Below are 57,671 nucleotides of genomic sequence, written 5' to 3' on the forward strand. Positions count from 1 at the left end.
TAAATCCTTGTCAGTCAAGGGTTTTGCTTTTATTTTACCTTTTTTACCGTTTAAGTCCCGTTAGGATATCTTGCTCTCAGCCAAGAACGAATTGTTGTTTTTGTCAAATGCTTTTCAAGAAACGTAATGTATTTAAAATGGGTATCGCCTTTTTCTCAGCTTTACTCATTTTGAATCTATCGGTAGACTCAGTGCGATCGCAATCGCAACTGACCCCGCGATCGCGCGTCGCTATCGATGGAATCGGCCCCGTTCGCGTGGGGATGACAGTAGCAGAAGCCTCGCGATCGGCAGGAACGACATTTGTTCGAGAAGGGGTCTACGATTCGCCTCAGTGTCACTACATTGTTCCCGAAAACGGAATGCGCGATGTTTCGTTTATGGTGACGAACGGGCGTATCGCGCGAGTAGACGTGCGAAATCCCGTGGTTCGGACGGTGAGCGGGGCGGGAATTGGCAATAGTGAGGAAGAAATCGAGCAGTTGTACCCCGATCGCATCGAAGTCTCGAGACATCCCTACACGGGGGGAGCGCCGCAAAACGGACACTATCTCACCTTTGTTCCACAAGACTGGCGCGATCGCAACTACCGCGTGATTTTCGAGACGAGTTACGACTACGTCACCCAGTATCGGGCGGGAAAACTGCCGGAAGTCGAATATATTGAAGGGTGTGCTTGACATCCTCCCGCCACTAAACGCTTCTCATTATAGTGGGGGATTCCCAACAAAATTGTCGGTTCTCAGTTCCACGAGCCGACTTAGATGCCCGATATCTCTATCGGACAACCAGAGGCCGTTCTCTCCCCGAGCGTTTAGGCTTTTGACCTCAGTTCCGAGATGCCCTCCCGTACTGTTTAAATATCCTGCTAAAACCTGCAATCCTTTCGCCAAAATGTTGCGCGCCGCGTTCCAATCCCGATCCAACACTAATCCACACTTCGGGCATTGATGTGTCCGAGTGCTTAAGGTTTTCTGAACCGGATGACCACACCCCGAACAGTTCACCGTTGTATGATAAGGTGGGACAGCAATACAAATCGTCCTGTAAATCTTGACGAAATATTGCAGCCATTGAACAAACTGATACCACGACGCATCGGAAATCGATTTAGCCAATCGGTGATTTTTTACCAGATTGTTAATTTTTAGGTCTTCAAAGACAATGAGATCGTTAGACCTCACTAACGCCAAAGCGTCTTTAATTGCTTTGTCTTTACGCTGTCTTGAGACTTTAAGATGCTGCCTAGCTAAGGCTTTTCTCGCTTTATGATATCGCTTCGATTGTTTCTTCCCCTTGACGTACCGTTTACTCACCCGACGCTGTAACCTACGAAGTCTCGCTTCAGAGAGCCTCAAGTAGCGGGGATTTTCTACCGTGTTGCCGTTACTGTCGGTGTAGAACTCCTTGAGTCCTAAATCAATCCCGACCACGTTTCCTTGAAACTCATGGGATTCTTTCCTCTCCCATTGAATCAGGAATTGGCAATAATACCCATCAGCTCGTTTGACCACTCGAACTCGTTGGATTTTTGGCTCGGAGTAGAAAACCCAATCTCGGCTCGTCCAAAGCTCAAATTTCCCCGCTTTAAATCCGTCAGTGAACTCGATTTCTTTCCGGTCGGGAGATAAACGCCATCCAGTTTTTTTATATTCAACCGAACGGCTGAATTTTTTATACTTGGGATAGCCTTTGTTCCCAGATACTTTCTGTTTGCAGTTGGTATAAAACCGAGAAATGGATTGCCAAGCACGGTCGGCAGAACTTTGCCGAGCTTGGGAGTTGAGCTTTTTCACCCAAGGGCTTTCGGGATTCTTGGCGAGTTTTGAGCAGAGCTTTTGAAGGTCATTGCGAGTGACCCCCTGACGATCTTCCCAATACCGCAAGCACGAGTTCCGAACGAATTGTGCCGTTCGGATGGCTTCGTCTAGTTTGGCGTATTGGGATGCCTTTCCCTTGAGTTTGGCTTCAATCACAATCATGTCGCCATGATAACAAACTTTACCCGCCACTTGTGGTTTTATAAGGGTTCGCTTCGCTCAGTTTCCTCGATTGGTCGAAATTCATCTCACCGCTAACCCTAGGGGTATAGCGGGAGCCTTCTTTCGACATTTTTGGTAACCTCAACTTTCTCAACGGCGATCGCAATGGCAACGATTCTCAGAAACCTCAGTTATCGCTATCAGTGGCTCTACGACAGTATTTCTCGCACCGCAGCCCTCGCCGTCGGCGGTGAAGATCGCTTTCGGACGCTGCCGATCGCAGATTTGCCGATCTCCCCAGAAACCCGAGTGTTAGACTTGTGCTGCGGCAGCGGTCAGGCGACGCAATATCTGGTGCGACGATCTCAACACGTCACCGGATTGGATGCGTCCCCCAAATCCATCGAACGAGCCAAAGCCAACGTTCCCGAAGCCGATTACGTCGAAGCTTTCGCGCAAGATCTGCCCTTTGAAGACGAACGCTTCGATCTCGTTCACACCAGCGCCGCCCTTCACGAGATGGAACCCGAAATTCTCAATCGCATCGTCTGGGAAGTGTTCCGCGTTCTCAAACCTGGCGGCGTTTTCGCGATCGCCGACTTTCACAAACCGACGAACCTCCTGTTCTGGCCGGGATTGGCGGCGTTTTTCTGGCTCTTTGAAACCGAAACCGCTTGGAAGCTCCTTCACACCGATTTATCGGGATTGCTCTCGGCGGTGGGCTTCGGACGGTGCGATCGCCAACTTTACGCCGGGGGAAGTTTGCAAGTCGTTCGAGGGTGGAAGTGAGGGTTTTTGCAGTCACCAGTCGCCAGTCACCAGTCGCCAGTGACTTTACAGTCGCCAGTCGCCAGTGACGAGGTGGGGAGATGGAGAGGCGATCGAACATTTACATTCTGCTGAAGTTACAATGCAAGGAATCGCCGAACTTTTAACAGGGTAAGGCTTTCAGCTTAAACTTATCGATCGTAAGGGGAAAATCGCGAAACCCCCTCTTTAGGCGAACACTATGTTCCCTATTCGCCGTTCCCCGTTCCCTATGAATTTACGCTCGACGATGTAACGTTTGGCAATTTTCGATGGTGAAACTGCTATGAAACTTCCAAAACTCGCAACAGCCACACTTCTCGCGACGGTGTGTTGGATGGCACCCGCCCAAGCTGAAAACATCGAACACCTGCAACAACTGCTGTCAACCCAAGACTGTTCCGGATGCGATTTGCGGGATGCGGGACTCGTTCATGCCAATTTAGTCGGGGCGAACCTCTCGGGGGCAAATCTCGTCCGCGCCAATCTCAGCCACAGCGATTTAACGGGGGCGGATTTGAGCGGGGCGAACCTTACAGGCGTTTCTCTCGTCGGGGCGAACTTGACGGGGGCGAACTTGACGGGGGCGAACTTGACGGGGGCGGATTTACGAGATGCCTATTTAACCGACGTACAGTACGAGGGCGCGGTTCTAACGGGAATTAATCTGCGGGGCGCTTACGGAATTCCTCGAGCCGCCGTCACGCCGCAAGATTTGTTGCTCTGGGGCGGTGAAGAAGCGGAAAAAGGGAATTTTCAAGGGGCGATCGCATTCTACACGCAAGCGATTAACTTAGAGCCAGAATTTCCGTTAGCTTATTTAGGACGAGCCGCCGCTCACAACCGTATGGGCGATATCGAACAGGCGATCGCCGACGCCGAACGCGCCTCGGAAATCTACTTCCTGGCAGGAAATCGAGAAGGATACGAAACCGCCGAGTTCTTTATCGCCGCCATCCAAGCAGAAGAAGAAGCCTTTCAGGAAGCCCGCGAACGCGCTCGCAACGGCGATCTCGGCGGCAACCTTCTCAACGTGATTACCGGAGTGGGAAGTCTGTTATTGCAGGGAGGCTTGCCGTTTTTCTAAACTCTCCTTTTACAGTCACCAGTCACCAGTCACCAGTCACCAGTGAAGACAGGGCACAGGGAACGGGGAACAGGGAACAGATAACTGTTTCTCCCCCTCTCCCCCTCTCCCCGACTATCCAGTTCTTCGCAGTACACCATCCATAGCTGAAAGCTTGGCTGGTGGTGTAGCGAAGCGCGACCGAGGGGAGTAACCTACAAAAGATTTGCTACAGTTTAGATATGCTAAACATGACGTGGGAATTTAAGCTAGAGCCAACGGCGGAGCAGGTTTCAGAGATCGAACACATTCTTGATGTGTGCCGCAATGTCTGGAATTTTGCTCTGCGGGAACGTAAAGACTGGCTAAATTCCCGCAAGTCACCCGTGAATGCGTGCTCGATGCGGCAGGAATTTATCTTGCCAGCAGATGCACCCTTCCCGAACTACCACGTTCAGGCTAAGCGTTTGACCGCTGCCAAGACTGAATACCCCCGATTAAAGACTGTCAACGCTCAGGTTCTTCAGCAAGTCCTTAGAAAACTTGAGGCTTCTTGGGAGTCGTGGCGGTTAAAGCGTTCGGGTCTTCCACGGTTCAAAAAGCCGAATCGAATGCGGTCGTTGGTCTTCCCCCAGATGCTCAAAAACTGTGTGTCTGATGAGGGTATAAAGCTGCCGCAACTGGGATGGGTTCGGGTTCGGTGGTCGCGGAAAATTCCTGATTTATTTCAGGTTAAGCAAGCTCGAATTGTGCGTAAGGCATCCGGGTACTTTGTTATGCTGAGCCTTCAGGCTGACGTCGATATTCCTGCTGTAGCCCCTCACGGACATCCGGTAGGGATTGATGTGGGTCTGGAGTACTTTCTTTCAACGTCTGATGGGGAACAGGTCAAGCGACCTCGCTTTTTCAACAATCTGCACCGCAAGCTGAAATTGACGAGCGACCCCGCGCCGTCGCACGGCGCTAGGGAACGCGCGAGTTGCTGCAACGTCGATTGAAGAAAAAGCAGAAGGGGTCAGCTAACTGGCTGAAACTCCAGAAGAAAATTGCGAGAGTCCATCAACGGATTGCCGATACGCGAAAAGACTGGCATTTCAAGCTGGCTCATCACCTCTGTGATGGTGCAGGGATGATTTTTGTAGAAGATCTCGACTTCCGCATTATGGCCAAAGGGATGTTGGGCAAACACACCCTAGATGCTGGATTGGGTCAATTTGTCAACCAGATTCTTCCCTGGGTGTGCTGGAAGCGTGATGTGTATTACGGCAAGGTGGATGCTCGTGGCACTTCTCAGGAATGCCCGGATTGTGGGGCAGAGGTTCGTAAAGACCTCTCAACTCGAATTCATCACTGCCACAACTGCGGGTCAACAAAGCCCCGTGATGTGGCGAGTGGACAAGTCATCTGTAGCCGTGGGCAACGGCAAATCGAAAATGCCTGTGGAGTCGAGGCGACGGGGGATCGGGTCACTGATTCTAGTTGGCTGGCTGTGAAGCAGGAAATCTTTGGGGCGACCCAAGGAATCTCCCTGCATACCCGGAACGGGTTGCTGGGAGAGGATGTCAATCCTCGAGCCACTCCAACGCGCGATCGCATAGGGTATTCGTCACGACACCGCGAACGCCGATTTGTTTGAGTCGTTCCCACTCGTCGAGATCGTCGACAACCCACGCTAAAACTTGGGTTTTTCGGGCTTTGGCGTCTCGCACGAGTCCCGGTTCGTCGAGTAATACCTTCGCCAAACACGAGACGATCGCCTTTTCCCGAGAGGCTCGAGACAAACACCCTCGAAACGCTTCCACAGTGGCGACGAGGTAACACAATCGCACTTCTGTCGATTGTTCGCGAAACCGCTCTAACAACGTCGTGTCGAAGGAACACACGTAACAGCGATCGATCCGCCCCCGCTCTCCAAGCAGTCGCAAGACTTTCCCGATGCGATCGTCTGTCCAGGTTGGATGCGGCTTGATATCCAAATAGAGAAATTTCGGTAAATCCCACGTGGCATCGAGGGCTTCGGCTAACGTGGGAATTCGTTCTTCGGCAAACTCTTCGTCAAACCAACTTCCTGCGTCGAGTCCCCGCAACTGACGCCACGGGGTTTGACTGACTTCTCCCCGCATCGGCGTCGTGCGTTGTAGGGTTTCGTCGTGAATGACGATCGGAATCCCGTCACCGCTCAAACGCACGTCTAACTCGAGCGAATCGGCTCCGGCTTCGATCGCTAAGTCGAACGCGGCTAACGTGTTTTCGGGGGCGATCGCAGAAAAGCCCCGATGAGCGATAATTTCACAAGCCTCGATAGTGTCGTTCACGGTTACTTCCTGACTTCTCCCGACAGCAATGGTACGATCGAACGAGCGATACAAATCTTTACAGTTTTCCAAGTCTTATTTGGAGATAAGCACAAAATCTAGTTTTTTGAAGTATCTCAGGCTACAAAATAGTCTCTCAACCCAACCTAATTTCTATGCGCTATTTCGGTTCCGCTTCCTTTCTTGTTAGTACAGCCTTTCTGTTCGGCGTGCTAACTGCTACCGCCCCCACTATAGCCGTTGACGTTCCCGCCACCGAAATCCAACTGTCGCGACGCGACGGCGAAGTTCGCATTACCCGAGACGCCGACAACACCTACACCGCCGAAATTCTCCTCGATGCGTCTGTCGAAGAAGTCTGGAACGTCATCGCCGATTACGATAACTTTAGTGACTTTCTCCCCAATATCGTGTCGAGCGACGTTCTCGAAGTTGAAGGAAACCGCCACGTCGTCGAACAAGTCAGCGAGCGTCGCATCTTTTTTCTCAACGTGCGATCGCGCATCCGTACCGAAAACCTGGAAACCAAAAACCAGCGCATCGACTTTCGCCTCGTCGAAGGCGATCTCGCCAGACTCGAAGGTTCTTGGATTCTCGAATCTGTCGCCGAATCGAACCATTTGCGCCTCAAGCAAACTGTGAACGTTTCTCCAGAAGACGGAACCCCCGAAACGCTGTTTTACGATATTTTCGAGCAATCTCTCGCCGATACTCTCGAAGCCATTCGCGAGGAAGTGTTGAGACGGCGTGGGTGATTTTGGAGGGGGAGCCGGGGAGAGTGGGAGAGAGGGAGAAACCGTTACCTGTTAACTGTCTTCACTGGTGACTGGCGACTGGTGACTGGCGACTGGTGACTGGTGACTGTCTCCACTGCTCACTGTTCACTGTAAAAGGCTGGTGACTGAAAATGAGCGATTGGAATCGAGTACGGGAGACGTTTCGACAGATTTGGGGATACGAAGATTTTCGCTATCCGCAAGGGGAAATCGTCAGGGCGATTCTCCAGCAACGAGACGCATTAATCGTACTTCCTACCGGCGGCGGAAAATCAATTTGTTTTCAACTTCCGGCGTTGTTGCAAAACGGCGTAACGTTGGTGGTGTCGCCACTGGTGGCGTTGATGGAAAATCAGGTGCAGGAATTGCGCGATCGCAATCTTCCCGCCGCGACACTTCACAGCGAGCGATCGCGTTCTGAGAAAAAAGCCGTTCTCAACGCCTTGGAACGCCAACAACTCCGTTTGCTGTACCTCTCTCCCGAAACCCTCCTCAGCTCGAAAGTTTGGCAAATTCTCACGCAACCGCACCTCGTTGTTAACGGAATCATGCTCGACGAAGCGCACTGTTTGGTGCAGTGGGGGGACACCTTTCGTCCGGCGTACCGACGGTTGGGAGCGGTGCGATCGCAACTTCTCAAAAACCGTCCGCCGAAAACTCGCATTCCCATCGCCGCCTTTACCGCCACCGCCAATCCCGCCGCACAGCAAACCATTCGAGACGTGCTACAACTGCGATCGCCCCAGCAGTTTTTACAAAATCCCTATCGTCCCAATTTATCTTTGCACGTGCGCCACACCTGTACGCCGCGCAACCGCCAACAGCAACTTCTTAAATTCCTGAAACAGCATCCCCAGGAAGCGGGAATCGTCTACGCGAGAACTCGCCGCGATTGCGAAACGTTGGCGTATGGGTTGCAGCAGCAGGGATTCGCTACCGCCGCCTATCATGCAGGGTTGGGGTCGAGCGATCGCCGTCAAATCGAGGCACAATGGTTAAATGGAACGTTGCAGTTCGTCGTTTCGACGAGTGCTTTTGGTATGGGAGTCAACAAACCCGACGTTCGCTGGGTGTTGCATTACCAAGTTCCCGCGTTACTCTCAGAATACGTGCAAGAAGTGGGGAGAGCGGGGCGCGACGGAAAACCCGCGATCGCTGTTTCCATCGTCAGCGAACCTACGGGATTGCTCGATCCGAGCGACAAGAAACGCCAGCAGTTCTTCCAAAATCGCGAAAACGCACAAATCCGACGTGCGAAACAGTTAGCCAAACAACTTCCGAGATCGGGACATCTCGACACCGTAAAACGGGAATACAAAGACACTGAAATTGCACTGTCATTGTTGCACAGTCGCGGACAACTGACGTGGCGCGATCCCTTCCACTACAAAATTCTCGACAGTTCCCCGAACTCCAATTTTAACACTGACGCCGTTCGACAGATGAAGCAGTATCTCCAAACCCGCCGCTGTCGTTGGATGTTTTTACTGGAGGCGTTTGGATTTGGAGAGGAGGCGAAACCTTGCCGAACGTGCGATCGCTGTCAGCGTTAACATAGTAAGGAATCGGAGACCGTTGCATTTCAAACTTGAATTGGCGATTGTAGAAATTGCCGTATCGAGTGCATCTTACGATTTACACGATAAATTCCAGGTTTACCGACGTAACGGCGTTTTGAAATATTTGGTGTGGCGAGTTGAAGATAATCCTTTCGATTAGTTTCGCCTTCAAGACGGAGAATATATCAGAGTCGAACCCAACGCTAAGGGGATTTTCTGTAGCAAAGTCTTTCCCGGCTTGTGGTTAGATTCTGAGGCACTGTTGGCGGGAGATTTATCGAAAGTGTTTGAAGTCTTGCAGCGGGGTTTAGCCTCTCCTGAACACTAAAACTCAATTTCTCAATTTTCGGATTTTCCGAGGGTGTAGTGCAGTTTCAAGAAACTATCAAAAGCGTACCAAGCTAAGGCGTACCAGGGAATGACATTTAACTGAACGCCTTCTACGATTAACTGTCGAACGGCTAAGGTTCCGAATCCCAGCGGCACCAAAAATCGTAAATCCACTGCGCCTTCCGTAACGCGATCGATCTGACGGTTCGCTGAGGCAATGACCTCCGTTAGTTCTGTAGCTGCGTCAGATTTATCAGATACAACAAAGCGGATATTTAAGTCTTGCAAAATACCGTACAGTCGATCGCCTGAAATGCGATCGCGATCGTAATAAACCGTCACGCTACCGTTGTCGAGATTGACGCGAACGCTCGCGTTTGGGAGATGCGATCGTAATGCTGTGGCAATGGGTTGCACTGTGGCAGGAAAGCGATAGTCAGAAGCCACTCGAAACCGAAATCTTCCCGGCGTATCGCTCATCAAACGAGCCGGAACGGTGACAGTCGGAGCGAGTTTTCCGTTGCGTTCCGACGCGACGCGAACGTCATTTTCAGTTAACATCGTTTCGCAAAACCTCCGCATTTTCGATCGCTAATATTTTTGAGAGAGGGAATAGGGAATGGGGAACGGGGAATAGGTATTAAAAAAATACCGTTTTCTTTGTATATCTGGAGTTAAGAATTTTGCAAATCTAGATTTTCTGAAATGAATTCCCGAGCGACAACGAATAGAAAGTGAGAGATGGATAGATAGGCAATGCCTCTCAAATCTCCATCCCCCACTCGAGTATTGTGTCGTCAAGGGACGGCAATTTATACCTCATCGGTTGAAGATGCCGTTTTAGCTGCTTTCCGGTGTATTTTCAGCAGCATTGAGGACTTTTTGGGATCGATCTTCTGCTAGTTCTGCTCTCGCTTCAGCGACCATGTCTTCAAACACTTCTCCCGTTTCGGCTAAGAATCCTTTGCTTTTTTCATAGGCTGTGATTCCGCCTTTGATGACTGCTTTAGCGAGTGGTTTTCCTGCTTTGACGGCAAAGGGGGCGAGAACAAGTAATCCTATGCCTGCAGCAATTCCCGGAACTCCAACATCTTCTAAGAGATCTTCAGGATGGAATGCCATATATTTTAATCCTCCTCGTTCGATACAAGCGAAACAAAAAATGTGAAGGGCTGTTAGGCAATTCGACGTTACGCTTTTCCTCCATTCTAAACAACAATTCTAAAAAAAACAAGGTGCAGTTACTTGAAAAATGAGGGAAACAGATCGGCAAATTTAGTATTGCTTCGATCTTAAGAATTATTTTTCTTTGGAATAGGCTGTGGGCTTCCCCTCACTTGACTTTGCTTTCTACTCAATCCTCGATCGGGGTAGAGGAGACTGAAACTGTTTTAAGGTATTCAATTTCCTGGTTTTTTGCCGATTGTTTCAGTTCTTCTCGACTTTCTTCAAGCATTTTCTCGAACGTTTCCCTCGCTTCAGACAATACCACTTTTCCTTTGTCGTACGCCATCAATCCGCCTTTGATGGTTGCTTTAGCGAGGGGTCTTCCCACTTTGGCGAGTGACGAGCCAAAAAACGGGGCTAGGACGAGAACGCCAACTCCTAAAACTATGCTGGGAAGGCCAAAATCTTCGATAAAATCGCTAAGGTCTAGATCTAAGTCCATGATATCATTTACCTCCTGAGTTAGATAGGATTCACCGAGTTTGTTGTTGCCAATCTTTTGAACTCCTGACAAGTTCGACTTTAAAAATCGTGTTTTTGGGTGGGCGACAATACATCGACGGGACTTGAGTTTACCGGGATTTTTCGATCGCCCGTTCCGGAAGCGGACAACCGCCGAGTACCGGACGCAAGCCGTTGACGCCCACCAACGCACTGGAACCGTTATTAATCAACGTGGCGGCGATGGGATGGAGTCCCACCGTAGTCGCCATGGCCAACCCTGCCAAATTCGAGACTGTCACGACGCCGGTATTTTGCTCGATAATGCCGCTGGCGTGGCGAGCGATCGCGATCGCCTCCACCAACCCGTGTAAATCGTTCTGCATCAACACCACATCGGCGGTTTCGCGGGCGATATCCGAACCGTCGCGGAACGATACCGAAACGTCCGCATAGGCTAACGCCGCCGAATCGTTCAAGCCGTCTCCCACAAACGCCACCGTTTTGCCTTCCGCGTGCAGTCGCTGCACCACTTCCGCCTTATGCTCGGGAAAGGCTTCGGCGTGGATGTTGGCATCGAGAATCCCCAATTCCGCCGCCACTGCCTTGGCACGCTGGCGGTTGTCTCCCGTGAGCATATGCAGTTGGGCGCCGATGTCGTTGCGAAGCAATTCCAACACGGCGGGACTTTCGGGGCGCACGGGATCGGTATATTGAATCGTGCCGATCGCCTCGCCGTTGCTGGCGACGTAAATCGTAGGATAGAGGGTCCCTTTGAGGTCTCCGTGGCGACGCCACAAGGGATCTAAATCCACCTCTTCGCCCACCATAAACCGCTCGCTTCCCACGAGAACCGAGGTTCCGTTAATTTGCGCTTTGATGCCCAATCCCACACAGTAATCCCATTTCTTGCGGGGGAGGACGTCCACACCTCTGGCTTTGGCGTAGGCGGTAATGGCGGCGGCGACGGGATGAGTGATGCGCTGTTCGGCGGCAGCGGCAGCCTGGAGAACGTCTCGTTCGTCGATCGCATCGCTTGCAGTTCGCACGCCGATAACAGTCACCTCGCCTTGAGTCAGCGTCCCGGTTTTGTCGAAAACGATCGCATCGACGTGGGCGATTTGTTGCAACGCCCGTCCGCTTTTAATCAAAATGCCCCGTCGCGCCGCCGCACTCAAGGCTGCCATAACGGTGGTGGGAACGGACACCCGAATTCCCGTGGCAAAGTCCAGGGTAAAAATAGAGGCAGCCCGCGCCGCGTTGCGGGTGGCTAAGAACAGGGTTCCTCCGAGAAGCAGGGTCGGTAATACAGCGCGATCGGCCAGCTTCGCGGCGTAGTTTTCAATGCGCGTGTCGTGCAACGGTGCGTGTTGCAACAGTTGCAACATCTGTCCGGCGCGAGTGTCCGCCCCCAGATATTCGGCGCGAAGGTAAATTTGTCCGTCCCGTACCAGCGTCGAAGCGTACACCGTTTCTCCCGAACGGCGCAAGACGGGCAGGGATTCCCCAGTGAGTTTCTGTTCGTCGAGGGTTGCCCGTCCCCGTAAAATCGTTCCGTCTACGGGAACCTGTTCGCCAGGATAAACGATGACCGTGTCGCCCCGTTTCACGTCTTCGATGGGAATTCGGTGTTTTTTTCCGTTCCGTTCGACCCACACCATCGGGTCTAAGAGACTCAGTAAATCGTCAGTTTTGTCTTGGTAAGTGCGGGCGGTGCGATCGCGGATGGCTTCGCCGAGTTGAATCAGTGCCACCATACTCGACGAGGCGACGAGTTGTTTTTGGGCGGTGATGATGACGAGAGCGCTCAAATCGAGGAAATCTACGTTAAGGCGACCTCGTCCGAACAAACTGGCAAAAGCACGTTTGGCTACGGGTAAGGCTGCCAGGGCGATCGCCCCTTGTTTCAACACCAGCGGGACAGACAGTCCTATCGGACCGCCGAGAACGGCCAGACTTGCGGCGAAAACGGGGAGTCGCAGGGACGACCAAAATCCTTTTTCCGGCGAAACGTCCTGTTGGGAAAGTTTTCGTTGGACTTGCAGCGGAATGACGCTGGCGCTGGCAAGCTGGATTAAGTTCGCCAGGCGATCGCGAATTTCGGCATCGTCACCGTTGACAGGATAAACCACGACGACGCAGGCGGCGGCGCGATCGACCCGCACGCGATCGAAGCGATCGTCGAGTTCGATTAAGGCTTTAAGATGTCGTGCGTAGTGGGCGTCTTTGAGTAGTTTGGGAACTCGAAAGCGGATTCGCCCCGCGATGGCGTGAACGATGCAATAGGAAACAGTTGGACGATCTTCGACCGAACGGTCGGGTTTGATAACGGACGGTTTCTTATAACACGCGGTGTCCTGACGGGACGCCCGTTCGGGTTGGATGAGTACTTGAGTCATCCTCCTCCCTCCTTGGGCTTAACGGTCGATGCAACGAGCTTGTGAGTCGGGTGTTCGATCTGGCTTCGATGTTTTTAAGCCCGACCGAGTGAAGTATTCGCCATCCAGTCGAGAACGACAGACATGGCAGAGGATTTAAACCGCGACCAGGTATTACTGGCTTCAGGTATCTCCGATTCAGATGTCTCAGCCTCAGATGTTTCAGCCTCAGATGTCGTGGAATCAGAGGGGTCAGCCTCAGATATCTCAGCCTCAGATGTCTCAGCCTCAGATGTCGTGGAATCAGAGGGGTCGGACTCAGAGATTTCGGGAGGTTCCGGCGGGATGTAGCCGGTGTCGTCCTCCTTCGCTGACGAAGCTTTGCCGTTTTTATCTTCCGTGTCGCGGGTTCGCGAGGGGGGTTCGACTGTGGGAACCTCTAGCATTTCGGTGGCCAGAAGCAAGCTGGCGATGCGGGCGCGAATTTCCCGAGACGAACGGTTTTTTGAATAGGTGACGGTGACGGAGGCGTTGGCGGGGTTGATGCGAACGGCGGTAATTCCCTCTTCGATCGCTGCCAGTTTTTGTAAGCGTTTGCCGAAGGTGGCGTTTTCGGCGACAGGTGGTAAGCGCAGGCGCAAGCGTCCGGGGGTGTCGTGAACGACGATATCAGCCAGGGCGATCGCCTGCACGGTCTCGACCGTACTGCTGTCCTCTGCCGGAATTTCGGACGACACCTCGTCCCCATCACGGAATCCGTCGAAATCGACTGTTTCGAGGATCTGGCGGGAAACTGCGGTCGCCAGCAGGTAGGCGGGAAGGGCAGTCCAGCCGTAAATCCGAAGGGCGCGAACGATGGCAATTCCCAGCAGAGGCGGAACGAAAGATTTGAGACGAACGAGAGCGGTTTGTAAGTCCTCGGAACCGATCGCGGCTTGGCTCTCGTCGTCAGACCCGTTAGACAAGGGGGCGATTTCTTGAAGGGCAAGCGGCTCGAAAATCTCTGAAACGGTCGCGCTTGCGGGATCGAAACGAACGGTCAGACTTCCGGTGTCTGGGTTGGTGCGAATCTCGTCGATGCCGGTTTGTCCTTTGAAGTGTCGAGTTAAGGCGTCGATCGTGTCTGTGTCTGTTGTATCTTTCACGCGCAACCGCACTCGACCGGATACCGCCGAAACGACTTCTACATCGCCGATTTTGCGGTGTGGGTGATGTTCCCCCATGGCATTCATGGTTCCCTTTCCCAAGTTGTCGGTCTACTGAATCTCGATCGACTTCCATCGATCGAAGATTTCTGGTTAAGACTAGATTAAGACAGATCGATAAGGGCGATCGCGAATTTGATGTAAAAATTTACGTTCTTCATACTATGTAAAAAAAAACAGTAAAAAAATAATAAAAAAATAAAACTTTTACACTCAATTTAATGAAGTTGGTTAACAGAAAACGGATAATGTTGCGACTCGATCGCCTCTTTTTTTAAGTTTTATGTGTTCTCAAAATTGCGAGGCGATCGCACCAAATCCGAATCGTGCGGTCTTCGCTGCCGCTAACGAGGGTCGTTCCGTCGTCGCTGAGGGCGATGGAGGTGACGCCGCCGTCGTGGCCGCACAGAGTTTGTATCACGTGGCGGCGGGCGAGATGCCAAACCTTCACCGTCGCGTCCCGACCGCCGCTGATGAGATACTGACCGTTAGGTCCAAAGGTCAACGACTGGACGAAATGGGATCGATCGCTCAACTCGTACAAGAACTGACCCGACTCCAAATCCCACAGGCGCACGGTGCGATCGTCGCTCGCACTGGCGAGGGTTTGACCGCTGGGGTCGATGGCCAGCGATCGCACGGGAGCGCGATGTCCGGTGAGGGTGTAGCGCAACTCGGCGGTCATCACGTCCCAAACGCGCAGGGTCGCATCTTCGCTACCGCTGACCACGGTACGACTGTCTGGGGCGATCGCCAACGCATACACCCATTGTTTGTGTCCGAACAGGGTTCGGAACGGTTCTCCTGTTTGGAGGTTCCACAGTTTGATTTTATGACTTCCGCTGGCTAAGGTCTGGTTGTCTCGGGCGATGGCGAGGGCGTAAATATTTTTGCGGTGTCCGAAAAGGGTTCGTTTGAGCTGACCGCTCGAGGAGTCCCAAAGGCGGATGTAACTGCGATTTTTCGAGCGATCGCTACTGGCGAGCAGGCGTCCGTCATCGCTGAGGGTAAAGGTTAACACGCCGCCGGAATGGCCGTTTAACTGGTGTCGCGGGCGATCGCAACTGGAGGAGAGCGATCGCGCCTCGATTGTATTCTCGTTGCGACAACTGCTGTAAATGATGTCTCGGTCGGGACTGAGAGCGACGGCGTCTACCGCTGCGGGAAACCCCGTCAAAACCCGACTGATGTTAAAGTTCGTGGTGTGTTGTTGGTATTTCAAAACGGCGATCGCCTGCAAGAGTTCTCGCGTATTGCGAGTTCCCCAGTCGTCACCGATCGCTTGAAAACACTCGTACAACAGTTGTAAATACGGTTCGTCGTCGGTCGCAAGAACCCCTCCGACGGTTTCCAGTACATCGCGATCGATCGATTCGGTGGGAACGCCGCGTTGTTGCAACCACACCCGCAGCGAGCGATCGACTTGTACTTTCGCCCGCGATTTATCCGGTAACGCCGTCAAACCGAACGCCAATTTCAGCATCAGTTCCGGTTGCCAATAAGGGCGATCGAGGGTCAACAGCATCAAAACCTCTTGATAGATCGCGATCGTCGTATCTAACACGGTCTCGATCGCCTGTCGATCGCCCATCTCCCCCAGCAATTCGGGTAACACGGTCGGCAACAACGGCGACACATCGTCACCGATTAAATGATGGATGTCTGCCATCCATCCCGCCACCAAACAATGGCACGTCATTAAAAAGCGATATAAAGCTTCAAAATCTTTCGTATTGAAGCGATATCGAAATTCGAGTTCTCTCGTATCGATTCCAGCTCGTTCTAAAGCTTTTGCATCTTCGATCGATCTTAAATTATAGCAATTATCGCCCCCAAGTCGCTCGACTTCCTCGGGAGTTTTACCTAAATTTAATAATTTTTCTTGAGTCACTTTCCATTGTAGCGCTCGAGTTTTAACCGACTCTTCTAAAAACTCCCGACAGGATACCGTAAAGAGCGTTCGATAGTAATAGCTCGGCTGACCCAAACCCCAATACGCCATACGAAACGTCAAGCGATCGCCGTCAGTTTCCGACTCGAGAATCAGCGTCGGTTGTGAGGCGAGAAAGCCGAATAATGCCTTGATACTCGATTCGCTATGCGATCGCTTACTGTCCCAAGCTCCCCCTAAAAACTCCGTCGGTCGCGTCGAACTGTGAAGCGAATAATGCTGACTGAGAAATTCTCGTAACCCCTGCGCTAATTGCAAGTCTAAAGCTGGAATATTCGACGGAACGTCACCGAACTGTTCGATTGAAATTTTCGGTGGGGCTAAAATAATTCTCAGAGGAATTCGCGTCGAGGTTCGGTGTATTTCGAGCAGTTGCGACGGAAACAGTCGTAACGGCCAGTGTTCTAAAATTTGATGGACTTCTGGAAGTTTGAGAGCCGTTTCTCGCTGGCGTTCGGAAACTTCGAGTAGCGTATTTCGTTGAGTATCGAGCCAACTTTGTTGTAAAGCTTTAGCTTGGCGAAACTGTTCTTTTTGCAGTTCCAAGGGAGAAACACTCGATTTTTCCGAAGAGATATCTCGTACTTCGCGTTCGAGAAGAGTTTGGAAACTATCGAGGGCGTCGGTATTGATGCGGGCGAGGAGAGGGCGAACCGATGAGGTATCGCCATCCATCACCTGTTGTACAGTCTTGGCTGACGAAGGGCTGTGGGAGTCGTCTTTGAGGGCTAGTTTGTCAAGTTTCTCATTAAGTTTAGCGTCGATAACCGCTCGTAGAACGGGGATAGCAAATTGAAGTACGAGGCTCAACCATCGATCCATAGGAGGTTTGGGCTTACTGGAAGGGGGGGCGATCGTTCACATCGATCCTACCGGAGATAAGCTCGTAATGACAGCAATTCTCATTATGGAACGAAACGAGCAGAACTCGTGAAACTCCCTGGGGAGCTTCACGACGAGATGGAATGATTTGTGACAGGCGAGAACCTCAGTATTCTGAAGATCTCCTCGTCTCAGAGATTCATTTTGAAGGTACTCTGCTATCGAGGGTAGCACCATATCGGCTCGAAGGAAGTCTTACCCTCGATCGCGATCGCGATCGCGAAACCAACCGTTCCAGCATCGATCGCGCGAGGCTAATCCTGAACGTACTCTTCTCCCGAGAGCAAAGCGATTTCCGCCCGGACGAACTCTCGCCCTAAATATAAAGCATGGTCGAGAAACGACAACCGCTTCGGATCGGCTTTTTCCGTAATTTCCATGCCCAACTCTTTCGCCGTGCGTCCTTTGTAAACCACGGTGGGCTTACGTTTCGCGCCGCCATCGCAAGGAATCGGCTCTCCGGTTTCGGGATCGACGGCCAAGCCTTTTTCGTTAATTTCGTTGCTGTAGTGTTCGGCGCAAATTAGCCCCGCCTCGCGATCGACGTAAATAATAAAGTATCCGTCGGGATCGAGTTCGATAAACCGTTGGGAAAGTTTGTCGTCGATCGCTTTGAGTGCTTCGGGTGTGGGAGCCATAACTATCCTGTCCGTGAAGTGGGCTTCTGTAGGATCGATAATTCTAGTGCGATCGAGTAGAGGGTGGCAAATGCAGACCGTCTCATCTAAGGGACGTTTGAAACCCGTTCCCCGGACAGGTTCGTGCGATCGCTCTTTGAGTTTTAACGTAAAGCCCGAACCGGCCGGAACGCACTGCTTGATGTCATTACACCGTTATGCTCGGATTACTCCAACTCTAACGTGAGTTGTTCCGATCGCTCTTCTGGCATCGTGGGAGCGTTCGCCGCCTCCATTTCTTGGGGTTTTCCGCGACGGGTTTTCGGACGGTGGCCGAAGCGTTTCGAGGAGCGATCGACCGCCAACCACTGCTCGAAGACCAACCAGCGATCGTCTTTCGGCGGTTCGATGCGATAGACGCGCAAGGGCTTTTTATTCTTCTCCCGTTCGCAACGCAGACAGGTCAAACCGTACCCCAGTTTGTCCAAAAAACGCCGCACGATCACCATCGGCGTGGAGTTTTTCGCCAAACCGATTCCGGTAGTGAGTTTGATATCGGCGCGATGTTGCAACGCTAATTTCGCCATCGCCTGTAAATCTTCGTCAGTGTTGCGTAACTCCCGCTGGGGTTGGTTGAGAATCTTCGCAAGTCCCAAAACTTCCATCGTTCCCACCGTAGCGCCGAGTTGCGATCGATTGAAATCCGGTTGGAAAATCTGTCCTTGACCCCGTTCGATGAGTTTTTGCGCCACCCGGCGATCGCGTTCGGCTAAATAAGACCGTCCCACCGTCAGGAAATAATGTAACCGGAGCTTTTTGTACCAGCCTTTATCGTCCCGTTCGACCAATTCCGGCGTTACCGAAATTTTATAACGACGGTGCAGTTCGTATTTTCGCAACGCTCGGCGATCGCTCGGCGTTTTCACCAAGGTTTTCTTCAAACTGCGATAGTCGAGATCGTTCAATTTCGGTGCTTCGGCGATCGCTTGACAGTCGGCGTCGTAATTCTGACGCTGGACTTCCGCAATCTGACGCTGCAACGTTTCCGACGGCGTTTCCGGGGTGGTGTCGTTGGCTTTGCGCTTGCGGGTACTGCGGCGGCGAGTTTTCTTCGCCGGAGCGATTTCAACGATCGCGTGACCTTCATCTCGTAACGCCGCGATCGCCGAATCGCGATATTGTGCCATCGTCGCGTTGAGGCGCACCGCCATTTTCGCCCAGCACATGAGAGATTCCGCTTGGAAACTGGCGTCGAAATCGTCGAACGCCTCGAAATCCGACTGCTGCAACAAACGCACGTTTAACTGAGTCAGACGCTTTCCAGAACTCAGCAAACTGGGAATAGAAGTCGAACCGTTCCCGACTTTGTTGAAGCCGTAACGCGCCAGCCACAGGTGACGGGGAACCGTATCGCGAACCCGCGCGATCGCTTGACGAACGCTGTTTTCCGATTGGACGCCCTGAGCGATCGCCCACACAGACGTAAAATGACCCCGTAAATCGATGCTGACCCCCGTTTCGATCGACGGCGACGCCAACACCACATCGTAGTCTTTCAACAGGCGATCGAGCGATCCCATACACCGATAAGACGGATGACTCGGTTCCGAGACAGATTCCGCATCCACCCGCAAAACCTTCAAATTGGGAAACTTTTTACGGAAATAGGCTTCGAGCGATCGCGTACTCCAGGGACTCGTCAGTTTTTGCGCCGACAAGCAAACGAAGGGTTTTCCGCCCTCTTCGATATGTTGTTCGAGTTCCCGAACGATGCGTTTGGGGGTGCTTTCCGTGTAGTGGTGAACCGTCCAGCTTGCGTCTTTCCCCGCTTTCCAGTCGTTCTGTACGATGAAGGGAGCGCGTTTGACCGAGGCTAGCGACAGTAAATAATCTAAAGAGGTATCGCTTAAGTCCGCGTCGGCGGCGAACACCTGCCCCGATTCGGCGATAGTATTTTGGATAAGCGCTTTGAGCGATCGCAGGATGGGGACGCGGTGACTGCGGCAGGTGTCCGAGTTCAACCCGTGCCACAGCACTTGTTCCACTTCGTCGAGAATCACCACGGCGTTCGTCCAATCCTCAGGGTCGAAGTGCGCCTGAGAATCGGGGTGGAGGGAGTCGATACACAAACCGTAGCCGATACCGGGGTCGGTGGGGTCGCTCACGTGGCTGATGTAGGGCAGTCCGAACCGCTGACAGAGGGCTTCGACCAGTTGAACCCGGTGTCCGATGACGAGAACCCGCTGTTTTTGTTCGATCGCCCGTTCGACGACGCGCCGCAGAAATTCGGTTTTTCCGGTACCTTTGGGAGAGCGAATACCGACGAGGGAGGCGCTTTTAGGGACGGGAAGGTCGCCGAGAAAGGGTTGGTTGAGTTGGATGTCGCTGCGGTAGGTCAACCGCGCCAGGGAACGGGCCCGCCAGGTGGTGAGAGGGAGGGCGCTGGTATAGGCGCGATCGAAGGCGTCGGTTCCCCCGTTGGCGATGAGGTCGTCTACACCTTTACCGTCTTCGGGGTTCCAGGTAACGACGCGAACCGAGCATCCAGCTCGACTGAGGAGGTATCCGGTGCGACGGATCGCGCCGTGGACTGCTTTAATGGCGCTGGGTTTGCGATCGCGATCGAATACCAAACAAACGGGGCGCTTGCCCTCGGCCAGCATTGATAATTGCGGAATCAGGCGAGATTTCCCGACGCGGTTTCCCCATTCGTCCCGAGGCACGCGGTAGCCGCCGTTGATGCCGGGAAGGGCAACTGCTGCGTATCCCGCACTGAGTAACGCTCCGGCTTTCTTCGCCCCTTCCGTAACGCAGAGGGGAACTTCTGGGTGGTTTAAAAGCCACTGCCAAAAGCCGAAATCCGATTGTGCGTTGTCGATATCGTCGTGAGAGAGTCCGACGCCAGCGCGATCGGCGATCGCCTTCCATAAATGTAGCGGAACCCGCAACGCGAACAATCCCGTAGCGGTTTTGGGCGGATGTTCGTATTTAATCGGTTTGCGTGCGGCGTCGTCGAGGTTGCCGTCGAGAGTACCGTCGAAGCGATCGCGCGGTTGGTTCGGTTTGAAACAGCCCCAGAGATCGTCTTTCCCCGTCAGGAGGTCGATCCCCGAACACCACCAACCGCCTTCTTCGATGTGGCGGTAGCGTTTCAATACCGAATCCCGAAGGCGACCGTCGTTGCGACGGGGCAAATCCTCCGAGTAAAACAGGTAATCATAGGGGAGCGTTCCGTCGAGCGATACGACGTTCAGACGGGTCAATTCTTCATCGACCCGGCTTTCAGACCATTCCAGTAAGTGATTCACGTTTCGGTTGGGGTTTTGTTCGAGAGTAACGAGCTTATCTGAGGAGTAGGACTCTATCATACGCCATATGTAGTGTGTCAACCGTTTTTTTAGAGAACAAAAACACTAGATATGGCGTAGTCTTCGATACCCTTCTCAAAGCGGCCAGCAGAAACCGCGACGCCAGCCAAAAGGCTCGCGCCTGCGGAAGTCTCGATACACTGTAAGTCAGACGTTAGCAGTCGGACTCGAGAGGTCGGACCTTTGTCGATGTTTCTTTTCCAACGGCTCCGCCAGTTTTGGCAGGCTTTGACCCAAGACGAATCTGAATCGGCGATCGAAGCGAAGTTAAACGTTCGTCTTCAGCGAGCCGTGCAAGGATTACACAACGTCTTTCAGAAACACCAACTACAACCAGGAATCGACTATTCTATCAGACAAGGGAACCGCCGCCAAGGATTTCGGTCACAGCAAGCGATCGCCATTTCCTTAGACAGCCCTCGCGCCAATCAGATGGTGCGATCGAACCCCGAAGTCCGCGCCGCCTTCGACAACCTATTACGTAGCTTAGGTGACATCGACGGACAAGCCGGATATCCCTGTCGCCTCCCGCAATTCCCCGCCTACATCGAACGCTGGAAACAAGCTAGCCGTGGATAGTGGATAGTCACCAGGGAACAGGAAACAGGAAACAGGGAATCAGGAAAAGCGTCTCCCCCTCTCCCTCTCTCCCTCTCTCCCCCTCTCCCTCTCCCCTACCGCCTCCGCCACACCTTCACCGTCCCATCTGCCGTACCGCTGACGAGGGTTTCGCCGTCAGCACTCACCGCCACCGCCATGACCGCATCGGAACGATCGCTGAGGGTGGCGATCGCTCGACCGCGAACCATATCCCAAATCTTCACCGTCCCGTCCGCACTGCCGCTGACGAGGGTGTTTCCGTCGGGACAGACGGCCAGAGACGTGACCGAACCGGCGTGTTCGTTGAGCGTTTGGCGAGAGCGATCGCGATCGAGATCCCACAGTTGCACCGTGCGATCGCGACTGGCACTGGCCAGGGTACGGCCGTCGAGACTAAACGCCAGAGCGTTAATAGGTTCGCCGCTGTCCGTCAAGCTGCGATCGCGCTCCAAACTGCCCCGTTCGCTGTCGAAACGCCACAACACGATCGATCCGTCTGCCCCACCGCTGGCCAACATCGACCCGTCGGGACTGAACGCCAAAGCATCCACCCGGCCGCGATGCGCCTCCGTCCGACCGCGATCGCTGGCCGAAACCCGTTTGCGCTTCGGCGACACCTTCACCTGCCAAATTTGAACGATCCCCTCAAACCACCCGCTGGCTGCAAACTGTCCGTCGGGACTCACCGCCAGCGATCGCACCGATCCGGCCGCTTCCTCCTCGTCCGCCAGAGTCTCCACCAAACTCTGTTTCTGCAAATCCCACAACTTCACCGTCTTGTCCCAACTGCCGCTAGCCAACAAAAACCCGTCGGGACTCACCGCTAACGCACACACGGGGCTGTCGTGTTCCGACAACACCCCCAAGGATTCCCCCGTTTTCAGACGCCACACCTGAATCGTCTTATCGAAACTGGCACTGACCAACAATTCGTTATCGGGAGACACCACGAGGGCGCTCACCCAATCCCCGTGGTCGGTCAGCGTAAACACGCAATCCCACTGTTGCTGGGGAACCTTCACCATAAACGTCGGCAACCCCACCGTCCCCGAGGAGGCAACCGGATGCGACGTCGGACGTTCTATAGCGTCCACACTGCTTTCGCTGGCGGCTGGTTCTTCCCTCGGCGGAGACGACAGGGGCAACGTGGGGGAAGCGGTACTTTTTGCCTTAGACGACTCGCGACCTTCAATAGAAAACATGGGAACCGCCGGTTTCTTTGGCGGGGGCGTCTCTTGGCAGTACGCCTGTGATTCCTCTCCAGAGGAGGGAGGTTCGCGACGCCGTTCTAAGGGTAAATCGAGAGAAAACTTGCTCGAAGAGGGGGGGTTTTCGGACTCTGCCTCGTCCAACGGGGGGACGTTCTCGGGGCTGTCGTCGTCCTCCGTTTCTGTCGGAACCGGTTCGATATCGATGGGAACCGAGGCGTGCCATTGATGCCGCAGTCGTTCCAACTCGTCCGTTAAATACTCGATTTGCAGTTCCAACTCGTCGATACGCTGAGGTAGCGGCGAATCGTTGAGATAGGCGATGGTGTCGGAGAGAGACTCGTGCAAACTCTGGTATTCCGCCTGAAGCTGTTGCAATTCCCAACGAACGTCTGACCCCGGTGGCTGTTTCCGAGACGGCGGCGTTGCCGGACGGTGGGAAAATGCGTGGGGGTCGCCGAGTTGCGATCGCAGGCGATCGATATCGTAAGACAATTTCTGATGAACCTGGGCGACGGCCGCCATCGTCTGACGTTGCGCCATCGTTTCCAAATTGCGGCGGTTCGTTAAGTTCAGCAACAGTGACAGAGAAATCGGCACCCCAGCAAAGACGAACCGACCGGACACCGCTGCCACCAACGTTCCCACCACCGTACTAATCCAGCACAGATATTCAGCAACTTGCAGTTGATTGGGAGAACGACGCATCTTTTACAGTGAGCAGTGAACAGTTTTGACATCCTCTCCCAGCAACCCGTTCCGGGTATGCAGGGAGATTCCTTGGGTCGCCCCAAAGATTTCCTGCTTCAACAGGTGCCAGCTAGACTGAGTAACCTCAGTCCCCGCCGCCTCCCCTCCACAGGCAGTTTCGATTTGCCGTTGCCCACGGCTACAGATGACTTGTCCACTCGCCACATCACGGGGTTTGACTGACCCACAGTTGTGACAGTGATGGATTCGAGTTGAGAGGTCTTTGCGAACCTCCACTCCACAATCCGGACACTCCTGAGAAGTGCCACGGGCATCAACTTTGCCGTAAAAGACATCGCGCTTCCAGCACACCCAGGGAAGGATCTGATTCACAAATTGTCCCAATCCAGCATCCAGGGTGTGTTTGCCCAACATCCCTTTGGCCATAATGCGGAAGTCGAGATCTTCGACAAAAATCATCCCTGCGCCGTCGCAGAGGTGATGAGCTAACTTGAAATGCCAGTCTTTTCTCGTATCGGCAATCCGTTGATGGACTCTCGCAATCTTCTTCTGGAGTTTCAGCCAGTTAGCTGACCCCTTCTGCTTTTTCTTCAATCGACGTTGCAGCAATTTCAGCTTGCGGTGCAAATTGTTGAAAAAGCGAGGTCGCTCGACCTGTTCTCCATCAGACGTTGAAAGAAAGTACTCCAGTCCAACGTCAATCCCTACCGGATGTCCGTGAGGGGCTACAGCAGGAATATCGACGTCAGCCTGAAGGCTAAGCACGACAAAGTACCCGGATGCCTTGCGGACAATCTGGGCTTGCTTAACCTGAAATAAATCAGGAATTTTCCGCGACCACCGAACCCGAACCCATCCCAACTGAGGCAACTTAATCCCTTTGTCAGAGATACAGTTTTTGAGTCCTCGACTCCGCTCGGACTCAACGCTGAGCGAAGTCGAAGCGAGCGGAGCCGAAGCGTTGAGCATCTGGGGGAAGACAAAGCTTCGCATCCGGTTGGGTTTTTTGAATCGTGGAAGACCCGAACGCTTTAACCGCCACGACTCCCAGGAGGCTTCCAGTTTTCGGATGACTTGTTGAAGCACTTGGGCATTGACAGTCTTTAATCGGGGGTATTCAGCTTTGGCCGCAGTCAGCGACTTGCACTGCCGCGCATAACTGGGAAATGGTGCATCCGCTGGCAAGATGTATTCCTGCACGATGGAACACGCATTCACGGGCGACTTTCGGGAATTTAGCCAATCCTTACGTTCCCGCAGGGCAAAATTCCAGACATTGCGGCACACATCCAAAATGTGTTCGATGTCTGAAACCTGCTCCGCAGTTGGCTCTAGCTTGAATTCCCACGTCATGTTTAGCATGAAATTATCTTAGCCTATGAAATAAATATTTGTTTCCTAGGCTTAAGCGAACTACTCCCTCCCGTCGCTTCACCACCCCCCAAGCCCTCGGCTATGGGCGGAGCACTGCGACGGATCTTGGTAGGGTGCGTGACTTGAAAAATCGGGTGTCGATCGTGAGACCGATCGATCTGTCACGCACCGCCAATGTACACCGCCAACATACAAGGGTGCGTGACGCGGGCAGCCAATGAGGTTGAAATCCGGTCAATGGTGTATTACCGCGTCACGCACCGCCCCAAACCCAAACGTAACTGAGAATGGTAGAGTGCGTGACCGGATCGGCGAATCTGGTTGAAATCCGATCCATGGTGTATACCTGCCTCACGTACCGCCACAAATTCGGTAGATCGATCGTTCTCCATCATCCCATCATCCCCTCACCTCATCATCTCCTCCCCATCCCCAGGTAGGTCGAACGAATCTTCTCAAGTCGATTAAACTGTGAGAAAACTTACAGAAAATTTGTGACACTTGGCGTCTATCGTAACGTCTTTCTTGACTGTCCCTTTTTATACTTGTTGAGCGATGACTTCTCTTTCCGTGGCTTCTCCTGCTTTGTGGCTCGATCGCGTACGACCGGATATCCGAGGTTTACAACCTCAATTGGTGCAGTGGCGGCGACATTTACACCAATATCCAGAATTGGGGTTTCAAGAACATCTGACGTCGGAGTTCGTGGCACAAAAACTCCAAAGTTGGGGTGTCGATTTTCAAACGGGAATTGCGAAAACGGGTATCGTCGCGGCGATCGAAGGCATTCAGCCGGGGCCGGTGTTGGCGATTCGGGCGGATATGGACGCTCTGCCAATTCGCGAGGAAAACGACGTTCCGTATAAGTCCCGCCACGACGGGAAAATGCACGCTTGCGGCCACGACGGACACACGGCGATCGCACTGGCGACCGCTTATTATCTCTCTCGCCATCGAGCGTTTCGCGGGACGGTCAAGTTTGTGTTTCAACCGGCTGAAGAAGGCCCCGGCGGTGCTAAACCGATGATAGAGGCGGGGGCGTTGAAAAATCCCGAGGTGGACGCCATTATCGGATTGCATTTATGGAACAACCTTCCTTGGGGAACGGTGGGAGTGCGTAGCGGTCCGTTGATGGCGGCGGTGGAACTGTTCGATTTGCAGGTGTTGGGAAAAGGCGGTCACGGTGCTATGCCCCATCAGACGGTAGATGCGATCGTGGTGGCTTCGCAAATCGTCAACGCGTTACAGTCGATCGTGGCTCGTAACGTCGATCCGATCGATTCGGCGGTGGTGACGGTGGGCGCGTTCGAGGCGGGTTCGACCCACAATGTCATCGCCAATACCGCGCAGCTTAAGGGAACGGTTCGTTATTTCAAACGTCAGTACGAAGGCTTTTTCGGCCGCCGCGTCGAGGACGTTGTGGCGGGAATTTGTCGCAGTTACGGCGCCCGTTACGAGTTGGACTATTGGCAACTGTATCCAGCGACGGTGAACGACCCGCGTATGGCGGCGTTCGTGAAATCGATCGCGGAACAGGTGGTGGAAACTCCGGTGGGGTTAGTTCCCGAATGTCAGACAATGGGCGGTGAAGATATGTCCTTTTTTCTTCAGGAAGTTCCGGGATGTTATTTCTTCCTGGGATCGGCGAATTCTCAGAAAAAACTCGATTATCCCCACCACCATCCTCGATTCGATTTCGATGAAACTGTGTTAGCAATGGGTGTGGAACTCTTCGTTCGCTGTGTCGAACAGTTTGGCAAAACGGACGTTCGCCCGTCGGCTGTCGATCGCCGATCGCTCGTCTAGATCGGCGGGTGTCGTGAAGAGTTGAAGAGGGAGGAAGGATCGGCGACCCCTTTTTTCCCTCGTCCCTTCGCCCTTTTTCGAACGATCTCTTCACGCAGTTTGAACTTGAGGAGAGTTAGAGGTGCGAACGTTCTGGCGGATGGGAATTCGCATGACGAATTCAGTGCCTTGTCCCGGCTGAGATCGACATTCGAGAGAACCGTTGTGTTTGTCGGCAACGATCGAATAGCTGATCGCCAGCCCCATGCCAGTTCCTTTACCAATGGGTTTCGTAGTGAAGAAGGGGTTAAAAATTTGCGATCGCACGCTTTCTTCCATTCCCATTCCCGTATCGGAGATCGAGATTTCGATTTGGTTGTCTCCGATACAGCTCGTCTGTACGACGATGCGTCCCGGTCTTCCCGAGTCGCGATCGTCTTCTAAGGCGTCGATGGCGTTCGAGAGGAGGTTCATGAACACTTGGTTCAACTGTCCCGAATAACATTCAACTTCTGGGAGATTGCCGTAGTGTTTGACGATTTCGATTTCGGGACGGCTCGATTTCGCTTTGATGCGGTTGTGTAAAATCATCAACGTGGTATCGATGCCGTCGTGGATTTCTACGGGCTTGAGTTCGGCTTCGTCGATACGCGAGAATTTCCGCAAACTCAGTACGATCTCGCGAATGCGTTCGGCACCGACTTGCATTGATTGTAAAAGTTTGGGCAAGTCTTCCACGAGAAAATCGAGTTCGAAGTCTTCGATCGTGTCTTGGATTTCAGCACCGGGATCGGGGTATTTATCCTGATAGAGCTGTAGAATGTCCAAGATATTTTGGGTGTATTCGTTTGCGTGAACTAAATTCCCAAAAATGAAGTTTACGGGGTTGTTGATTTCGTGGGCGACACCGGCGACCAACTGACCCAAACTCGACATTTTTTCACTCTGAACGAGCTGGACTTGCGCTTTTTGTAAGTCTTCGAGCGCTTGGTTGAGTTCGGCTGTGCGCTCGCGAACTCGTTCTTCGAGTAGAACGTTTTGTTGAGCGAGTTGTTGGGTTAAAAAGTGAAGCTTTAAGTGCAGGCGAACTCGCGCCAACACTTCTTCTTGTTGAAATGGTTTTGTGATGTAATCAACCGCTCCAATCGACAAGCCTTTAACTTTATCGACGGTGTCAGCGAGGGCGCTCGTAAAAATTACGGGAATATCGATCGTTTTCGGATCGCTTTTCAAGCGCTTGCAGGTTTCAAATCCATCGATCCCCGGCATCATGATATCGAGTAAAATCAAGTCTGGGGGAGCATAGTATACTTTGTCGAGAGCGCTTTCTCCGTCTTGGGCGACCAATACTTCAAACCCGGCACTATCGAGAAAATCCGACAGGACATCTAAGTTGGCCGGATTGTCGTCAACAATGAGAATGACACTGGAATTGAGAGATTCTAAATTCATAACCCACCTCTAAAATTTGTTTTTTTCAATCGTGATTGTAAAGGTTTGGTTAACCGAGATCGGCAGTAAGTTTAGGATAGAACACATCGGGTTTCAGGAGAAAGTTAACAGCATCGCTGGCGGGTAACGGCCGAGAAAAAAGATAGCCTTGTGCGAACTCACAGCCCATATCTCGCACGGTTTCGAGCTGGAGAGATGTTTCGATCCCTTCAGCAACAGTATCCATGTCTAAGCTATGGGCGAGCGTCACGATCGTTTTGACAATTTCATTTCCATTATCTCTACTGTGAAGGCGACGCACAAAAGATTTATCGATTTTTAAAGTTCGCACGGGAAATTCGTGCAGGCGACTGAGGGAGGAATATCCCGTTCCGAAGTCGTCTACACAAAGTAACAAGCCTAAGTCTTCGAGTTGTCGAAGAATATCGAAGACGTGTTTGTGGCTTTCTAACAAACAGCTTTCGGTAATTTCAAGTTTGATACAGCCGTGGGGGAGCCGAGCGCGATCGAGAGTCTCTTCGATTAAATCGATCAGTTGTGGCTGCATCAGTTGAATGGTGGAGAGGTTAATATTCATCACCAAATCTCGATGGTTGGGAAACTGCGATCGCCATTCGGAGGCTTGGCGACAAGCTTCTCGAAACACCCATCCGCCCAAAGCATGAATCAAGCCAATTTCTTCACTAATCGGGACGAACTGAATCGGAGAAATCAAACCACGTTGGGGATGATGCCAGCGTAGTAACGCTTCAAATCCCGTCACGCGTCCGGTTTTCAAACAAATCAGCGGTTGATAGTACAGGTGAAATTCCTCCGAGGCGATGTTGTCGCGACAGGATTCGCTACCGATGGCGCGGCGCAGTTCGTTTTCTAAATCCAAACGGGCTTTCGCACGGGCTTGCATTTGCGGGTTAAAGATGGCGTAGCGTCCCCGTCCGGCTTGTTTGGCTTGATACATGGCCACGTCGGCATCCCGCAACACGTCTTCGCAGGTGCTGTAGTCGGTGTTACCCAGCACGATACCGATACTGGCGTTGGTAAACACTTCGTAGTTGTTCGCGATGCGAAAAGGTTGGGAAAACTGAGCTTGAACATTGCGTACCACGGGTAAAATACTCTCGATCCCCACATCGCGTTCGAGGAGAATTACGAATTCGTCGCCCCCCAAACGGGCAATACAAGTTTGGGAGTTGTCGCGGTTGGGTCGGTTGTCGGAGTTACTCTCGAGAACCTGTACGAGTCGTTGGGCGACGTCTTCGAGAAGGGCGTCTCCAGCTAGGTGGCCGAGACTGTCGTTGATGACTTTAAAGCGATCGAGGTCGAGAAACAGCAGGGCAAACCGATAGGCTTGGCTGTCGCGGTTCGGAGGGCGGGATTGGCTGACGATCGCCTCGAGGCGATCGAGTAACCAAGTTCGGTTGGGCAGTCCGGTTAGGGAATCGTGCAAGGCTTCGTAGCGAAGTTGTCGTTCGCGCATCAGCAGTTGGGTTTGGGTATGCTGCAAGCGATCGATGGTGTCGTGCAGTTCGGCGGTGCGAGAGGCGACGAGTTGCTCGAGATAGGTGTTTTGGTCGGTTAACGCCAAGGCCAGCGATCGCAGTTTCAAATGAAGCTGAATGCGCGAGAGAACGACTTCTTCGTAAAAGGGTTTGGGAATGTAATCGACAGCCCCGAGACCCAATCCCTTAACTTGATCGGCGGTTTCGGACAGGGCGGTCATAAAAATCACGGGGATCTCAGCTGTGGCGGGATTGTCTTTCAACCGCTGGCAGGTTTCAAACCCATCGATTCCCGGCATCATCACGTCGAGACAAATCAAATCGGGGGGATCGTATTCAGCCCGGTCGATGGCACTCTGGCCGTCTCGTGCGATCAATACTTCGTACCCAGCCGCCTCTAAAAAGTTCGAGAGAACTTCGAGATTTGCGGGGTCGTCATCGACGATTAAAATAGACTGAGACGTACCGTGATTCGCGTTCATGGTCGGTCGGCTAGAGATAGTATCGATCGAGAAACTCGAGAAGGGCTTTGTCTTGATACGTGCGCGCGAGCGTTTCGAGTTTGTCGGCAAACGGGCGCAATTGGGGATCGCGCTCGGCCAGCTCGCGAACTTGTTCGATCGATCGCTTGAGACTCCCCCGTCGGGCAAGATGACGTAAGGTTTCTAAGATTTCGGGCGGTGGAGGAACGATCGTCTCGGACTCTCGATCGTCCTCGGAAGCCCGATCGCGATCGCTCTGAGAGGACGGCAACGGGGTCGACGGGGATTCGGAGTCGTCGTCGTCGTCGCTGTAAATCCAATCGACCTGTAAGTGCTGCTCGAACGTCGCGAACAGTTCGCTGGCTTGCAGGGGTTTGGACAGCACACCGTTACAATCGACGCTGGTGCCGAGATCGCCGCCGGGGGTTAGGGGACTAGCTGAGGCTGCGAAAATGGGAACGGTCTGTAAAGCAGGCTGTTGACGAATTTGCCGTATTAACTCGAATCCGTCCATGACGGGCATCACCAAGTCGGTGAGAATCCCGTCGGGGGGATCGGCCGTCGCCAACTCTAAGGCTTCGCGTCCGTGGCTCGCTTCGATAATGTCAAAACCTACCGAGCGTAATAGTTCGACGGCAGCGGTGCGGCTTTCCCAGTTGTCATCGACCACGAGAATTTTGCGTTTTCGACCGCGATAGCCTCGCACGACTCTCGGGAGCGGACGCGCGATGTCCGGTAGTTGTCCGTCGCTCCGTTCGGGTAGCAACAGCTCGAACCCGAACTGGCTGCCCTGTCCGAAATGACTGCGAACGTTGAGAGTTCCCCCCATCATCTGCACGATTTTTTGAGCGATCGTCAGTCCCAATCCGGTACCTTCAGATTGTCGGTCGGCGTCGCGTACTTGCTCGAACGGTAAGAACACGCGCTCGAGTTGCTCGGGTTTCATGCCAATTCCCGTATCTTCGACCTCGAAGCGAATTCTCGAGGCCGCGCCGGTTTCGGGAGATGCTTCGAGACGTTCGACGAGACTGACCCGTAAGGTCACGCTGCCGCTTTCGGTAAATTTGACTGCGTTGCCCAGAAGTTCCATGAGGACTTGGCGCAGGCGCTTTTTGTCGGCGTAAACTGCTGTGGGCAGTTGGGGATCGAAATACTGTTGAAAGGTCAGGTCTTTCTGACTGGCTTTGAACTCGAACAAGTCCCCGACGCGATCGACAAACGTTGCCAGGTGAAATAAGGCTGGCGACAGGGTCATGCGATGGGCTTCGAGTTTGGCAAAGTCGAGGATGTCTTCGATGAGTGCCAACAGGTGGGTTCCGCACTGGTGGATGACGCGCACGCCGTTTTCCAGGTTCGGAGGTAAGTCGTCGAGTCGTTGGAAAATTTGTGTGTAACCGAGGATGCCGTTGAGGGGCGTTCGTAGTTCGTGGCTCATGTTGGCGATGAACTGGCTTTTCGCTTGGTTGGCGGCGTCGGCCATTTCTTTGGCGTGTCGCAGTGCCTCTTCTGCTTGTTTGCGATCGGTGATGTCGGTCAGCGACCCGACCATGCGGATGGGGATTCCCGCGTCGTTCCACACGGCTTTGCCTCGGGCGAGAATCCAGTGATACGTGCCGTTTTTGTGACGGGCGCGATATTCGCAGCTATAGTGCGGGGCTTCTTTACGAAGATGTCGGTCTAACACTTCGCGAATGCGATCGAGGTCGTCGGGGTGGAACACGGACGCCCATTTTTGAAAGGAGTTGATTTCGTTGGCACTGTAACCGAGCATTTCGAGGCAGCGTTCGGACAAGAAGCAGTAATCGACGGTTAAATCCCAGTCCCAGATGCCGTCGTTGCTGCCGTCGAGGGCCATTTGCCAGCGTTCTTCGCTTTTTCGGAGTTTTTCTTCAGCTTGTTTGCGTTCGGTGATATCGGTATGCGATCCCACCATACGCACGGGATTTCCGGCATCGTCCCAGAGGGCTTTACCGCGATCGAGAATCCATTTATAGCTACCGTCTCGGCAGCGTCGGCGATATTCGACGCTGTAACAGTCGGTTTGTCCGTTCAGATGGTCTTGGAAAGCGCCTAATACAGCCTCGCGTTCGTCGGGATGAATCAAATCCGTCCACGCCTCGAGACGGTTGGGTAGCTCTGATTCTCGATAGCCGACCATTTCTCGACAGCGTTCGGACACGAAAACTTCTCCGGTTCGGAAGTCGAGATCCCAAATACCGTCGTTATTGCCCTGTAAGGCGAGTTGCCAGCGTTCTTCGCTTTTTCGCAGCTGTTCTTCGGCTCGTTTGCGGGCGGTGGCGTCGGTACCGACGGACAGCCCTTCGAGGAGACGACCTTCTCCATCGAAGACGGGTTGGTTTGCCCAGACGACCCAGACGATCTCGCCGTTTTGTCGCACGTTAGGGTGTTCGCGGATTTTGTGGGCTTCGGGACAGGTGGTGAGATCTGCTAGATAGGCGTCCCAGTCGAATTGAGAACGGTTGGATTCGGGAATGATTTCGGTGATGGACATTCCGACGAGATCGGCCTCGTCGTAACCGAAAAATTGCTGGCCGTAGTGGTTGATAAAGCGAATGCGACCGTCGGGAGTCCAGCGCAGGATGATGCAGTTGGCAGCTTCGATGAGGGTGCGATATTCGGCTTCGCTGGCTTCCAAGGCCAGTTGGGTTTGCTTGCGAGCGGTAATGTCCCGTATCGTTGCCATTACGCGGATCGCGCCCTCGATGTCTACGGCAGTTAGCCAGACTTCGGCGTAGAAGGGTTCGCCAGTATCTGCCCGACAGTGCAACCACTCGAAGTTACAGGTTCCCCGTTCGATCGCTCGTTCTATACGTTCTTGGGCGGCGATCGTGCTGCTGGAACCGTCGGGTTGGACGGGGGGAGACAAACAGGCTGGACTGAGACGGCAAAAGTCGGTTTTGTTGGCAACGCCGAACATGGTGAGGGTGGCGGCGTTGCAGTCGTTGAAGCAGTAAGGCGGCCCGGATTCTAATAGGATAACGGAGTCTTGAGTACCTTCGTATAACAGGCGATAGCGTCGTTCGGAGGCACGCAGTTCGGCTTCGATCCGCTGTCGTGCTTGGATTTCTCGTTCGAGGGCTTCGGTACGTTCGGCTATTTTTCGTTCGAGCGATCGCCTGTTGTCGTCGAGTGGTTGGGGAGAACGTTCTAAGTCTTCATTCATGGCATTGAAAGCATAGGCCAGATCGACGAGTGCGGCAGCACGAGCTTTCGCCAAACGCCGATCGAACGGTGGGTTCGCGAGGGCGAGGAAAGTTTGGCTAACGTAGATGACCCAACGGACTTTCTCAAGGTGACAGCTGCGTTCTCGGTCGCAGGGGGACGGAGATCGGATTGACAATCTAGCGGTGGGACGATGAAAAACGATCGATTGGAAACCGATCGTTCTGAGCTGACTGGGGAACCGATCGATCGATCCTAGCGTCCTCTGAGTCTCGGATATGTTGGACGAGCGATGTGGGGAAATCGGCTCGGCTCGGCGATCGACAAGGCCGGTTTGTCTGGGGCGGCGACTGTCACAACAGCACGATCGCTCTGGCAGCCAGCCAGCAGAAACGTCCCTCTCAAGTGCTAATGGCACTCCTCGGGAAACTCCTCCCAAAATGCTATTGGGGGGATAGATAGCAGAAGTCCTGGGTCGCGTGTCTTCTGTCATCGAAATTTAATAGGGCAGTTCAGCCCGGAAATCGGTCTTAGAGAACGTTGGGTCAGAGAACGATGCTTGACTACCGCCAGATTTAACTGTTGGTTAACTTGGCAAGCACTGGGTTTAAACCTAGCTTAACCTGCGATCGACTGAATTACAGTGTGAAGTTAAAATATCAATATGAATTTATTCTGTACTCCCTAAGCAAACTTTAGCACAGGTATCTGAGTCTCGTAAATTCAATGCAAAATATGAAGAAAATTCCTCTCTTTTGTGTTAAATCATGAAATTTACGAACGTCAGATCGGGGAAATTACGGATCTGTAGCAAAGATGATTTGACGTTAATCTCGATTTTAGATTGCGTTCGACAAAAATCGATTTTTTTCTTGTCCGTGGATCGATCGTATATCGATCTGGTTGATTTGAATCCTAATTTTTTATTTTTTTTAGACAAAAGCAAAGGGAGTTTTGATGTGGATCTTGAGAGAATTACACCATAAGCGCTCGCTTTACCATCAATTTGCTTGAATAAAGGTTTAGATTCAAGCTTTATGTCATTTTTTTGATGCGATCGCCGATTCTGATTTTAAATTATAATAATTTTGTTGAGATCGTCAAGACACTATACTCGAAAAAATATAGCAATCTCAGGTAAGTCGTGGAAGGAGCGAGACGCCTCAACCCTTACCATAGTTAAAGCGAGAATACACAACTGATTTAGGACTGCTATGGTGTTTTAATATTTGTTTTATGTAAAAATAATTGTATGAATTAAAAACCAGACAATGATACATTAAAATTAAAATTTCGATCGATCTCAAGATAGATATTCAATATCTTAGTGCGTTATCGAATAGATTGAGACTCTCCAAAGTCTCGTTGTCGGACTTTATTGCGAAAATATTGATATGTTCAGACTCTATAATTTTAATCGACTTGTGGTTGACGTATAAATTACTATACGATCTGTATTAAACCTGGGTTATAAATTTATCTTTAAAAATTTTTTATAAGATTTTTAAAGATTCATATTAAAGCCAATTTTTAACATTTTTTTTCGAGCAATAACATATAGTTAAATTAAACCAAAATAAAATATGTATGATATTGTTTTGGATTATTTTAAAACGTTTGAGTGTTCGATCTAAAATATATCAAAAAATTAATTAAAAAATAAAAAAAATTAAAAATATATCAAAAACAAAAGATTGAAATAAAAATAAAATTTTTATTTATTGCATTTAAAATATTTGGCTTGTGTTTTAATTTCTAAATTTATTTTTCGATCGCAAAATATCTGTATGCTAGCAATGCCAGCAGTTTCGAGATTTGTGAATGTCGATATTTCGTTCGATTATAAAGATAAATTTTACAATATTGTACGATCGAATCTATCCCTGACAGTCTTATCGGATACATTAATTATTTAAAGTTAAGTTGCGATCGCAAACTCGACTTTAGAAATAAAATGCAACTCCCGATCGATCTCAAAAAAGTGAGTCGACGATCGCTCAAGTAGAATTGCCTTCTCGCTTTAATTCAGAAAAACATGACAAACTGTCAGACGATCGTGTGAACTTTGATAGTTAATGTTAGTGTATGTTACAAAACACAAAAAAATGTTGCGATACCACCCCCGACAGAGCCGTTATAGCGAGCGTCCGATTCCCACTAGGAAACCTAAACCAATTCAGGTCGAACCTTAAGTACATCACCAATCGCCATAACTGCCCGATCGATGAGAACACACATCGATCGGAAACACTCGGAGGGGCCGTTCCACTGTTATTTCGTAAAAATACGGAGTATCATTGATATTAGGTTAGAAAGACCAAAAACACCTGTGTATAAATGTGTATATTTTAGTAGTGAATGAATCTCAATCCTCTGCTTAACGCCATCGAACACCAGGTCTTATCTCGATCTCTGACCCCGATCGAGCGGTTCGTTTTTACCCAGTCTTGGGACGGACGCACCTACAACGACATCGCTCGCGTGTCGGGATACGACAGCGTATACGTCAAACAAATCGGCTCGCAGTTGTGGCAAGATCTCTCGGACGGACTCAGTACGAAAGTCACGAAAAAAAATCTGCATATCGTGTTTGGATCGTTCGATTCAGATTCGACATCCTCCTTTAGTGTTGTCACGACATCTCTTGAGGTCGATCGTCTCGTCGTTCCTGTAGAAATGCCCAGCGGGCCGCTCCCAGCGGACTCGCCGTTATACGTCGAACGTCCTCCTATCGAAACGCTCGTCTACGAAGAAATCGAAAAGCCCGGTTGTGCCATTTGTATCCAAGCCCCTCACAAAACTGGGAAAAATTCTCTTCTCAACCAACTGTTCGCGCGGGTTCGCCCCCTGGATTACCACACGGTCTCGATCGACTTCCAAGAAGCCGATACCTCAATTCTCTCGTCGCTCGATCGCCTGTTACGGTGGTTTTGTGCCAACGTCAGCCACCAGCTATCACTCCCAAACCGCCTCAGCGACTATTGGGACGAAGATATGGGCAGCAAAGTCAGTTGCAAACTCTATTTTGAAGGCTATCTGCTCTCGCAACTGGACAAACCGGTGGTTCTCGCCTTTAACGAAGTCCATCACCTCTTCGATCGCCCCGACATCGCTCGCGATTTTCTCTCGATGCTTCGGGTATGGCACGAACAAGCCCGCTTTGTCGAACTCTGGCAAACGTTACGGTTAGTGCTGCTCTACGGGACAGAACAGTCCGTTCGACTCAAAATCGAGCGTTCTCCTTTACCGATCGGACTGTCGGTACGACTCCCTCCGTTCGATCGCGCTCAGGTGCGAGAGTTAGCTCGCCGTTACGGTCTCCCTTGGGCCGAAGGTGACGCCGAAGCCCCCGAACTCGATCGCATCACGACCACCATTGGCGGCCATCCGTACTTAGCGAACCTCACGCTGTACCATCTCTCTCAAGACAATATTTCTCTCGAGACACTCCTGCAAACGGCTCCAACCCAAACAGGCATTTACCGCAACTACCTGCGAGACCGTTTGGCTACGTTACACGACGATCCGATGTTAATGGTAGCGTTGCAAAAAGTCGTCACGGCCGACAACGGCGTCGAACTCGAAGCGCTAACTGCCTACAAACTCGAGAGTTTGGGCGTGATTCGACTCGATGGTAATCGGGCTTTCCCTACTTGTCAGCTCGATCGCCTTTACTTCCGCGAACAATTGGCAAATCTCGACACGAACGCGTCGGTAATGTCACGTTTTTAGGGTGATTAGGAGATGAGGTCGTTTTCCCCCACGACCTCATTTCCTGGTTTGTGGGACTTTATATCGATTTTACTTGATACATCAAAAAAAATTGATATAATCATCTCGAGCGATCGCTCCTCAGTTCGTCCCCAACCTCTCGAGCCTCAGACCGATATGCAAACCGACACCACACCGCCCCCCGTCGGCGGGCAACTCAACCGCTTTGAAAAATACCTAACGCTTTGGGTATTGCTGTGTATCGCGGCCGGAATCGCTCTCGGGCGTACCTTTCCCGGTATTGCCGAAACCCTCGACGCCGCCAGTCTCTACAACGTCTCGATTCCCATCGCAATCTGTCTGTTCTTCATGATGTATCCCATCATGGTAAAGATCGACTTTTCCCAAGCCGTCAAAGCGGCTCGAACGCCCAAACCCGTTTTACTAACTCTCATCGTCAACTGGCTCGTCAAACCCTTTACGATGGTGGCGATCGCCCAATTTTTCCTCGGTTGGCTGTTTCGTCCGTTTCTCGACGGCACTGAGATCGTTCGCGGCGTCGAAGTGTCTTTGAGTAACTCTTACATTGCCGGAACGATTTTACTGGGGATCGCTCCCTGTACGGCGATGGTATTGATGTGGGGCTATCTATCCTACAGCAATCAAGGCCATACCTTAGTGATGGTCGCAGTGAATTCCCTCACCATGCTCCTGCTGTACGCTCCTCTCGGGAAATGGCTGCTGTCGGCGAACAATTTAACGGTTCCCTGGGAAACCATTTTGTTTTCGGTGTTAATTTACGTGGGGTTGCCGTTAGCGGCGGGATTTTTCAGCCGCAGGTGGATTTTGCGACACTTGGGGAGACGGTGGTTTGAAGAGAAATTTTTAAAGGCGATCTCCCCCGTTGCCGTTATCGCTTTGTTGATAACGTTGGTGTTACTGTTTGCCTTCAAAGGCGAACTCATCGTCGAGTATCCCTTCCACATCGTACTGATTGCGATTCCCCTGTTCGTACAAACGAACTTTATCTTTGCGATCGCTTACGTGGCGGGATTGAAACTGAACTTGTCTTACGAAGACGCAGCACCTGCGGCGTTAATCGGAGCCAGCAATCATTTCGAGGTGGCGATCGCGACGGCGGTGATGTTGTTCGGCTTGAATTCCGGGGCAGCCTTAGCCACAGTAGTCGGTGTTCTCATCGAAGTTCCCACCATGTTGATGCTTGTCGAAATTTGCAAGCGAACGGCGTTCTGGTTTCCGCGAGAGCCGAAAAAAGCGACGTTGTGCGATCCCCGTTGTGTCGAGGCATCGCTCGCAATCTCGAACGAAACAACGTAACCCAAGGTAACAAATTACCATGAAAAAGGTCATGTTTGTGTGCAAGCGTAACTCTTGTCGTTCTCAAATGGCAGAAGGGTTTGCTCGCCGGTTGGGACAGGGAAAACTCGAGGCAAGCAGTTCGGGATTAGAGGCGTCTCGGGTAAATCCAACGGCGATCGCCGTCATGTCTGAAATCGGCATCGACATCGGCAATCAAACCTCCAATCCCTTGAGCGATTTCGAGGCAAAACATTACGATGCTGTCGTATCTCTCTGTGGCTGTGGTGTCGATTTACCGCCTGAGTGGGTGACGCGAGAAATCTTTGAAGACTGGCAACTCGACGATCCCGACGGACAGCCGATCGCGACGTTTCAGCGAGTCCGCGACGAAATTCGCGATCGCGTCGAACAGTTGATTTTCCGTTTAGATGGTAAAACTTCCGAGTAAAGAAAATCCCGATCGCTCCAGAGAGTCGATCGGGATTACTCTGACTAGAGGGGTAAAAGTTCGTTTGCCTACGCGCGAACGCTGAAGCCGTTCGGACAACGTTCAGACTGAACGAAATCGGGGGTCGGCACTGCTTTGAGAACGTCTCCATATTTAAACGCTAACGTTCCAAAATCATAAGAAAGTCGTTCGAGTGTAAAGTTACCCCCTTGACGCTCGCTTTCTACAGCTAGGGTTTCCGAAACGAGTAAGGCTAATTCCTGTAAGTTAAACTGCTCTAAAACTTTCTTTTTTTGCTCGCTCAGTTTGACCATTTCCGAACCTCTCAAGCTATTTGTAGTATAACAACTACGATCGAAGCGCACATAAAACACAATAAAAATTAACAGAACTAATTTATACTACATCGAGCGTTAGATCTGTAACGATCGACACTTAAATATTCCTAGAATTTACGGATTACAGATCGGTATTATTACTGATTTCAACGATCCCCGTTGTATTCTTAGCGATCCCCAAGTCGTTATTTACTCAGATTGTCGCAAAAAAGGGCAAGAGAGAACCACACAAACGCGATCGTAAAGAGCCGAAAAAGCGAGAAGATGAAGAGAAAAGAAGAACTCCCCCATTCGGTCGTCATACTCGAGCGAACCCGCTCTTACCGCGAACTGTCGTTGTTCGCGGTGCGAAAAGCGATATACTGCCAGACGGAGATGCATCATCACCTGGCTAAATTCAGATTATGGTAGCGGTAGCAATTCTCGCGGCAGGACGGGGAACCCGAATGAAATCGTCCCTGCCTAAAGTGTTACATCCTCTAGGCGGTCGATCGCTCGTCGAACGGGTTCTCGAGAGCTTGTCGTCGATCGCCCCCGAGCGGATCTTTGTCATCGTCGGCTACGAAGGAGAGCGCGTCAAACAGGCTCTCGATCGCTACTCTAACGTCGAGTTTGTCGAACAAGCCGAACAACTCGGTACCGGTCACGCCGTCCAACAACTGCTTCCGCACCTCGACGGCTTTCGCGGCGATTTGCTCGTTCTCAACGGCGACGTTCCCTTGATGCGTCCGCAAACTCTCGAATCGTTACTCAAAACCCACCGCGATCGCGACAACGCCGCGACGCTCCTTACCGCACAACATCCCAATCCCCAAGGATACGGCCGGGTGTTCTGTCAGGGAAACAACCTGTTCCAACAAATCGTCGAACACCGCGACTGTACCGACGCTCAAAAACAAAACCCTCGCATCAACGCCGGAATCTACTGCTTCGACTGGCCGAAGCTCTCGCAGATTCTCCCCAAACTTCAAACCAACAACGATCAGGGAGAATACTACATCACCGACGCGGTGAACTATCTCGACCCCGTAACGGTGGTAGATGTCGAAGACTATCAAGAAATCCTCGGGATCAACGATCGCAAGCAACTCGCCGCCGCTTACGATATTTTACAAACTCGCCTCAAAGACGCCGCCATGGCCTCGGGCGTGACGCTGATCGATCCCCACAGCGTCACCCTCGACGACACCATCGTCCTCGAACCCGATACCATTATCGAACCTAACACCCACATTCGAGGTCACAGCGTTATCGGAAGTGGAAGTCGCATCGGCCCCGGTAGCCTGATCGAAAATAGTACGATCGGTCGAAACGTTACGGTTCTCTATTCCGTCGTGTCTGACAGCATCGTTGCAGAGGGAAGCCGCGTCGGACCTTACGCGCACCTGCGGGGACGAGCCGACATCGGCGAAGGCTGTCGCATTGGAAATTTCGTCGAAATCAAGCAAACCCAGGTGGGAGCAAAGACCAACATCGCCCACCTGTCTTATCTGGGTAACGCGACTCTCGGCGAACGCGTCAATATTGGAGCCGGAACCATCACCGCCAACTACGACGGATTCAACAAACACCCCACCCACATCGGAAGCCGCACGAAAACCGGGTCGAACAGCGTTCTCGTGGCTCCCGTCAACATCGGTGAAGACACAACGATCGCCGCTGGTTCGGTGATTACAGAGGACGTCCCCGACGACAGCTTAGCGATCGCGCGATCGCGTCAAACCATTAAAGCCAGTTGGAAACCTAAGATGTCGTGATGAGGTAGTTCGTTTGTTTGGAGGGGGGAGCAAGGGAGAGGGGGAGAGGGGAGAGAAACAGTTTCTTCTTTGTCTTCCTCTGACCTCTTCCCTAAATCAAATTCCCTATTCTTCGTCGTCGTCTTCGTCGATGGGATAGACAAAGCCCGTAGACCGTCCCGTGAGAACGGATTTACCCAACGAGAGGGCTTTTTCAGCTTCTAGAGCGGCTCTGCGCTTCCAAACGGCGCGACGTTGATTGCGCTTGGTTTTGGAGGTTTTCTTCTTTGGAACTGCCATAACCGTAACCCGTGCTATTTCAATAAAGTTGCCAAACCTTTCTATCTTAAAGCAGAATCATTATTTTCGATAGGGAACGGGGAACAGAGTAGATTCTGTATAAGTTTCAGAGATCGAGCACATTCTTGATGTGTGCCGCCATGTCTGGAACTTTGCGCTGCGGGAACGCAAAGACTGGCTAAAGTCTCGCAAGTCTCCCGTAAATGCGTGTTCTATCGTGCAGGAATATATTCTGCTTGCGGACGAACCATTCCCCAGTTACCATGTCCAAGCCAAACGGTTGACGGCAGCTAAGGCTGAATACCCGGCATTAAAGACCGTCAACGCTCAGGTTTTGCAGCAGGTTTTGAGGAAGCTAGATGGTGCTTGGGAATCGTGGCGATTAAAGCGTTCGGGATTGCCTCGGTTCAAGAAGCCGAATCGAATGCGGTCGTTCGTTTTTCCCCAGATGCTCAACGCTTCGGCTCCGCTCAGCGTTGAGTCCGAGCGGAGTCGAGGACTCAAAAACTGCATCCCCTAGCGGTACTTAAACAAATTTCAAGCCCAAACCAAGCCAAAACGCGCTTTGTGAGCGGCAAACAGGTCTCGATTCTCGTTCAGCCATGCCACAAAACGAAAAGACATGGCTGTCCGAAAAGCCTCTAAAGCATCTACAAAAGTTTCCAAAGGTTGGTTCGCCCACTTCCTTCGTAAACCGCCCGTCAACTTATGCCAAAGGATAAAAGTGTAGGCACAAAATACCAAAATTAAATGCCGCTGTAAACTCTTCAAACCTCTCGCCTGGCATTCCCTCCAACCCAACCATCCTTTGGCTTCCCGATAGAAGACTTCTACCCAGTTTCGCCCTGAGTAAGTGTTCACGACCCATTCGGCAGTCACTTTTTCGGAGTCTTCATTCGTGATGAAATAATCAATTTCTGTCGCGTCCGCATAAGAACTTGCATTCATGACGATAGCAAAGGTTCTTTCTCCTTGTAGACGTGACAGCTCTGCCGTACCCGTCGCCACCCACAGGGTTTTGGGCTTGTTTGAATTTAGAGAAACTGACGTAAAGTCCTCTTCTGGTAAGCTTTTGGCATATTCATCAAGGCGAATCTTTTGCCAATTTTCTCCCGATTGATTCAGCCAGATTTTCCGATTTTTGGCGACGGCTCCTAGATACTTCAGTCGGCGAGATTCGAGTCCCTTTAAAAAATTTGTGTTGTTACCATAGCCGGCATCCATGAGGACGATTCCCGGTCGATACCCTCTCTTTAAACTCCGGTCAATTAATTCTAAGGCGATTTCGGGTTTCTTTTTGAAAGAGGGATCTTTCTTGCCTGAGGGTAAGGAACTGGCTGGCTGATAGATTTCTACATCCAGAGGCAAATTTTTTTTGCCATCATAGAGATGGGTCGTTACCGCCACGATTCCGTTGTCGAGCTTGCCGATTTCTCCGATGTACTGTCTTCCCACACCTGCGGTGAAGTTGCCGCTTTTTCGATGTCCTGTATCATCGAGCAGCAAGGCAAATCCCCGACCCACTCGGGTTTGATGGCAGGAGTCCACCACCTTTAAACGACGTTCGTTAATACGCTTCTCCTCCCAAGGGGATTCCGTTATAAAATGATGTAAGCGGTTGTAAACCACTCCCACCGAGTCGTTTGCCATCTGAGTTATGTTTTTTCGCTGGCTTTCCCCGAGTAATCCTCCCAAATAGTGTCTAAACCCCTTTTTTTGTGCTTGGGTTTTGAAGTCGGGGTCGAAACGCTTGCACCACTTCTCAAAGCAGGGTGGCATAGCGGCTGGGGTGGTCTCTCTCATGGGGACACTCTCCACCTTAAATCCTTGTCAGTCAAGGGTTTTGCTTTTATTTTACCTTTTTTACCGTTTAAGTCCCGCTAGATGCTGGATTGGGTCAGTTCGTGAATCAGGTTCTCCCCTGGGTATGCTGGAAACGAGATGTGTATTACGAGAAAGTCGATGCCCGTGGCACGTCCCAGGAATGCCCAGATTGTGGCACCCAAGTTCACAAAGATCTCAGCGTGCGAGTCCATCAATCAATGCCCGGAATGTGGGTCAACTAAACCTAGGGATGTTGCCGCAGCACAAGTCATTTGTACCCGTGGGCAACGGGGAATTGAAAATGCCTGTGGAGTCAAAGCGGCGGGGGCTGAGGTCACTCAGTCTAGCTGGCGGGCTGTGAAGCAGGAAATCTTTGGGGCGACCCAAGGAATCTCCCAGCATACCCATTAGGGTTGCTGGGAGAGGATATCAACTTTTTAATTTAATCCGTCCTCTCCATCGATGCGAAGCGCCAACGTTAAAAAAGATGCGAAAATCCCTTGCTCTTCGCAAAAATCGCGCGAAACTTCCTTAAAAATCCACTTTTACTAACGCGTCTGACTTTTGCAGGGCGGCGATCGAACCGTTTCCGGTACAAAACAAGACGGTGGCGAGTTCGCTTTGTAGGAGTTCGGCCAGTTCGTAAAGGGTTTCGGTCGAATCCGAGGCCGCTTTGAGAAACGGCGTCGCCATTCCGGCCAGATCGGCTCCCAAGGCGAGGGATTTGGCCGCGTCGAGACCGTTACGCACCCCCCCCGAGGCGATGAGGGGAATTTCAGAATCGAGCGATCGCACCCCCACGATACACTCGGCCGTGGGAATGCCCCAATCGGCGAAAAGCGTTCCCAAACGACGTTGTTTTAGGTCTTTAGCTCGCTTCGCTTCGACTTTCGCCCAAGAAGTCCCTCCAGCTCCCGCTACATCGATCGCACTAACCCCTGCCTCGATGAGCTTTTTCGCCATCGCCGCAGAAATGCCGTTTCCCACTTCCTTGGCAACGACCGGGACAGAAAGCTTATTGCATAAAACGGCAATTTTGTCAAGTAGTCCATGAAAATTCGTATCGCCGTGAGTTTGAACGCACTCTTGAAGGGGATTGAGATGAAGGATGAGGGCGTCGGCTTCGATGGATTCGATCGCCCGCCGACATTCTTCGAGTCCGTAGTCGTAGTTGAGCTGTACCGCCCCGATATTGGCCAGCAGCAGGATGTCCGGTGCGATCGCTCGCACCGCAAACGTATCGGTCACCTCTGGATTTTCCACCGCCACCCGCTGAGAACCGACTCCCATCGCGAGGCGATAGTGTTGGGCGACTTCAGCGAGGCGGTAGTTAATGGTTTTGGCCGTTTCCGTTCCCCCCGTCATCGAGGAAATCAGTAACGGCGCACCGAGGGATTTTCCAAGAAAAGCGGTACTGAGATCGATGTCGTCGAAATTCAGTTCTGGGAGACAGCAGTGAGTGAAACGATAGCGTTCCAAACCGTTAGTGGTTTCGCGAAAGCAAACGTCTTCCTCTAAGCAAATCCGCAAGTGATCGGCTTTTCGGGCTTGGGTTTGCGAGGTGAAAGCAGTCGAGGCGTTAGCAACCATTTCCCAGGGCGATCGACGACAAAAGACTTGAGAATTAGGATACCGTATTAATTTGGAACTTCAGAAACGACTTTCAGACGCGGGTAGCTCATGAACACCATCGACGACAAAACGATTGTTAAAGAATATTTCAACTCTACGGGATTCGATCGCTGGCGGCGAATTTATGGTAATGGCGAGGTGAACAACGTTCAACTCGATATTCGTCAAGGCCACCAGCAAACCATCGACAAGGTGTTAAGCTGGCTCGACGACGATGGAAACCTCTCAACGCTAACGGTTTGCGATGCGGGGTGTGGTGTGGGAAGTTTGAGCGTTCCCCTCGCCAAATCGGGGGCGACGGTGTACGGAAGCGACCTGTCCGAGAAAATGGTCGAAGAAGCCAAAGATCGGGCGGCCGCCGAACTCGAAGATACGAGTCGCTTGACCCTCGAAGCCCGCGATCTCGAAAGCCTGACGGGAAGCTATCACACCGTCATTTGTTTGGACGTTTTGATTCACTACCCAGACGACAAAATGGACGAGATGATCTCGCATCTCTGCTCGCTGGCCGAGTCGCGGGTTATTTTGAGTTTCGCCCCCAAAACCTGCTTGTTGACGGTTCTCAAAAAAATCGGCGAACTGTTTCCAGGCCCGAGTAAGACGACGCGAGCGTACCAACATCGAGAAAAAGAGATCGTGGCGATTTTCGAGAAAAACGGCTTTACGATCGCCCGTACCGACATGACCAGCACCCGCTTTTACTACTCCCGCCTCGTGGAAGCCGTAAAGCAGTGATGAGGGGATGAGGGGATGATGAGGTGATAATTGACAATTTCTCCCCCTCTCCCTCTCAACTAATCCCGTCGTCGGTGCATTTCCTCGGGCGGCGAAATTTCCCAAGATTGCGTACCGGGGCGATCGTTGAGATTGACGGACGGAACAGACGTCGGTTCTTGGGTCGTCAAGGGAGCCGGAGATCGCTCTTCAGGTTCGTCGTTCGGTGAAAGGTGAGACATCCACAGCGAAACCCCCACAGTCGCCACGAGGGGCGTTCCGTAAGCCACGTAACGCAGCCAGTCGGGATGGGGACGTAAGGCTTTGGGTTTCGGCGGGGGTGGAAGTTTGACTTGGGGGGGACGGGACACCGGGACGGGTTTCGGCGGTGGAGGAGGAACGGGTTTCGAGTTCGAGGGCGGAATTCCCGTGGCGATGCGGTGTCCGTCTAAGCCGAGGGCGTTTCCCCACAGACGAATCGTTCCGTAGAGATAACTGGGACTTTGAGGGAAATGGTAGACGTGTCCCGATTCCAAGGCGTGGAGGTGGGGGAGGGGAATGTGAGTGAGGTGGTGGATTTGAGCGAGGGAAAAACCCTGTTTTTGGCGTTGGCTGCGATAGTAGCGTCCGACGCGGTACAGGTAAATCGCTCGTGGCGGCGGTGAGGTTTTGGAAGGTTGCGATCGCGCGGAGTTGGGTTGCTGAGACACTCGTTTGAGGGCAAGAAGAATGGCTTCGCGACTGACAGCGTGTACCATCATCTGGGCGGCGTAGGCGGACTCGCCGAACATTTCCTTCAAGCTGTCGAGGGCTTGTTGGTACGCACGAGAGCGAAGCAGTTCGGCTTCGACGCGTTCGAGGAGATACTCGAAGGATTCGGGCGTTACAGGAGGATCTGGGGCGCGATCGTCCGGGTATCTTGCGTCGGGTGGAGCGTTACCTGTCATGTCGCTGTTGGGGTCGATCGATCGGACTGTTCGATCGTTCGCGTTTTGCCGCCCGCCGTCCGGAGATTCGCCAATTTTCAGCTTAACCGCTAGGAGCCCCGCACTGTACCCGAAGGGTCAGTGTCGGGAGGAATAGCGGGGGCGTCGATGGGGTTCAATGCTCCATTGACGCCCAGACTTCTAATGTATTGGCGCAAAACGTCGGTTTGATTGCGCTCCGTGAGTTCGCAATATAGGTCTAAATGCTGCTTTTCAACATCCGAGATTCTAAGGCTTATTTGTTTCATGGGTAGCAATCACATTTATATATGCTACAATCATGGCATGAAACTAGCCTACCAGTACAAGCTATTGCCGACCTACGAGCAACGATGCCGCATGGATAAATGGCTCGATATGTTGCGCTGTCAGTACAACTACCTGCTGGCAGATCGCTTTGACTGGTGGGAGATGAATCGGTGTCCTGTTAATGCCTGTCCTTTGGTGTGCAGTATCGCTGAACCCAGAGAACAGCCCGAATACTATGGGCAAAAACGCTCCCTGGTCTCACTTAAGCAGGAGCGGGAATGGTACGCCGATATTCAGGCTGATGTCTTGCAGGAAATGGTGAAGCGGGTAGACCTCGCATTGGCTCGGTTCATCAAAGGTGACAAGAACGGCAAACGTAGCGGTAAGCCTAGATTTAAGGGGAAGAATCGCTATCGTACCTTTGCTTATCAGCGAGTCAAACCCGACTGCATCCAGGGCAATAAAGTCACGCTGCCCAAGCTGGGTGAGGTCAAGTTTATTCAACATCGCCTTGTGCCAGATGGGTTCACGATTAAGCGAGCTCTGGTAACAAAGAAGGCCGATGGCTGGTATGTCACGTTAACCCTTGAAGACAAGAGCGTTCCTGACTTGCCAGTTATCGAGATACAGCCCACCGAAACCAATAGCATTGGTGTCGATGCTGGGCTGGAATACTTTGTTGCCTGCTCCGATGGCACCACGAAGCAGCCACCCAAGTTTTATCGACAAGCCGAAGACAAGTTGGCTAAGCTCCAGTCCAAGCGAGATGCGAGGGCTAAGGGTTCAAAGCCACGCCGCCAGCTCAATGAGCGCATTGCCAAACTACATCAACGTATTGCAAGACAGCGCAAGCAGTGGCATTTTGAAACCGCTCAAGAGCTAATCGACAAGGCGGAAGTCATCTTTGTCGAGGCTCTGAAAGTTTCCAATATGTTCCGACGCAATAAGCCAAAGCAGGGAGAAGACGGAGCGTTTCTCCCTAACGGTCAATCGGCTAAGTCGGGGCTAAATAAAAGTTTTGCTGATGCCGGGATAGCTGGGTTCCTAAACGAAATCTTGCCTTATAAAGCCGCGAAAGCTAATAAGCAAGTCGTGAAGGTTAACCCTGCTGGTACATCCCAGCATTGTGCAATTTGCCTGAACCGAGTTCCCAAGGAGTTGTCTGACCGCTGGCATGAATGCCCGCATTGCGGTGCGTCTATGCCACGGGACGTTAATTCTGGGTTACTCATCAAAAAAGTGGGGTTGGGCGTTCGCCTCACTATAAAACGCGAATCCCGTAACGGGAGGAGAAGCCCGCGCCGTACCGCTTAGCGGTCGGCGTCGGGAGTACGTCACTAATTTCACGCAATCTGGCGGTTAAGGTGGTGGAACACCACGGCGGCCGGATTTGGGTCGAAAGTCAGGTGGGAGAAGTTTGAAAAAATATTATAATTTCAACAAAAATGTCAGAAGTTAGACAAAAAACACGGTATCGAACTCGGAATTCTGGGTTTCGAGTTAGGCTGATTTTGTGTCGAGTTCGCTGAGTTTTTCTTGCGCCCAGTTTTGGAGTTTTTCGTCGGGATCGTTTTGGGCGCGATCGCGCAGTAAGATAACGGTTTCTAAGAGTTTGTTAGGAAAGCGATCGAGCAAGAGTTCGAGAGCCGTTTGGCGAGGGTTAGTGTGTGTGTCATATTCGCGAACAAACGGATCGTGACGCGCCACGTCACACAGTAAATCGAAGGTTTGGGGGGTTGGTGCTTGTGTGTAGGCGATCGCTTTCAGTGCAGTCGATCGCACGTCGGAGTGTTCGTCTCGTCGCACCCGCTCGAGCAGCAGAGACCGGGTTTCCTCGTCCTCGAAGTGTGCGGCTAGGGCAGAAACGGCAGCCCGGCGCACGTCGGAGTGTTCGTCTTGTCGCACCCACTCCAGCAGCAGAGACCGGGTTTCCTCGTCCTCGAAGTGTGCGGCTAGGGCAGAAACGGCAGCCCGGCGCACGTCGGAGTGTTCGTCTTGTCGCACCCGCTCCACCAGCAGAGACCGGGTTTCCTCGTCCTTGAAGTGTTCGCCCAGGGCATAAACGGCAGCCCGGCGCACCTCGAAGTCTTCGTCTCGTCGCACCCACTCCACCAGCAGAGACCGGGTTTCCTCGTTCTTGAAGTGTTCGCCCAGGGCAGAAACGGCAGCCCCGCGCACGTCGGAGTGTTCGTCTTGTCGCACCCACTCCAGCAGCAGAGACCGGGTTTCCTCGTTCTTGAAGTGTTCGCCCAGGGCAGAAACGGCAGCCATGCGCACGTCGGAGTGTTCGTCTTGTCGCACCCACTCCAGCAGCAGAGACCGGGTTTCCTCGTTCTTGAAGTGTTCGGCCAGGGCAGAAACGGCAGCCATGCGCACGAAGAAGTGTTCGTCTTGTCGCACCCGCTCGAGCAGCAGAGACCGGGTTTCCTCGTTCTTGAAGTGTTCGCCCAGGGCATAAACGGCAGCCCGGCGCACCTCGGAGTGTTCGTCTTGTCGCACCCGCTCGAGCAGCAGAGACCGGGTTTCCTCGTTCTTGAAGTGTTCGCCCAGGGCAGAAACGGCAGCCCGGCGCACCTCGAAGTCTTCGTCTTGTCGCACCCGCTCGAGCAGCAGAGACCGGGTTTCCTCGTTCTTGAAGTGTTCGCCCAGGGCAGAAACGGCAGCCCGGCGCACCTCGAAGTCTTCGTCTTGTCGCACCCGCTCGAGCAGCAGAGACCGGGTTTCCTCGTTCTTGAAGTGTTCGCCCAGGGCAGAAACGGCAGCCCCGCGCACGTCGGAGTGTTCGTCTTGTCGCACCCACTCCAGCAGCAGAGACCGGGTTTCCTCGTTCTTGAAGTGTTCGGCAATTTCTTTTACCGCAGTTGCTCGAACGTATTCATTTTTATCTTCAGTTGCACGATGTCGCAACCATGTTAAACAGTCAAAGTCACTATTGTTTTGCTTCCAGTTTTGTGCGATCGCCTGTACTGCCGATTCAGGAATATATGAAGATCGATCGTAATCTAAACAACCTTGCAGCCAAGTCAAAGTTCCTCGTGAGCCTATGAATGATAACTCAGTCACAGTGTTAATGACTCGTTGCGAGAGATCGGAATTGAGTCCAGGTGTTTTTGCAAACTCTTTCAAACGACAATCGATCTCGGTGGCTTGGTCTTTAACATCCGATCGATCTCGCAATTCACCCAAACAATCTGCCGCTAGAAATAATGCTGTAGCCGGATCGTTCTCCTCTTTGTCGTCAGCAGTTTCCTGTTCTAGCAGAGCTTTAATGGCCTGTCCCGCAAAGCCAACTGGAATCGAACTCACCAATAGCCGCAACACTTCGTGCCAATCCTTCTCTTGCCAGTGTGTTCTATAGAGTCCGATTAACTCCTTTACCCCGATCGCGTTTTTGGCATTGGGTGCATCGCGCCGCTCGAAACGAGCAGCAAGCTCCTGGGCGCAGAAATATTCCAAAAATGTGCGATGAACGAAGGCATAATAGTCATTGCCCAGAAAGCAAAGAATGAAATTACGTCCGCGCAACTGCTCGATGAGCTTCCGAGCCAGCGCGAGCGAATCTGCGTTGAACTGTCGAGTTGCCAGCTCCTCTGACAAAATAGTTTCCAGGGTCTTTACGTCGATCGCATTGCCCGAAAGTTTGTCGCCGTTGGTCTGCATAGAAAACGCCAACCGCTGCAAGATCTGGGCTTTATCTCGGTAGTCCAACTGCGCTAGAATTCGCCCTTCCTGGGGAAACTTTTTCACCTCCTCATCCCACTGATACAGCAATAACCGCGCCGCATCGCCGTAAAGTTCCGATCGATCGCGCGGTAGCTCCTGATAGCGGTTCAAAATTGCCATTAGCGTTAATAGCAACGGATTTCGCGCCAGCAATCGAATCGGCGTTGAGACTGCGATCGATCGCGCCAACCGCTCCTGTTTCTCCTCTCGTTCTGGCTCGTCGTCTAAGTAAACCTGCTCGTGCCACTTTTGCGAAAACTCCTCGATCTGCTCGTCTTCAAAATCTTGCAGCATGACGTGCTGAAACTCGGCGTTCCGCAGGATGCGATCGTCATAACCGATCGGTCGGGATGTCACCACTACCTGTACGTCGCGATGGTCGTTGGTGAAGCGATGAATGGCTGTTGTAATCGTCTCGCGATGGGTTTCATGGAAAATCTCGTCGAGTCCGTCAAACATGACGATCGCCTGACCCCGATCGAGCCATTCTTTCAGTGTGTGCTGGTTGAGATGGCAAACCGCACTACTCCCCCGATGAAGAAACTCCAGAAAACTGCACTGAGTTTCCCGCCACTCGGCGAAATAGCGTCGTAACTCGATGACGATCGGGAGCGGTTCCAACACCAACTTATTTGGGTCGGTATCTTTCAAATGCGCCCACCGCAACGCCAACCACTGCAACAAGCTGGATTTCCCCGATCCCGGATCGCCCAAAACTACGAGATATTTCGCATATTGAGCGTTTCCCGGTTCCAGAAATGCCTGGACGGGGTTGGCGCTTCGATCGAGATAGGTTTGTTTGAGAACTTCCGCGCGATCGGGGTCAAAGTCTTCCGCAATACCGCCCCTTTGCCGCAAAATCTCCAAATCCCGCTTCTGCCAGTCATAATGAGGCAGGTAGCCCCCGCACTCTCGCGCCATTTGCGGCACGAACACCCGAAACAGCTTCACGGGGCGATCGTGGAGATTCGCACTTTTAGCCAAACTCTGAATTCGCAACGTGCCGTAGGTTTCCTGTAAGCTTTCGGCGTATTTCCGCAAATCGAAATCTGCCTGAATCCCCTGTGCAGCGGCAATCTGTTCGGTCAGTTCGACGGTATACACCGCGCGTAACTGCTCGTCTGTTTTGATGAGATTACAGACGGCTTCAAAATACGCCTGACTCACTCGTCCCCAATCGAACTCCGGGGGGAGAAACGGAAACGGTTTCCCGTAAACTAAACTGGGGTAGTTTTCCTTGAAAGTTGTAGGAAAGAGTCGCTCCCCTCGCGGGAACCACTGAGGTACAAGTTGGCGATAGTATCCCGTTTTCCAGCAGCGAGCGAGTACCCGCGCGTCGATGCTGTGACAGCTTGCTTTCAAGGCTTCTGTTAAGGTTGCCTGTACCTCCTCTTCCAGCAGAAACGCCATCACCGGTTTCCGAAATGGCTTAGCCCGAGCGCGATTGAGTCCGGCAGTGTGGAGTTCCGTTCCAAAGGCGATCGCGAACTCCTTCAACGCCTTCCGAACGATATCCCCTGCCAGCTTCTTGTCTACCGATTTCACCCCGTCCGCGATCGCGTTCGTGACGAACTTCTGAACGTAACCCTCGAGGGCTTTCTGAGCGATATTTGTGACGAGGTAGCTGACGAACAAGCTGGAGACAGGATCGGGCATGGCAGAAAGAGCGATCGCACAAACAACCGCCTCGATTTTAACCTTTGCCTCTCCAAACAGGACACCCCTAAAAAACAGCGAGAGAAGCCATCTCTCGCCGTTGTCCAAAACCAAAATTCCAAGTTGCGGGTTCTAAAAGCTAACCGAAAACGCGCCGAGTAACGTTTGCAAATTCTCCGCCACCGTATAGTTAATGTGATGCGCCCAAGGCAAACTATCGATAACCATGCCCAAACACAACAGCATCATATAGAGAATCGAATACTTAAAGAGCGATCGCGCCACATCGCGATTTTCAGGATCGCCCAAAAGCTGACGGGCTTTCTTCACAAACGGAATCCCTAACAGTACCGCAACCGCCGCATAAACTGCACCGCAAACGCCGAGAGGATACACCAACACCGCCGTCGAAGCCAACATCAACCAGGTATACAGCCAAATTTGCTTCGCCGTCACCTCGTTTCCTTCCACCACCGGTAACATGGGAACCCCGACTTCGGAATATTCATCACGAATGTAAATCGCCAACGCCCAAAAATGCGGCGGCGTCCACAAAAACACGATGAGAAACAACATCCACGCCGCCCAACTGAGATCCCCCGTTACCGCAGCCCAACCCACCAGCGGCGGAATCGCACCCGCCGCACCGCCAATGACGATGTTCTGAACCGTGTGGCGTTTTAGCCAGTGGGTGTAAACCAACACGTAGAAGACAATTCCCGACTGGGCGAGGAACGCCGCCGTTAGATTAGCCACCGTCGCCAGAATGACAAACGAGAGCGTGGCTAAAGTTCCGGCGAAAATCAGGGCGTGACTCGGACGCACGCGCCCGGAGGGTAACGGCCGCAGACTCGTCCGTTCCATGATGCGATCGATATCGCGATCGTATAGACAGTTAATGGTGTTGGCGGCGGCGGCGGCGAGCCATCCTCCGATTAACGTCGCGCACAACAGCAGCGGATCGACTTGACCCTTGGCCGCGAGGAACGTTCCCGCAGCAGTGGTGACGAGGAGTAAAACGATAATGCGCGGTTTGGTGAGTTGGTAGTAGCTATAGAAAACTTGGAATAAATTGCTGTGATGCCGTTCTGTCGTTGAAGTGATGAGATTCTGCATGAATGGGGAAGCAATTGAGAATTGACAATTGAGACTTGATAACGGAGAAGGCGAGGCAGATTCTGGTGTTTTGTGAATTGTCGTTAAATCTTTACAACTCGGGCGTCTCGAAAGGCGAGGACGGTAAACGCCACGAGGGAACCTAACAGCAATGCGCCGATAGCTTGGTGCGATACGGTGAGGGGTTCGACTTGCAGTCGCAGATAGAACGTTGCCACCCCCAAACCGATTTGTAGGAACACGAGTCCGCCAGAGAGTTTTGCCAGGATTCGCAGGGGTTGACTTAAGGCTGGCGTTCGTAACGCCCATACCACCAGGGCGAGAACGGTGACAGTTGGCGGAACGACGCCGATAATGTGACTGTTCATCACCGCACAGAGATTTTTGTAACTCAGGCATTGGTGTAACACCCACTGAGACGCTACGAGTGCGCCGATGAGACTTTGTAGGTACACCAGAATCGCCCCAGTTAGCGAGACCCAGCGCAGGGATTTTGCGGTTCCCGTACCTCGGTAGGGCAGTAAGGCGACGCCCATCGAAACAACGGTGATGAAGAAGAGGAGGGCGGTTCCTAAGTGCGCGGTTACGATGTCGAATCGCAACAGTTCGGTGACGGTGAGACCGCCGAGAATGCCTTGAAATACGATGAGTCCGAGGGTGACGAGGGACATCCAGGGCAGCCAGTTTGGAAGTTCTCGCCGCCACCACCAGCTTTGTCCGACGAGAACGATCGCCATTAAGCCAATCAGCGAGGCGTCTAGCCGGTGGAACCATTCGAGGAAGACTTGCAGGTTCATTTGCGCTGTGGGAACGAGCTGTCCGTAGCACAGCGGCCAGTCGGGACAGGCTAAACCGGCGTTGGCGACGCGGGTGGCACTGCCGATCGCCATCAGGACGACGGTAGCGATCGCGATTTTCCAGATGAGACGGCGCACGCGGACGATCGCTTGCGAGGGATTATCGGCAGTCTGGGGAGTTGGAGATGAGTTCAGGATGGAATGTGCCATCAATGTTTCGATTCGATCGCGTCAGGGTATTCAAGCAGTCGTTTCGGAAAAGCTAAGAAATCGAACGGGCGATCGGATCTCGAGAGATCTCGATCTCGAGACGCCTTATTTTTAGCGAACTTGTATTAGTTTTACCTTAAAACCCCTCTTTCGATCGTCAGGGGGAGTTTTAGAAATGTTTTAGATTGACCTCATTTTCTAAGACGCTCGAGCGATCGCGATCGAAAAATTAAAAAATAATAAAAAATAGAGTCCGATATTTAAACCTTCCAAAGCTTGCCTTTTTGTCTGGACGGCTCGAAATCCCCTCATCCAAACCACTCGCCTTAAGTAATCGTGCTTACCTTCTAAAAATTCTTGCATCGTCAATTATCGATATATAGTGTTATAAATCTAACAATTTCCGAAAAAAACCTAAAGATTTATCAATTTGACGACACCATTTAGAAAGCTGTTTTACCGTGTTACATAGTGGCGAACAGCTCGACGCCACCCAACCAGCGAGTTACCGTCGCGGACGCGAAACTTCGTCCGTCTCGGCTCGACCTGGAGTACCACAAGAGGAAACGATACTACGTGAAACTGCCGACTTCCATTAACACGCTCATCGCTGGCATCCTCATCACCCTGATCAGTCTGTGGTACGGACAGAATCACGGCTGGATGCCATTAGCCGCCTCTGAGGAAGCCCCCTTAGTCGATGGATTGTTCAACACCATGATGACCATCGCCACGGGGCTGTTTCTCCTCATTCAAGGGGCGATCGTCATTTCCATTATTAGATTTCGCCAAAAACCGGGAGACAACACCGACGGACCGGCCATCGAAGGTAATATCGGCTTAGAAATCGTCTGGACGGCGATTCCAGTAGTCATCGTCCTGGTGTTGTCGGTCTACAGCTTCGAGGTCTACAACGAAATGGGAGGACTCGATCCCGCCGCCTCGAGAGACCCCGGCCCTCAGAAAACCGCCGTCGCGCCGGGTTCGGCTATGGCGGCGACACTTCCAGAGGGGGACGGCGAACAGTTAGCCCTCGGAGTCGGGGCGTCTCCGGCGACCCAAGGCCGCAACGCCGAACTGGCCGTCGATGTCCTCGGACTCCAATACGCCTGGATTTTCACCTACCCCGACAGCGGCGTCGTCTCTGGAGAACTCCACGTTCCCGCCGGACGAGAAGTCCAACTCAACATTGCCGCCCAAGATGTGATTCATGCCTTTTGGGTGCCTCAGTTTCGCTTGAAACAAGACGCCATTCCCGGCCGCCAAACCGAACTGCGCTTTAAGCCGGAAGTAGCGGGAACCTATCCCCTGATTTGCGCCGAACTGTGCGGGGCGTATCACGGTGCGATGCGATCGCAAGTCGTCGTTCACCCCCCAGAAGAGTTCGAGGCATGGTTGCAGTCGCAAATCGCCCAACAAGCCGAAGAGACGCCGACGGTGGCCGCCGCGTTACCGTCAGAGAGCGATCGCCTTCAAGCCCGTACTGCCGATTGGAACGTCACCTCAGACACCCTCGCCTCTCTTCACGCCCATCATAGTTTTTAGACAGTTTTTAGAGAATTTGTCGAGAACCCGTCGAGAACGAATTGGGGCAAATCATTAACCGATAACTATAAGTTGGGTTTCGTTCCTTAGCCCAACCTACCCTCAAAAACTACGCGAAACTTCACGACTTCACGTATGACCACGACGACACCCCTCGAACCGAATCCAACGCCGCCGAATGGCGAACCCGAACATAACGAGCGTCACTGGAAAGACTTCTTCGGTTTCAGTACCGATCACAAAGTCATCGCCATTCAATACTTCGTCACGAGCTTTGTATTTTATCTAATTGCCGGAGCGATGGCGACGAGCATTCGTATCGAACTCGCCACGCCGAACCCCGACTTTTTGGGATACGAAAACTATAACGGCGTGCTGACCCTACACGGCACGATGATGATCTTTTTATGGATCGTTCCGGCCGGCGCAGCCTTTGCCAACTATCTAATTCCACTACAAATCGGCGCTAAAGACATGGCGTTTCCCGTCCTCAACGGCATCGCCTTTTGGTTGGTTCCCCCCGGCGGTTTGCTGTTGTTGACCAGTCTGTTAATCGATAATCCCCCCGTGGCAGGATGGACGTCCTATCCGCCGCTGAGTTTAATCAGCGGACAGGTGGGAGAAATGATGTGGATTCTCAGCGTTTTGCTGTTGGGAACTTCATCGATTTTAGGGGGGATTAACTTCGTCACCACCATTTTCAAAATGCGGATTGAGGAGATGTCGATTTACGATATGCCCTTATTCTGCTGGGCGATGTTAGCCACGTCGCTGTTAATTTTGGTTTCGACGCCCGTATTAGCTGGGGCGTTGATTCTGCTGAGTTTCGACCTGATTGCCGGAACGGCCTTTTTCAATCCCACTGGCGGCGGCGATCCGATCGTGTACCAGCATATGTTTTGGTTTTACTCGCACCCGGCGGTTTACATTATGATTTTGCCGGTGTTCGGGTTGATTTCAGAAGTGATCCCCGTTCACGCTCGCAAACCGATTTTCGGGTACAAAGCGATCGCCTATTCCAGTATCGCGATCGCCTTTTTGGGCAATATCGTGTGGGCGCACCATATGTTCACCAGCGGCACGCCGGGATGGTTGCGCGTGTTCTTCATGGCCGCGACGATGGTGATCGCCGTTCCCACCGGAATCAAAGTCTTTAGTTGGGTGGCGACGATGTGGGGTGGAAAGCTTCGCCTCAACAGTGCCATGTTGTTCGCTGTGGGCTTCGTGTCGATGTTCCTCGTCGGCGGACTCAGCGGCGTCATGGTCGCCTCAGTACCCTTCGACATCCACGTTCACGATACCTATTTCATCGTCGCACACTTCCATTACGTCCTGTTTGGCGGTAGCGTCTTCGGCATTTACGCGGGAATTTACCACTGGTTCCCGAAAATGGTGGGACGGATGCTGAACGAGTTTTGGGGCAAAGTCCATTTCGTTTTAACGTTCGTCGGCTTTAACTTGGCGTTTTTCCCGATGCACATTTTGGGATTGCAGGGGATGCCCCGTCGGGTGGTGCAGTACGATCCCGAACTGACCTCGCTCAACCAGCTTTGTACGGTGGGGTCGATTATTCTGGCAATTTCGACAGTCCCGTTTTTGATTAACGCCGTGTGGGCTTGGTTTTGGGGTCCCGAAGCCAGTGCCAATCCTTGGAACGCGTTGACGTTGGAGTGGCAAACCAGCTCGCCGCCGATTATCGAAAACTTCGAGGAAGAACCGGTGTTGTGGTCGGGCCCTTACGATTACGGGATCGATCGCGAACCGAAAGACGAACAGTCCGTTTCCGAATTATTGGCGGAGGTCAAAGCGGAACTGTAAGGCATTGTATTCAGAAACCGGCGATCGCCCTCGGGGGTTGTCGGTTTCGCATCGATGTCTTGAAACTGAGTCAAAACTTACGCGTTCGCACCATTTGTAGGATGGGCAATACCCACCGATCTCTACATTGAGTGAGAATTAACCTTAAATTGCGTAAGTTCTATCAGTCTTTAAACGAATCGAACACAAGCAGTTAGCGAAAGTTATGCAAGGTTCTACTGTCGATACCTCTCAAACCGCGATGGCGGTGTCTCAACACGCCGAGGCGTCCGGCCACGGCGACCATCCCGACCATCGTATTTTTGGCGTTTACGTGTTTCTGCTGGCTGAGTCGATGATTTTTCTCGGCT

At 52.2% G+C, this 57,671-nt stretch carries 43 protein-coding genes and 2 pseudogenes (1 of these 45 cut by a window edge); 22 read left to right on the plus strand and 23 right to left on the minus strand.

Annotated features, from left to right (window positions below; translation table 11 throughout):
- Positions 1-137 precede the first annotated feature (137 nt).
- The gene (locus GEI7105_RS0107985) at positions 138-680 is read left to right on the plus strand and encodes a hypothetical protein (protein ID WP_017659949.1); all 543 of its coding nucleotides are present in this window, start codon (positions 138-140) and stop codon (positions 678-680) included.
- A 27-nt stretch (positions 681-707) separates the two neighbouring features.
- Here the strand turns inward: GEI7105_RS0107985 and GEI7105_RS0107990 are convergent, their stop codons facing one another.
- Positions 708-1,982, minus strand: a complete 1,275-nt coding sequence (locus GEI7105_RS0107990; protein WP_026097506.1) for an RNA-guided endonuclease InsQ/TnpB family protein — start codon at positions 1,980-1,982, stop codon at positions 708-710.
- 165 nt (positions 1,983-2,147) lie between these two features.
- On the opposite strand from GEI7105_RS0107990, the gene GEI7105_RS0107995 reads away from it, so the two are divergent.
- The 4 genes from GEI7105_RS0107995 (at position 2,148) to GEI7105_RS41245 (ending at position 5,491) form a co-directional block, all read left to right on the plus strand.
- Positions 2,148-2,771 (plus strand): class I SAM-dependent methyltransferase, encoded by a 624-nt coding sequence (locus tag GEI7105_RS0107995; protein WP_017659951.1) that lies wholly within the window; start codon positions 2,148-2,150, stop codon positions 2,769-2,771.
- A gap of 304 nt (positions 2,772-3,075) precedes the next feature.
- The gene (locus GEI7105_RS0108000; RefSeq protein WP_017659952.1) at positions 3,076-3,876 is read left to right on the plus strand and encodes a pentapeptide repeat-containing protein; all 801 of its coding nucleotides are present in this window, start codon (positions 3,076-3,078) and stop codon (positions 3,874-3,876) included.
- A gap of 230 nt (positions 3,877-4,106) precedes the next feature.
- The gene (locus tag GEI7105_RS41240; protein ID WP_445958262.1) at positions 4,107-4,853 is read left to right on the plus strand and encodes an RNA-guided endonuclease InsQ/TnpB family protein; all 747 of its coding nucleotides are present in this window, start codon (positions 4,107-4,109) and stop codon (positions 4,851-4,853) included.
- Positions 4,835-5,491, plus strand: a complete 657-nt coding sequence (locus GEI7105_RS41245; protein ID WP_445958263.1) for an RNA-guided endonuclease InsQ/TnpB family protein — start codon at positions 4,835-4,837, stop codon at positions 5,489-5,491. The genes GEI7105_RS41240 and GEI7105_RS41245 overlap by 19 nt, the downstream gene beginning before the upstream one ends.
- On the opposite strand, the gene GEI7105_RS0108010 is transcribed toward GEI7105_RS41245, so the two are convergent.
- Positions 5,418-6,170 carry a glycerophosphodiester phosphodiesterase gene (locus tag GEI7105_RS0108010; protein WP_026097507.1) on the minus strand — a complete coding sequence of 251 codons (753 nt, stop codon included), beginning with the start codon at positions 6,168-6,170 and terminating at the stop codon, positions 5,418-5,420. The two genes, GEI7105_RS41245 and GEI7105_RS0108010, sit on opposite strands and share 74 nt — an antisense overlap.
- A 209-nt stretch (positions 6,171-6,379) precedes the next feature.
- Here GEI7105_RS0108010 and GEI7105_RS29635 point away from each other — a divergent pair, with 209 nt between their 5' ends.
- The 3 genes from GEI7105_RS29635 to GEI7105_RS39760 all read left to right on the plus strand — a co-directional run bounded on the left by GEI7105_RS29635 (position 6,380) and on the right by GEI7105_RS39760 (position 8,665).
- Positions 6,380-6,925, plus strand: a complete 546-nt coding sequence (locus GEI7105_RS29635) for an SRPBCC family protein (RefSeq protein ID WP_158413183.1) — start codon at positions 6,380-6,382, stop codon at positions 6,923-6,925.
- 152 nt (positions 6,926-7,077) lie between these two features.
- The gene (locus tag GEI7105_RS0108020; RefSeq protein ID WP_017659957.1) at positions 7,078-8,499 is read left to right on the plus strand and encodes a RecQ family ATP-dependent DNA helicase; all 1,422 of its coding nucleotides are present in this window, start codon (positions 7,078-7,080) and stop codon (positions 8,497-8,499) included.
- A gap of 40 nt (positions 8,500-8,539) precedes the next feature.
- A complete protein-coding gene (locus GEI7105_RS39760; protein WP_245555388.1) occupies positions 8,540-8,665 on the plus strand; it encodes a Uma2 family endonuclease in 126 nt (41 codons plus the stop codon).
- Between the two features lie 179 nt (positions 8,666-8,844).
- Here GEI7105_RS39760 and GEI7105_RS0108025 read toward each other — a convergent pair whose 3' ends face one another.
- From GEI7105_RS0108025 to GEI7105_RS29640, 8 genes are all read right to left on the minus strand, one after another.
- Positions 8,845-9,396, minus strand: a complete 552-nt coding sequence (locus GEI7105_RS0108025) for an HMA2 domain-containing protein (RefSeq protein WP_017659958.1) — start codon at positions 9,394-9,396, stop codon at positions 8,845-8,847.
- A gap of 279 nt (positions 9,397-9,675) precedes the next feature.
- Positions 9,676-9,957 (minus strand): DUF5132 domain-containing protein, encoded by a 282-nt coding sequence (locus GEI7105_RS0108030; RefSeq protein WP_017659959.1) that lies wholly within the window; start codon positions 9,955-9,957, stop codon positions 9,676-9,678.
- 232 nt (positions 9,958-10,189) lie between these two features.
- Positions 10,190-10,576 (minus strand): hypothetical protein, encoded by a 387-nt coding sequence (locus GEI7105_RS0108035; RefSeq protein WP_017659960.1) that lies wholly within the window; start codon positions 10,574-10,576, stop codon positions 10,190-10,192.
- Between the two features lie 58 nt (positions 10,577-10,634).
- Positions 10,635-12,902: a heavy metal translocating P-type ATPase gene (locus GEI7105_RS0108040; RefSeq protein ID WP_017659961.1), complete on the minus strand. Its 2,268-nt coding sequence runs from the start codon at positions 12,900-12,902 to the stop codon at positions 10,635-10,637.
- Between the two features lie 74 nt (positions 12,903-12,976).
- Positions 12,977-14,113 carry a hypothetical protein gene (locus GEI7105_RS0108045; protein WP_144053716.1) on the minus strand — a complete coding sequence of 379 codons (1,137 nt, stop codon included), beginning with the start codon at positions 14,111-14,113 and terminating at the stop codon, positions 12,977-12,979.
- Positions 14,114-14,360: 247 nt separating this feature from the next.
- Positions 14,361-16,859: a WD40 repeat domain-containing protein gene (locus GEI7105_RS0108050; RefSeq protein WP_017659963.1), complete on the minus strand. Its 2,499-nt coding sequence runs from the start codon at positions 16,857-16,859 to the stop codon at positions 14,361-14,363.
- Between the two features lie 314 nt (positions 16,860-17,173).
- On the minus strand, positions 17,174-17,557 hold the full coding sequence (locus GEI7105_RS0108060) for a DUF4346 domain-containing protein (protein ID WP_017659965.1): 384 nt from the start codon (positions 17,555-17,557) through the stop codon (positions 17,174-17,176).
- A gap of 206 nt (positions 17,558-17,763) precedes the next feature.
- Positions 17,764-20,844, minus strand: coding sequence for a plasmid replication protein, CyRepA1 family (locus tag GEI7105_RS29640; protein ID WP_144053717.1), 3,081 nt, complete (start codon positions 20,842-20,844; stop codon positions 17,764-17,766).
- A gap of 243 nt (positions 20,845-21,087) precedes the next feature.
- Between GEI7105_RS29640 and GEI7105_RS0108070 the strand changes: the two genes are divergently transcribed.
- On the plus strand, positions 21,088-21,483 hold the full coding sequence (locus GEI7105_RS0108070; protein WP_144053718.1) for a hypothetical protein: 396 nt from the start codon (positions 21,088-21,090) through the stop codon (positions 21,481-21,483).
- Between the two features lie 95 nt (positions 21,484-21,578).
- Here the strand turns inward: GEI7105_RS0108070 and GEI7105_RS33255 are convergent, their stop codons facing one another.
- Both GEI7105_RS33255 and GEI7105_RS0108080 read right to left on the minus strand, forming a co-directional pair.
- Entirely contained in the window at positions 21,579-23,420 is a 1,842-nt protein-coding gene (locus tag GEI7105_RS33255) for a WD40 repeat domain-containing protein (RefSeq protein ID WP_017659968.1), read from the minus strand.
- Positions 23,421-23,423: 3 nt separating this feature from the next.
- Positions 23,424-24,785, minus strand: a complete 1,362-nt coding sequence (locus tag GEI7105_RS0108080; protein ID WP_017659969.1) for an RNA-guided endonuclease InsQ/TnpB family protein — start codon at positions 24,783-24,785, stop codon at positions 23,424-23,426.
- Positions 24,786-25,352: 567 nt separating this feature from the next.
- Here GEI7105_RS0108080 and GEI7105_RS29650 point away from each other — a divergent pair.
- Positions 25,353-26,603, plus strand: a complete 1,251-nt coding sequence (locus GEI7105_RS29650; RefSeq protein WP_051044124.1) for a M20 family metallopeptidase — start codon at positions 25,353-25,355, stop codon at positions 26,601-26,603.
- Positions 26,604-26,693: 90 nt separating this feature from the next.
- Here GEI7105_RS29650 and GEI7105_RS0108090 read toward each other — a convergent pair whose 3' ends face one another.
- The 3 genes from GEI7105_RS0108090 to GEI7105_RS33260 are packed head-to-tail and all read right to left on the minus strand — an operon-like array spanning position 26,694 to position 33,376.
- Positions 26,694-28,034 (minus strand): hybrid sensor histidine kinase/response regulator, encoded by a 1,341-nt coding sequence (locus tag GEI7105_RS0108090; protein WP_017659971.1) that lies wholly within the window; start codon positions 28,032-28,034, stop codon positions 26,694-26,696.
- A gap of 49 nt (positions 28,035-28,083) precedes the next feature.
- On the minus strand, positions 28,084-30,015 hold the full coding sequence (locus tag GEI7105_RS0108095; protein WP_017659972.1) for a two-component system response regulator: 1,932 nt from the start codon (positions 30,013-30,015) through the stop codon (positions 28,084-28,086).
- Positions 30,016-30,025: 10 nt separating this feature from the next.
- Entirely contained in the window at positions 30,026-33,376 is a 3,351-nt protein-coding gene (locus GEI7105_RS33260; RefSeq protein WP_017659973.1) for a PAS domain-containing hybrid sensor histidine kinase/response regulator, read from the minus strand.
- Between the two features lie 116 nt (positions 33,377-33,492).
- Here GEI7105_RS33260 and GEI7105_RS38345 point away from each other — a divergent pair, with 116 nt between their 5' ends.
- The 4 genes from GEI7105_RS38345 to arsC all read left to right on the plus strand — a co-directional run bounded on the left by GEI7105_RS38345 (position 33,493) and on the right by arsC (position 38,677).
- On the plus strand, positions 33,493-33,660 hold the full coding sequence (locus GEI7105_RS38345; protein WP_158413184.1) for a hypothetical protein: 168 nt from the start codon (positions 33,493-33,495) through the stop codon (positions 33,658-33,660).
- Positions 33,661-35,556: 1,896 nt separating this feature from the next.
- Positions 35,557-36,930: an AAA-like domain-containing protein gene (locus tag GEI7105_RS0108110; RefSeq protein WP_017659975.1), complete on the plus strand. Its 1,374-nt coding sequence runs from the start codon at positions 35,557-35,559 to the stop codon at positions 36,928-36,930.
- A gap of 156 nt (positions 36,931-37,086) precedes the next feature.
- A complete protein-coding gene (arsB, locus tag GEI7105_RS0108120) occupies positions 37,087-38,247 on the plus strand; it encodes an ACR3 family arsenite efflux transporter (protein ID WP_017659977.1) in 1,161 nt (386 codons plus the stop codon).
- A gap of 19 nt (positions 38,248-38,266) precedes the next feature.
- Positions 38,267-38,677 carry an arsenate reductase, glutathione/glutaredoxin type gene (arsC, locus tag GEI7105_RS0108125; RefSeq protein WP_017659978.1) on the plus strand — a complete coding sequence of 137 codons (411 nt, stop codon included), beginning with the start codon at positions 38,267-38,269 and terminating at the stop codon, positions 38,675-38,677.
- A gap of 68 nt (positions 38,678-38,745) precedes the next feature.
- On the opposite strand, the gene GEI7105_RS0108130 is transcribed toward arsC, so the two are convergent.
- Positions 38,746-38,991 (minus strand): hypothetical protein, encoded by a 246-nt coding sequence (locus tag GEI7105_RS0108130; RefSeq protein WP_144053719.1) that lies wholly within the window; start codon positions 38,989-38,991, stop codon positions 38,746-38,748.
- 428 nt (positions 38,992-39,419) lie between these two features.
- Between GEI7105_RS0108130 and glmU the strand changes: the two genes are divergently transcribed.
- Positions 39,420-40,772, plus strand: a complete 1,353-nt coding sequence (glmU, locus tag GEI7105_RS0108140) for a bifunctional UDP-N-acetylglucosamine diphosphorylase/glucosamine-1-phosphate N-acetyltransferase GlmU (RefSeq protein ID WP_017659981.1) — start codon at positions 39,420-39,422, stop codon at positions 40,770-40,772.
- 105 nt (positions 40,773-40,877) lie between these two features.
- On the opposite strand, the gene rpmF is transcribed toward glmU, so the two are convergent.
- Positions 40,878-41,051 (minus strand): 50S ribosomal protein L32, encoded by a 174-nt coding sequence (gene rpmF / locus GEI7105_RS0108145; protein WP_017659982.1) that lies wholly within the window; start codon positions 41,049-41,051, stop codon positions 40,878-40,880.
- A 112-nt stretch (positions 41,052-41,163) separates the two neighbouring features.
- On the opposite strand from rpmF, the pseudogene GEI7105_RS34565 reads away from it, so the two are divergent.
- Positions 41,164-41,565 (plus strand): annotated as a pseudogene (locus GEI7105_RS34565) (helix-turn-helix domain-containing protein); the annotation flags it as partial.
- 23 nt (positions 41,566-41,588) lie between these two features.
- Here the strand turns inward: GEI7105_RS34565 and GEI7105_RS0108155 are convergent.
- Entirely contained in the window at positions 41,589-42,854 is a 1,266-nt protein-coding gene (locus GEI7105_RS0108155; RefSeq protein ID WP_026097477.1) for an IS701 family transposase, read from the minus strand.
- A 77-nt stretch (positions 42,855-42,931) separates the two neighbouring features.
- On the opposite strand from GEI7105_RS0108155, the pseudogene GEI7105_RS35915 reads away from it, so the two are divergent.
- A pseudogene (locus GEI7105_RS35915) lies at positions 42,932-43,321 on the plus strand (zinc ribbon domain-containing protein); the annotation flags it as partial.
- Positions 43,322-43,406: 85 nt separating this feature from the next.
- Here the strand turns inward: GEI7105_RS35915 and fni are convergent.
- The gene (fni, locus tag GEI7105_RS0108160; RefSeq protein ID WP_017659984.1) at positions 43,407-44,465 is read right to left on the minus strand and encodes a type 2 isopentenyl-diphosphate Delta-isomerase; all 1,059 of its coding nucleotides are present in this window, start codon (positions 44,463-44,465) and stop codon (positions 43,407-43,409) included.
- Positions 44,466-44,555: 90 nt separating this feature from the next.
- Here fni and bchM point away from each other — a divergent pair, with 90 nt between their 5' ends.
- Complete coding sequence (bchM, locus tag GEI7105_RS0108165) at positions 44,556-45,242, plus strand: magnesium protoporphyrin IX methyltransferase (RefSeq protein WP_017659985.1); 687 nt, start codon at positions 44,556-44,558, stop codon at positions 45,240-45,242.
- Positions 45,243-45,301: 59 nt separating this feature from the next.
- Here bchM and GEI7105_RS0108170 read toward each other — a convergent pair whose 3' ends face one another.
- Positions 45,302-46,168: a helix-turn-helix domain-containing protein gene (locus GEI7105_RS0108170; RefSeq protein WP_017659986.1), complete on the minus strand. Its 867-nt coding sequence runs from the start codon at positions 46,166-46,168 to the stop codon at positions 45,302-45,304.
- 324 nt (positions 46,169-46,492) lie between these two features.
- Here GEI7105_RS0108170 and GEI7105_RS0108175 point away from each other — a divergent pair, with 324 nt between their 5' ends.
- Complete coding sequence (locus GEI7105_RS0108175; RefSeq protein ID WP_144053720.1) at positions 46,493-47,770, plus strand: RNA-guided endonuclease InsQ/TnpB family protein; 1,278 nt, start codon at positions 46,493-46,495, stop codon at positions 47,768-47,770.
- Between the two features lie 186 nt (positions 47,771-47,956).
- Here the strand turns inward: GEI7105_RS0108175 and GEI7105_RS0108180 are convergent, their stop codons facing one another.
- From GEI7105_RS0108180 to GEI7105_RS0108190, 3 genes are all read right to left on the minus strand, one after another.
- Positions 47,957-51,835, minus strand: coding sequence for a HEAT repeat domain-containing protein (locus GEI7105_RS0108180; RefSeq protein ID WP_017659988.1), 3,879 nt, complete (start codon positions 51,833-51,835; stop codon positions 47,957-47,959).
- 132 nt (positions 51,836-51,967) lie between these two features.
- Positions 51,968-52,951 carry a heme o synthase gene (locus GEI7105_RS0108185; protein ID WP_017659989.1) on the minus strand — a complete coding sequence of 328 codons (984 nt, stop codon included), beginning with the start codon at positions 52,949-52,951 and terminating at the stop codon, positions 51,968-51,970.
- A gap of 83 nt (positions 52,952-53,034) precedes the next feature.
- Positions 53,035-53,958 (minus strand): COX15/CtaA family protein, encoded by a 924-nt coding sequence (locus tag GEI7105_RS0108190; RefSeq protein ID WP_017659990.1) that lies wholly within the window; start codon positions 53,956-53,958, stop codon positions 53,035-53,037.
- A gap of 576 nt (positions 53,959-54,534) precedes the next feature.
- Here GEI7105_RS0108190 and GEI7105_RS0108195 point away from each other — a divergent pair.
- From GEI7105_RS0108195 to GEI7105_RS0108205, 3 genes are all read left to right on the plus strand, one after another.
- A complete protein-coding gene (locus GEI7105_RS0108195) occupies positions 54,535-55,503 on the plus strand; it encodes a cytochrome c oxidase subunit II (protein WP_035492849.1) in 969 nt (322 codons plus the stop codon).
- 135 nt (positions 55,504-55,638) lie between these two features.
- Positions 55,639-57,321, plus strand: a complete 1,683-nt coding sequence (gene ctaD, locus GEI7105_RS0108200) for a cytochrome c oxidase subunit I (RefSeq protein WP_017659993.1) — start codon at positions 55,639-55,641, stop codon at positions 57,319-57,321.
- Positions 57,322-57,526: 205 nt separating this feature from the next.
- Positions 57,527-57,671 carry the 5' end (the start) of a cytochrome c oxidase subunit 3 gene (locus GEI7105_RS0108205; RefSeq protein ID WP_017659994.1) on the plus strand. The gene runs 476 nt beyond the window's last position, so only the first 145 of its 621 coding nucleotides appear in the window; it begins with the start codon at positions 57,527-57,529; its stop codon lies beyond the right edge, outside the window.

The sequence above is a fragment of the Baaleninema simplex PCC 7105 genome (assembly GCF_000332355.1).
Lineage (GTDB): Bacteria > Cyanobacteriota > Cyanobacteriia > Cyanobacteriales > Geitlerinemataceae > Baaleninema > Baaleninema simplex.

Excerpts from the sequence above, each read along its gene's own strand:
- GEI7105_RS29650 (WP_051044124.1), top strand. The coding sequence starts at position 25,353 with ATGACTTCTCTTTCCGTGGCTTCTCCTGCTTTGTGGCTCGATCGCGTA.
- GEI7105_RS33255 (WP_017659968.1), bottom strand. The coding sequence starts at position 23,420 with ATGCGTCGTTCTCCCAATCAACTGCAAGTTGCTGAATATCTGTGCTGG.
- GEI7105_RS0107995 (WP_017659951.1), top strand. The coding sequence starts at position 2,148 with ATGGCAACGATTCTCAGAAACCTCAGTTATCGCTATCAGTGGCTCTAC.
- arsC (WP_017659978.1), top strand. The coding sequence starts at position 38,267 with ATGAAAAAGGTCATGTTTGTGTGCAAGCGTAACTCTTGTCGTTCTCAA.
- GEI7105_RS41240 (WP_445958262.1), top strand. The coding sequence starts at position 4,107 with ATGACGTGGGAATTTAAGCTAGAGCCAACGGCGGAGCAGGTTTCAGAG.
- GEI7105_RS0108000 (WP_017659952.1), top strand. The coding sequence starts at position 3,076 with ATGAAACTTCCAAAACTCGCAACAGCCACACTTCTCGCGACGGTGTGT.
- fni (WP_017659984.1), bottom strand. The coding sequence starts at position 44,465 with ATGGTTGCTAACGCCTCGACTGCTTTCACCTCGCAAACCCAAGCCCGA.
- rpmF (WP_017659982.1), bottom strand. The coding sequence starts at position 41,051 with ATGGCAGTTCCAAAGAAGAAAACCTCCAAAACCAAGCGCAATCAACGT.
- GEI7105_RS0108090 (WP_017659971.1), bottom strand. The coding sequence starts at position 28,034 with ATGAATTTAGAATCTCTCAATTCCAGTGTCATTCTCATTGTTGACGAC.
- GEI7105_RS0107990 (WP_026097506.1), bottom strand. The coding sequence starts at position 1,982 with ATGATTGTGATTGAAGCCAAACTCAAGGGAAAGGCATCCCAATACGCC.
- GEI7105_RS0108185 (WP_017659989.1), bottom strand. The coding sequence starts at position 52,951 with ATGCAGAATCTCATCACTTCAACGACAGAACGGCATCACAGCAATTTA.
- GEI7105_RS0108030 (WP_017659959.1), bottom strand. The coding sequence starts at position 9,957 with ATGGCATTCCATCCTGAAGATCTCTTAGAAGATGTTGGAGTTCCGGGA.
- GEI7105_RS0108080 (WP_017659969.1), bottom strand. The coding sequence starts at position 24,785 with ATGCTAAACATGACGTGGGAATTCAAGCTAGAGCCAACTGCGGAGCAG.
- ctaD (WP_017659993.1), top strand. The coding sequence starts at position 55,639 with ATGACCACGACGACACCCCTCGAACCGAATCCAACGCCGCCGAATGGC.
- arsB (WP_017659977.1), top strand. The coding sequence starts at position 37,087 with ATGCAAACCGACACCACACCGCCCCCCGTCGGCGGGCAACTCAACCGC.
- GEI7105_RS0108155 (WP_026097477.1), bottom strand. The coding sequence starts at position 42,854 with ATGAGAGAGACCACCCCAGCCGCTATGCCACCCTGCTTTGAGAAGTGG.
- GEI7105_RS0107985 (WP_017659949.1), top strand. The coding sequence starts at position 138 with ATGGGTATCGCCTTTTTCTCAGCTTTACTCATTTTGAATCTATCGGTA.
- GEI7105_RS0108050 (WP_017659963.1), bottom strand. The coding sequence starts at position 16,859 with ATGGATCGATGGTTGAGCCTCGTACTTCAATTTGCTATCCCCGTTCTA.
- GEI7105_RS0108190 (WP_017659990.1), bottom strand. The coding sequence starts at position 53,958 with ATGGCACATTCCATCCTGAACTCATCTCCAACTCCCCAGACTGCCGAT.
- GEI7105_RS0108095 (WP_017659972.1), bottom strand. The coding sequence starts at position 30,015 with ATGAACGCGAATCACGGTACGTCTCAGTCTATTTTAATCGTCGATGAC.
- GEI7105_RS0108130 (WP_144053719.1), bottom strand. The coding sequence starts at position 38,991 with ATGGTCAAACTGAGCGAGCAAAAAAAGAAAGTTTTAGAGCAGTTTAAC.
- GEI7105_RS0108170 (WP_017659986.1), bottom strand. The coding sequence starts at position 46,168 with ATGACAGGTAACGCTCCACCCGACGCAAGATACCCGGACGATCGCGCC.
- GEI7105_RS0108175 (WP_144053720.1), top strand. The coding sequence starts at position 46,493 with ATGAAACTAGCCTACCAGTACAAGCTATTGCCGACCTACGAGCAACGA.
- GEI7105_RS0108045 (WP_144053716.1), bottom strand. The coding sequence starts at position 14,113 with ATGAATGCCATGGGGGAACATCACCCACACCGCAAAATCGGCGATGTA.
- GEI7105_RS0108110 (WP_017659975.1), top strand. The coding sequence starts at position 35,557 with ATGAATCTCAATCCTCTGCTTAACGCCATCGAACACCAGGTCTTATCT.
- glmU (WP_017659981.1), top strand. The coding sequence starts at position 39,420 with ATGGTAGCGGTAGCAATTCTCGCGGCAGGACGGGGAACCCGAATGAAA.
- GEI7105_RS0108025 (WP_017659958.1), bottom strand. The coding sequence starts at position 9,396 with ATGTTAACTGAAAATGACGTTCGCGTCGCGTCGGAACGCAACGGAAAA.
- GEI7105_RS0108040 (WP_017659961.1), bottom strand. The coding sequence starts at position 12,902 with ATGACTCAAGTACTCATCCAACCCGAACGGGCGTCCCGTCAGGACACC.
- bchM (WP_017659985.1), top strand. The coding sequence starts at position 44,556 with ATGAACACCATCGACGACAAAACGATTGTTAAAGAATATTTCAACTCT.
- GEI7105_RS0108020 (WP_017659957.1), top strand. The coding sequence starts at position 7,078 with ATGAGCGATTGGAATCGAGTACGGGAGACGTTTCGACAGATTTGGGGA.
- GEI7105_RS0108060 (WP_017659965.1), bottom strand. The coding sequence starts at position 17,557 with ATGGCTCCCACACCCGAAGCACTCAAAGCGATCGACGACAAACTTTCC.
- GEI7105_RS0108180 (WP_017659988.1), bottom strand. The coding sequence starts at position 51,835 with ATGCCCGATCCTGTCTCCAGCTTGTTCGTCAGCTACCTCGTCACAAAT.